This window comes from Pseudomonas sp. MYb60 (assembly GCF_002979555.1).
Taxonomy (GTDB): domain Bacteria; phylum Pseudomonadota; class Gammaproteobacteria; order Pseudomonadales; family Pseudomonadaceae; genus Aquipseudomonas.
This window is the reverse complement of the sequence record NZ_PCOZ01000006.1, coordinates 229,864-286,426: the sequence shown is the minus strand read 5'-3', so window position 1 is coordinate 286,426 and position 56,563 is coordinate 229,864. Positions and strand designations below refer to the sequence as shown.

49 protein-coding genes, 2 tRNA genes and 1 pseudogene (2 of these 52 running past the window's edge) are annotated in these 56,563 nt (G+C 61.0%); 28 read left to right on the top strand and 24 right to left on the bottom strand.

What is annotated here, in order from left to right:
- The 6 genes in view from CQ041_RS12855 to pelG are tightly spaced (at most 26 nt apart) and all read left to right on the top strand, a layout consistent with a single transcriptional unit that may run on beyond the window.
- A protein-coding gene (locus tag CQ041_RS12855; protein ID WP_105522196.1) for a tetratricopeptide repeat protein crosses the window boundary here: on the top strand, positions 1-3,484 show its 3' portion. Its footprint begins 101 nt before the window's first position; the window shows 3,484 of its 3,585 coding nt (coding positions 102-3,585); its start codon lies off the left edge, out of view; it ends in the stop codon at positions 3,482-3,484.
- A 26-nt stretch (positions 3,485-3,510) separates the two neighbouring features.
- Positions 3,511-4,029: a penicillin-binding protein activator LpoB gene (locus CQ041_RS12850; protein ID WP_105522195.1), complete on the top strand. Its 519-nt coding sequence runs from the start codon at positions 3,511-3,513 to the stop codon at positions 4,027-4,029.
- 5 nt (positions 4,030-4,034) lie between these two features.
- Entirely contained in the window at positions 4,035-5,402 is a 1,368-nt protein-coding gene (locus tag CQ041_RS12845) for a PelD GGDEF domain-containing protein (protein WP_240995238.1), read from the top strand.
- On the top strand, positions 5,380-6,375 hold the full coding sequence (locus CQ041_RS12840) for a HEAT repeat domain-containing protein (RefSeq protein WP_105522193.1): 996 nt from the start codon (positions 5,380-5,382) through the stop codon (positions 6,373-6,375). The genes CQ041_RS12845 and CQ041_RS12840 overlap by 23 nt, the downstream gene beginning before the upstream one ends.
- A complete protein-coding gene (pelF, locus tag CQ041_RS12835) occupies positions 6,365-7,879 on the top strand; it encodes a GT4 family glycosyltransferase PelF (protein WP_105522192.1) in 1,515 nt (504 codons plus the stop codon). The genes CQ041_RS12840 and pelF overlap by 11 nt, the downstream gene beginning before the upstream one ends.
- Positions 7,880-9,250: an exopolysaccharide Pel transporter PelG gene (pelG, locus tag CQ041_RS12830; RefSeq protein ID WP_105522191.1), complete on the top strand. Its 1,371-nt coding sequence runs from the start codon at positions 7,880-7,882 to the stop codon at positions 9,248-9,250. It begins immediately after the preceding gene.
- 675 nt (positions 9,251-9,925) lie between these two features.
- Here pelG and CQ041_RS12820 read toward each other — a convergent pair.
- Positions 9,926-10,210, bottom strand: coding sequence for a type II toxin-antitoxin system RelE/ParE family toxin (locus CQ041_RS12820; protein ID WP_105522190.1), 285 nt, complete (start codon positions 10,208-10,210; stop codon positions 9,926-9,928).
- The gene (locus CQ041_RS12815; RefSeq protein ID WP_105522189.1) at positions 10,200-10,442 is read right to left on the bottom strand and encodes a CopG family ribbon-helix-helix protein; all 243 of its coding nucleotides are present in this window, start codon (positions 10,440-10,442) and stop codon (positions 10,200-10,202) included. Before CQ041_RS12815 ends, CQ041_RS12820 begins: the two co-directional genes overlap by 11 nt.
- 585 nt (positions 10,443-11,027) lie before the next feature.
- Between CQ041_RS12815 and CQ041_RS12810 the strand changes: the two genes are divergently transcribed.
- Together CQ041_RS12810 and CQ041_RS26555 are read left to right on the top strand one after the other, a co-directional pair.
- Positions 11,028-11,258, top strand: coding sequence for a hypothetical protein (locus tag CQ041_RS12810; RefSeq protein ID WP_105522188.1), 231 nt, complete (start codon positions 11,028-11,030; stop codon positions 11,256-11,258).
- Between the two features lie 12 nt (positions 11,259-11,270).
- Entirely contained in the window at positions 11,271-11,567 is a 297-nt protein-coding gene (locus tag CQ041_RS26555; protein WP_105522187.1) for a hypothetical protein, read from the top strand.
- 60 nt (positions 11,568-11,627) lie between these two features.
- Here the strand turns inward: CQ041_RS26555 and CQ041_RS12800 are convergent, their stop codons facing one another.
- Entirely contained in the window at positions 11,628-12,317 is a 690-nt protein-coding gene (locus CQ041_RS12800; protein ID WP_105522186.1) for an NYN domain-containing protein, read from the bottom strand.
- A gap of 514 nt (positions 12,318-12,831) precedes the next feature.
- Between CQ041_RS12800 and CQ041_RS26550 the strand changes: the two are divergent.
- Positions 12,832-13,188 (top strand): annotated as a pseudogene (locus CQ041_RS26550) (tyrosine-type recombinase/integrase); the annotation flags it as partial.
- A gap of 145 nt (positions 13,189-13,333) precedes the next feature.
- Here the strand turns inward: CQ041_RS26550 and CQ041_RS12790 are convergent.
- A tRNA-Thr gene (locus CQ041_RS12790) sits at positions 13,334-13,409 on the bottom strand.
- 394 nt (positions 13,410-13,803) lie between these two features.
- Between CQ041_RS12790 and bcsQ the strand changes: the two genes are divergently transcribed.
- Positions 13,804-14,736 (top strand): cellulose biosynthesis protein BcsQ, encoded by a 933-nt coding sequence (gene bcsQ / locus CQ041_RS12785; protein WP_105522185.1) that lies wholly within the window; start codon positions 13,804-13,806, stop codon positions 14,734-14,736.
- Between the two features lie 240 nt (positions 14,737-14,976).
- On the opposite strand, the gene CQ041_RS12780 is transcribed toward bcsQ, so the two are convergent.
- The 5 genes from CQ041_RS12780 to CQ041_RS12760 form a co-directional block, all read right to left on the bottom strand.
- The gene (locus CQ041_RS12780; RefSeq protein WP_105522184.1) at positions 14,977-16,164 is read right to left on the bottom strand and encodes a methyltransferase; all 1,188 of its coding nucleotides are present in this window, start codon (positions 16,162-16,164) and stop codon (positions 14,977-14,979) included.
- Complete coding sequence (locus CQ041_RS12775; protein ID WP_105522183.1) at positions 16,145-16,834, bottom strand: ABC transporter permease; 690 nt, start codon at positions 16,832-16,834, stop codon at positions 16,145-16,147. The genes CQ041_RS12780 and CQ041_RS12775 overlap by 20 nt, the downstream gene beginning before the upstream one ends.
- Complete coding sequence (locus CQ041_RS12770) at positions 16,834-17,526, bottom strand: ABC transporter permease (protein ID WP_105522182.1); 693 nt, start codon at positions 17,524-17,526, stop codon at positions 16,834-16,836. The genes CQ041_RS12775 and CQ041_RS12770 overlap by 1 nt, the downstream gene beginning before the upstream one ends.
- Before the next feature lie 75 nt (positions 17,527-17,601).
- Positions 17,602-18,354: an ABC transporter substrate-binding protein gene (locus CQ041_RS12765; RefSeq protein WP_105522181.1), complete on the bottom strand. Its 753-nt coding sequence runs from the start codon at positions 18,352-18,354 to the stop codon at positions 17,602-17,604.
- A gap of 13 nt (positions 18,355-18,367) precedes the next feature.
- On the bottom strand, positions 18,368-19,141 hold the full coding sequence (locus CQ041_RS12760; RefSeq protein ID WP_105522180.1) for an ABC transporter ATP-binding protein: 774 nt from the start codon (positions 19,139-19,141) through the stop codon (positions 18,368-18,370).
- 555 nt (positions 19,142-19,696) lie between these two features.
- Between CQ041_RS12760 and gabP the strand changes: the two genes are divergently transcribed.
- Complete coding sequence (gabP, locus tag CQ041_RS12755) at positions 19,697-21,088, top strand: GABA permease (protein WP_105522179.1); 1,392 nt, start codon at positions 19,697-19,699, stop codon at positions 21,086-21,088.
- A gap of 75 nt (positions 21,089-21,163) precedes the next feature.
- Here gabP and CQ041_RS12750 read toward each other — a convergent pair whose 3' ends face one another.
- Positions 21,164-21,577, bottom strand: a complete 414-nt coding sequence (locus tag CQ041_RS12750) for a hypothetical protein (RefSeq protein ID WP_105522178.1) — start codon at positions 21,575-21,577, stop codon at positions 21,164-21,166.
- 162 nt (positions 21,578-21,739) lie between these two features.
- On the opposite strand from CQ041_RS12750, the gene CQ041_RS12745 reads away from it, so the two are divergent.
- Both CQ041_RS12745 and CQ041_RS12740 read left to right on the top strand, forming a co-directional pair.
- Positions 21,740-22,705, top strand: coding sequence for an arsenic resistance protein (locus CQ041_RS12745; protein WP_105522177.1), 966 nt, complete (start codon positions 21,740-21,742; stop codon positions 22,703-22,705).
- An 87-nt stretch (positions 22,706-22,792) separates the two neighbouring features.
- Entirely contained in the window at positions 22,793-24,376 is a 1,584-nt protein-coding gene (locus CQ041_RS12740; protein ID WP_105522176.1) for a hypothetical protein, read from the top strand.
- 104 nt (positions 24,377-24,480) lie between these two features.
- Here the strand turns inward: CQ041_RS12740 and CQ041_RS12735 are convergent.
- The 4 genes from CQ041_RS12735 to CQ041_RS12720 form a co-directional block, all read right to left on the bottom strand.
- Positions 24,481-24,556: transfer RNA gene (locus CQ041_RS12735), tRNA-Phe, on the bottom strand.
- Positions 24,557-24,659: 103 nt separating this feature from the next.
- Positions 24,660-24,932, bottom strand: a complete 273-nt coding sequence (locus CQ041_RS12730) for an oxidative damage protection protein (RefSeq protein WP_105522175.1) — start codon at positions 24,930-24,932, stop codon at positions 24,660-24,662.
- Positions 24,929-25,996: an A/G-specific adenine glycosylase gene (gene mutY, locus CQ041_RS12725; protein ID WP_105522174.1), complete on the bottom strand. Its 1,068-nt coding sequence runs from the start codon at positions 25,994-25,996 to the stop codon at positions 24,929-24,931. Before mutY ends, CQ041_RS12730 begins: the two co-directional genes overlap by 4 nt.
- Positions 25,993-28,206, bottom strand: coding sequence for an AsmA family protein (locus CQ041_RS12720; protein ID WP_105522173.1), 2,214 nt, complete (start codon positions 28,204-28,206; stop codon positions 25,993-25,995). The genes mutY and CQ041_RS12720 overlap by 4 nt, the downstream gene beginning before the upstream one ends.
- Positions 28,207-28,531: 325 nt before the next feature.
- On the opposite strand from CQ041_RS12720, the gene CQ041_RS12715 reads away from it, so the two are divergent.
- The 7 genes from CQ041_RS12715 (at position 28,532) to CQ041_RS12685 (ending at position 34,315) form a co-directional block, all read left to right on the top strand.
- The gene (locus CQ041_RS12715) at positions 28,532-30,193 is read left to right on the top strand and encodes an OFA family MFS transporter (protein WP_105522172.1); all 1,662 of its coding nucleotides are present in this window, start codon (positions 28,532-28,534) and stop codon (positions 30,191-30,193) included.
- Positions 30,194-30,445: 252 nt separating this feature from the next.
- Positions 30,446-31,039: an imidazoleglycerol-phosphate dehydratase HisB gene (gene hisB / locus CQ041_RS12710; protein ID WP_003218037.1), complete on the top strand. Its 594-nt coding sequence runs from the start codon at positions 30,446-30,448 to the stop codon at positions 31,037-31,039.
- A complete protein-coding gene (gene hisH / locus CQ041_RS12705) occupies positions 31,039-31,677 on the top strand; it encodes an imidazole glycerol phosphate synthase subunit HisH (protein WP_105522171.1) in 639 nt (212 codons plus the stop codon). The genes hisB and hisH overlap by 1 nt, the downstream gene beginning before the upstream one ends.
- Positions 31,678-31,935, top strand: a complete 258-nt coding sequence (locus CQ041_RS12700) for a DUF2164 domain-containing protein (RefSeq protein ID WP_105522170.1) — start codon at positions 31,678-31,680, stop codon at positions 31,933-31,935.
- Positions 31,936-31,974: 39 nt separating this feature from the next.
- Entirely contained in the window at positions 31,975-32,712 is a 738-nt protein-coding gene (gene hisA / locus CQ041_RS12695) for a 1-(5-phosphoribosyl)-5-[(5-phosphoribosylamino)methylideneamino]imidazole-4-carboxamide isomerase (protein WP_003187784.1), read from the top strand.
- A 9-nt stretch (positions 32,713-32,721) separates the two neighbouring features.
- The gene (gene hisF / locus CQ041_RS12690; protein ID WP_016972251.1) at positions 32,722-33,492 is read left to right on the top strand and encodes an imidazole glycerol phosphate synthase subunit HisF; all 771 of its coding nucleotides are present in this window, start codon (positions 32,722-32,724) and stop codon (positions 33,490-33,492) included.
- 67 nt (positions 33,493-33,559) lie between these two features.
- Positions 33,560-34,315: an ABC transporter substrate-binding protein gene (locus CQ041_RS12685; RefSeq protein ID WP_105522169.1), complete on the top strand. Its 756-nt coding sequence runs from the start codon at positions 33,560-33,562 to the stop codon at positions 34,313-34,315.
- On the opposite strand, the gene CQ041_RS12680 is transcribed toward CQ041_RS12685, so the two are convergent.
- From CQ041_RS12680 to gpmI, 5 genes are all read right to left on the bottom strand, one after another.
- Complete coding sequence (locus tag CQ041_RS12680) at positions 34,268-35,578, bottom strand: Vps62-related protein (RefSeq protein ID WP_105522168.1); 1,311 nt, start codon at positions 35,576-35,578, stop codon at positions 34,268-34,270. The genes CQ041_RS12685 and CQ041_RS12680 overlap by 48 nt on opposite strands.
- Positions 35,579-35,660: 82 nt before the next feature.
- On the bottom strand, positions 35,661-36,434 hold the full coding sequence (locus CQ041_RS12675) for a divergent polysaccharide deacetylase family protein (RefSeq protein ID WP_105522167.1): 774 nt from the start codon (positions 36,432-36,434) through the stop codon (positions 35,661-35,663).
- Position 36,435: 1 nt separating this feature from the next.
- Positions 36,436-37,752, bottom strand: coding sequence for a S41 family peptidase (locus tag CQ041_RS12670; protein WP_105522166.1), 1,317 nt, complete (start codon positions 37,750-37,752; stop codon positions 36,436-36,438).
- A gap of 30 nt (positions 37,753-37,782) precedes the next feature.
- Positions 37,783-39,078 carry a murein hydrolase activator EnvC gene (locus CQ041_RS12665; RefSeq protein WP_105522165.1) on the bottom strand — a complete coding sequence of 432 codons (1,296 nt, stop codon included), beginning with the start codon at positions 39,076-39,078 and terminating at the stop codon, positions 37,783-37,785.
- A gap of 258 nt (positions 39,079-39,336) precedes the next feature.
- Positions 39,337-40,863, bottom strand: a complete 1,527-nt coding sequence (gene gpmI / locus CQ041_RS12660; RefSeq protein ID WP_105522164.1) for a 2,3-bisphosphoglycerate-independent phosphoglycerate mutase — start codon at positions 40,861-40,863, stop codon at positions 39,337-39,339.
- 151 nt (positions 40,864-41,014) lie between these two features.
- Between gpmI and CQ041_RS12655 the strand changes: the two genes are divergently transcribed.
- Genes CQ041_RS12655 through secB form a run of 3 tightly spaced genes read left to right on the top strand, consistent with a single transcriptional unit; the run spans position 41,015 to position 42,205 of the window.
- Positions 41,015-41,428, top strand: coding sequence for a rhodanese-like domain-containing protein (locus CQ041_RS12655; protein ID WP_105522163.1), 414 nt, complete (start codon positions 41,015-41,017; stop codon positions 41,426-41,428).
- A gap of 1 nt (position 41,429) precedes the next feature.
- Entirely contained in the window at positions 41,430-41,684 is a 255-nt protein-coding gene (gene grxC / locus CQ041_RS12650) for a glutaredoxin 3 (protein WP_105522162.1), read from the top strand.
- Positions 41,685-41,725: 41 nt separating this feature from the next.
- Positions 41,726-42,205 (top strand): protein-export chaperone SecB, encoded by a 480-nt coding sequence (gene secB / locus CQ041_RS12645; protein WP_105522161.1) that lies wholly within the window; start codon positions 41,726-41,728, stop codon positions 42,203-42,205.
- A gap of 118 nt (positions 42,206-42,323) precedes the next feature.
- Here the strand turns inward: secB and CQ041_RS12640 are convergent, their stop codons facing one another.
- On the bottom strand, positions 42,324-42,779 hold the full coding sequence (locus CQ041_RS12640; protein WP_105522160.1) for a tRNA (cytidine(34)-2'-O)-methyltransferase: 456 nt from the start codon (positions 42,777-42,779) through the stop codon (positions 42,324-42,326).
- On the opposite strand from CQ041_RS12640, the gene CQ041_RS12635 reads away from it, so the two are divergent.
- Entirely contained in the window at positions 42,778-43,218 is a 441-nt protein-coding gene (locus CQ041_RS12635) for a hypothetical protein (RefSeq protein WP_105522159.1), read from the top strand. The genes CQ041_RS12640 and CQ041_RS12635 overlap by 2 nt on opposite strands.
- 395 nt (positions 43,219-43,613) lie before the next feature.
- Here the strand turns inward: CQ041_RS12635 and ntrC are convergent, their stop codons facing one another.
- The 3 genes from ntrC to glnA all read right to left on the bottom strand — a co-directional run bounded on the left by ntrC (position 43,614) and on the right by glnA (position 47,934).
- Positions 43,614-45,050 (bottom strand): nitrogen regulation protein NR(I), encoded by a 1,437-nt coding sequence (gene ntrC, locus CQ041_RS12625; protein WP_105522157.1) that lies wholly within the window; start codon positions 45,048-45,050, stop codon positions 43,614-43,616.
- A complete protein-coding gene (glnL, locus tag CQ041_RS12620) occupies positions 45,047-46,132 on the bottom strand; it encodes a nitrogen regulation protein NR(II) (protein ID WP_105522156.1) in 1,086 nt (361 codons plus the stop codon). The genes ntrC and glnL overlap by 4 nt, the downstream gene beginning before the upstream one ends.
- 395 nt (positions 46,133-46,527) lie before the next feature.
- Positions 46,528-47,934, bottom strand: coding sequence for a glutamate--ammonia ligase (glnA, locus tag CQ041_RS12615; protein WP_105522155.1), 1,407 nt, complete (start codon positions 47,932-47,934; stop codon positions 46,528-46,530).
- Positions 47,935-48,267: 333 nt separating this feature from the next.
- Here glnA and thiI point away from each other — a divergent pair, with 333 nt between their 5' ends.
- The gene (gene thiI / locus CQ041_RS12605; RefSeq protein WP_105522153.1) at positions 48,268-49,722 is read left to right on the top strand and encodes a tRNA uracil 4-sulfurtransferase ThiI; all 1,455 of its coding nucleotides are present in this window, start codon (positions 48,268-48,270) and stop codon (positions 49,720-49,722) included.
- A 139-nt stretch (positions 49,723-49,861) separates the two neighbouring features.
- Entirely contained in the window at positions 49,862-51,682 is a 1,821-nt protein-coding gene (typA, locus tag CQ041_RS12600) for a translational GTPase TypA (protein WP_010213863.1), read from the top strand.
- A 191-nt stretch (positions 51,683-51,873) separates the two neighbouring features.
- On the opposite strand, the gene CQ041_RS12595 is transcribed toward typA, so the two are convergent.
- The gene (locus CQ041_RS12595; RefSeq protein WP_017734855.1) at positions 51,874-52,308 is read right to left on the bottom strand and encodes a YkgJ family cysteine cluster protein; all 435 of its coding nucleotides are present in this window, start codon (positions 52,306-52,308) and stop codon (positions 51,874-51,876) included.
- 239 nt (positions 52,309-52,547) lie between these two features.
- Between CQ041_RS12595 and CQ041_RS12590 the strand changes: the two genes are divergently transcribed.
- On the top strand, positions 52,548-54,998 hold the full coding sequence (locus CQ041_RS12590; RefSeq protein ID WP_105522152.1) for a glycogen/starch/alpha-glucan phosphorylase: 2,451 nt from the start codon (positions 52,548-52,550) through the stop codon (positions 54,996-54,998).
- A gap of 109 nt (positions 54,999-55,107) precedes the next feature.
- Positions 55,108-56,563, top strand: the 5' end (the start) of a protein-coding gene (locus CQ041_RS12585; protein WP_105522151.1) for a DUF2339 domain-containing protein. The gene runs 1,589 nt beyond the window's last position; only the first 1,456 of its 3,045 coding nucleotides appear in the window; the start codon lies at positions 55,108-55,110; its stop codon lies beyond the right edge, outside the window.

The window sequence follows — 56,563 nt, the reverse complement described above, 5'->3', positions numbered from 1 at the left end:
GCGTGAAGAAGTATTCCAACCCGACGGACGTGAGCCCGATGCCGTGTCGGCCAACTATGCCGAGCTGTTGCTGACGGCGCATCCGGATGACGATCGCCTGCGTTTGCAACTGGTCGACTTGCTGATTCGTCTGGGCGACTACGACAAGGCGCGCCAGCACCTGGAAGCGTGGCCCAAGCCGCAGCCGGAAACCCAGGCTTACTACCGGCTGGAACTCGATGCCCTGGTGGCCGCGAGCGGCAAGGACCTGATCGCCCAGCAGGCGCTGGTCGAGCGCTTGCAGAGTTTCGATCACCGCAAACTGGCCGTGCCGCAGTTGCAGAGCCTGGCGAAGCTGGCGCTGGAGTTGCAGGCCCCGGCGTTTGCCGCCAGCGTTTTTGAAGAAATCGCCGGGCGCGATCCGTCGCAACACACCCAGGCGCTCAAGTCCGCTGCCCAGTGGTACCTGGCGGGCGAGCAACCTGCGCGCGCTGCAGACATCTACCTGCAGCTCAAACGTGATGCCCAGCAACCTGGCGAGCGGCGAGAGTACGCGCAGCTGGCGTTCAACAGCCTGTTGAGCGCCGGCCGCGACGCGCAGGCCGCCCAGGTGCTGTCCGACGAATTGCCTCAGCTCACCAATGCGCAAACCGATGCGGCATGGCTGGAACAAGGTGTCGATGTGGCCGTGGCCACCAAGCAGTTCGAGCTTGCCCAGCGTGTACTCAAACAATGGCACGCGCTGCAGCCGGACAACCCGAAGATTGCGCTGAAAGAATTCCATGTACGCCTGGCGATCAACGACCTGGCGGGCGCATGGGAGACGGGTCAGCAACTGGCTGTGGATTACCCGGACGACACCGAACTGCTGGAGCAAATGGCCCGCCTCGGCGAATGGCGTGGCGATAATGCTGCGGCGCTGGGCTACTGGATTCGCCTGCTCAAGCTGCAGGAAGATCCCAAGACCCGTGAACATGCGTGGCGCCTGGCCAGCCAGCAGTTCGACTTTGACCGTTCGATTCCGTTGTTGGCCGAGATCATGGAGCAGCGCGCGCTCACCGATATCGAGCTGGACGCGCTGATCTACGGTCATGAATCCCGTGGTACGCCTGAAGAGGCCGAAACCTGGCTGCGTACCTATTTGCGCAAATACCCGGCGCACCGCCTGGCGTGGACCCGCTTGCTGCAGAACCTGGAAAACACCGGGAAGTTTGTCGCCAAGGGCAAGGTGTACCAGGACTATTCCAAACGCTTCAAGCTGACCACCACCGAGCAGGTCGACTGGGCCGGCACCTACATGAAGCTGTTCGACGAACAGGCCGCGTGGGAAGTGATGAAGTCGGACGACCCTTCCATCAAGGATCCGGAGTATTGGCACACCCGTGCGGCCCTGGCCTGGGACCTTGAGCGTGATGAAGACCTGCGTGTGTCACTGGAGCATCTGCTGGCTATCAACGGCAAGCTGACCAGTGGCGATGAGAGCCAGTTGATCACGCTTTACCGGACCAGCGATCCGCAGCGCGCACTGGCATTGATGGTCGCCAGCTGGCACCGCGCGCAAGACCCGCAGCGCCTGGTGGAGGCGTTGCAGCTTGCCCAGGAACTGCAAGAGTGGGATCAGGTGGTCGACCTGTTGGACGACGCCAAGCGATACCCCGAGGCCTACCAGCAAGCACAGGTTTTGGCCGTGCGTGGCGCCCTGGCTATCGAGCAGGGCGACACGGCTGAAGCGGAGCGTTTGTACTTGCAGGGTCTGGAACTGTACCCGGCTGACAACCTGTTCCGCGAACGCCTGACCTGGCTCTACGTTGACCAGGCCGATGCGGCGAAGCTCAAGCCACTGCTGACCAAATGGCGTGCCTACGCTCGCGAAGACCGCTTGCTGTGGCTGCCGTTTGCCAGTGCCAGCCAGCTGTTGGGGCGTGATGCAGAGGCCTTGGCCTGGTATCGCATGTACCTCAAGCTCAGCCCCAACGACTGGTTGGTGCAGGCGGCATACGCTGACGCATTGGAAACGTCGGGCTACCAGGATGCTGCCCAGCGCCTGCGCTTGAAACTGCTGCGCAGCCCCGAAGCCGACAACCTGCAACCGTCGTCCCAGCGTTATGCGATCTGGCTGCGCCTGATGTCCAGCAGCTACTCGCCGCGCAAGGCCCAGCAGGAATTGCTCAAGTGGAAGGACGGTTCGCCGTCGATGAAACAGCTGTGGTTCGAACGCCTGCTGGCTCGCCTCGACGCGACCAACCAGCAAGCGCAGAAAGACGACTGGCTGGCCTGGGCTCGCACCCAGGGCCTCAAGGTCGACCGGTACGAGCAGATCCAGGAAGCCCTGCGCAGCCGCAATAAAGACCAGGTCGAGACGCTGCTGGCCAGCAGCGACCTGAACCCGGCGCAGCGTGCCCAGGCACTCAGCCGTTTGGGTCGCACCAATGAAGCGCTGGAAACCAGCCTGTCTGCATTGGGTGACGACCAGCCGGATTCGGTGAATGAACAGCTGCGTCGCCAGGCCGTGGAGATCCACGAAAGTACGCCGCAAGGCGCCCTGCTGTCCTACCAGAAGCAGGACTTCGGTGGCCTGTCGTTTGATTCGCCGCGCCTGCAAATCGCCCATAACCTGGGTGACAAGTGGTACGCCGACTTTGAGGCGGAGCACGGTAAATACAAAGGCGACGACATCATCTCGTCGCGGATCGGTGACGAGAGCAACGCCGCGCTGACCCTGGTGCGCGCGGTGGAAAACGGCAGCTGGAAATTGTTCGCCGATACCAGCCAGCGCAAGGACGACGACCGCAATGGCCTGGGCCTGTCGCGCATGTGGCAGCTGGGCAACAGCCATCAGATCGAGACGGGCCTGGACTGGCACCGCAAGAGCGACGACAGCGGCCTGATGCGCGCTTTCGGCCAGCAGGACCGCGCCTGGGTGGGCGGTCGTCACGGCCTGACCGCACGCGACCAGTTGAGCTGGGAAGTGGCGCAACGTTCGTTCTCGACCCGTGCGGGTGATTCGCTGGGGACTGGCCACGCGGTGAAGCTGGAACTCAACCACACGCTGGAATTCGCCGGGCCTAACTGGACGGTGCGCAGCGGTGTGGACTACCAGAAGAACAGCGTGAACGATCGCAACCTGGATTACCTCGCCAGTGAGAGTGCTTTCAAAGGCCCGGTCAAAGTACTTGTCGATCAGGACGATCCCCAGACGGTGACATCCGGCGATCTGCTGCAAAGCCGCTACGGCCAACTCTACGTCGGCACCTCCTGGCGCCGCGGCATACCGGGCGCCCTGGTGCGCAGCAAGCCGCAGTACACCTGGCTGGTGGACATGACAGCGGGCTGGCAATGGATCGACCAAACCTTCAACTACGGCATCAACACGGGCATCGGCTTCGAAGTGCTGGGTGATGACGAACTGGCCCTGACCTTCGGTTACCAATCTGCGCCACAGGGCGGGGATGGCCAGTCCGGCGGCACACTGGGTATGAGCTACGGCGTGCGTTTCGGGCGCTGATTACAGAATCTACGGGAGAAAAACCTATGCAAGCAATTCGTAACCTGAGCCTGGCTCTGACAGTACTGTTCGTCGCCGGTTGCTCGAGCTTCACCAGCGATACCAGCCCGAACCTGTCGCGCAATGCCAAATGGGGCATCGTGCCGATGGTCAACTATTCGCAAACCCCGCAAGCCGGTGAGCGCAGCGAGCAGATCCTGCTCAGCGTGCTCAACAGCCATGGCGTCAAGGCGCGGGTCTACCCAACCAGCACCCAGGGCGAACAAGCCCTGATGGACGACAACGAGCGCTTGACCGGTGCCCTGGAGTGGGCGCGCGAGCAGCGCCTCGACTACGTCGTCTCCGGCAGCGTGGAAGAGTGGCAATACAAGAACGGCCTGGACGGCGAGCCTGCGGTCGGCGTCAGCCTGCGCGTCCTCGACGCCAAGGACGGCACCGTCCTCTGGAGCAAGAGCGGCGCGCGCGCCGGCTGGTCCCGTGAAAGCCTGGCGGGCAATGCTCAGACGGTAATCGACAAACTTGTTGGCGCCCTTCGGTTCGAGTGAACGCAATGAATTCTCCACACATGGATTACAGCCTGGCGCCTCGCGCCAGCGGGCCGGTGTCTTGGCTGGAAACACTACTGGTAACGGGGTTGGCCATTGGCCTGGGCTTCTGGCTCACTCCCGACGACCCGTTGCAGATGCACAGTGGTTTCCCGTGGCCGATTCTGGCGCCGCTGCTGTTGGGTGTGCGTTACGGTTTTGTGCGCGGCCTGTTCAGCGCCGTGCTGCTGGTGGCGGCGCTGTTCGTGCTGCGCTACACCGGGCATGAAGGTTATACCCAGCTTGAGCCGTCGTTCATCGTCGGTGTGCTGGTGTGCGGGATGCTGGTGGGTGAGGTTCGCGACCTGTGGATGCGCCGCCTGGAGCGTCTGCAGATGGCCAACGAATACCGTCAGTACCGTCTCGACGAGTTCACCCGTGCCCACCAGATCCTGCGCGTCTCCCACGACCTGCTGGAGCAGCGTGTGGCCGGCAGCGACCAGAGCCTGCGCAGCTCCCTGCTGGGCCTGCGGGAAAAACTGCGTGGTCTGTCGGTTGAAGGCGATGCCCTCAGCGAGCTGGCCGAACCCATCGTAGCGATGCTCGGCCAGTACGGCGCCCTGCGTGTGGCCGGCCTGTACCGCGTCGACGAATCCGGCAAAAGCGTCCTGCCCCAGGCCCTGGCGATGATCGGCGTGATGGGCCCGCTGGGCACCGAAGACGGCCTGATCAAGCTGTGCCTGGAGCGTGGCGAACTGGTGAGTGTGCGTCAGGAACTGATCGACTCGGGTAACTCCGCGCGGTTCTCGTCGTTGCAGGCGTGCATTCCGTTGATCGATGCCGAAGGTCAGCTGTTGGCGATCCTGGCCGTTCGGCAGATGCCGTTCTTCGCCTTCCAGGACCGCACCTTGAGCCTGCTGTCGCTGCTCGCCGGCCATATCGCCGACCTGTTGCGCCGCGACCCGCAAGTGCTGAGCCTGCCGGACGCCGATGCGCAGCAGTTCACCCTGCAACTCAAACGCTCGTTGGTGGATGTGGAGCAGCACAAACTGCCGGCCAGCCTGTTCGCGTTCGAAATCACCCGCACCAACGACGAGCTGACGCGCCTGATGGAGCGCAGCCAGCGCGGCCTGGACCTGCACCTGCCGGTGCGTAACAGCCGCGACCACCACGTGTTGCTGGTGCTGTTGCCACTGACCAGCCCGGAAGGCACCCAAGGCTACCTGGCGCGCATGGGTATGTTGCTGCACGAGCACTTCGGTATCGACACTGACTTTGAGAGCCTGGGTGTGCGGGTAATGCCTTTCAACCTGGAGCCTGGCTGTGATCGCAACGGGCTGCGTAACTTCCTTTACAACGAGTGTGGCCTGAATGATCAGCAAGTGGCTGTTTAGCGGAGCCTTGTTGTTAGAGGCGGGCAGCTGGGCCAGTTTGTGGCTCAATGCGCCGGAGTTGCACCAACTGCTGGTGTTCATCTTCAGTCATGGCCTTGCCTGCCTGATGCTATGCGGCGCTGTCTGGCTGTTGCTGCCGGCGCGTTACCGCGCGCCCTTGCCGTGGAGCCCGCTGTTCATTTTCAGCCTGGCGTTCTTCGTCCCCGTGATCGGTACCCTGGGCGTGGTGGCGGCGATTTTCCCGGCCCTGTACCTGCCGCGCAAACGCGACCAGCAAGCCTGGCAGGCCGTGGGTATCCCGGACTTGCCGTTCCGCGCACAGGCGCAGATGCGCTCGCCGATCTTCGCCGATGGCGGTTTGCAGGACGTGTTGCGTCATGCTCCCGACCCGGATCAGCGCCTGGCGGCGTTGCTCGCGACCCGTCGCATGCCGGGCAAGGACGCGGTGCCGATCCTCAAACTGGCCCTGGGCGACCCCAGCGACGACGTGCGCCTGTTGGCGTACTCGATGCTCGACAAGCAAGAAAGCGACATCAACCTGCATATCCAGATGGGCCTTGAGCAATTGGCCCATGCCAGCGCCGGTGCGGCCGGCCCGGTGCACAGCATGCTGGCGCGCTGGTATTGGGAGCTGGCCTACCTGGGCCTGGCTCAGGGCAGCGTGCTGGAGCACGTGCTCAACCAAGCCAGCGAACACGCCGAGAAAGGCCTGGCGGCAGGCGAGGGCGGTGAGTTGATCCTGCTGGCCGGGCGTATTGCCCTGGAGCGCGGCGAGAACGAACGCGCCGAAACGCTGTTGCACGAGGCTGAACGCAATGGCCTGGGGGCGGCACAACTGCTGCCGTTCCATGCCGAACTGGCGTTCGAGGCCGGCCGTTATCACGAAATCCCCGGGTTGCTTGCCAGCCTTCCGGAAAAAACCCGCCGGCGGCCACCGTTCGCCGAGCTGGTGAGGAGCTGGAATGAATCATAAGGAAGCCGCACCGACCGCCGACATCTGCCTGCTGCTGGAAGGCACCTGGCCCTATGTGCGTGGCGGCGTATCGAGCTGGATCCACCAGATGATCCTCGGCCTGCCGGAACTGACCTTTTCGGTGATGTTCATCGGCGGCCAGCGCTCGGCCTACACCTCGCGCCGCTACGAAGTGCCGTCCAACGTCCTGCACATCGAAGAAGTGTTCCTCGAGGATGCCACGCACCCTGTTGACGTGAACACCACGCCGCGCGACGCCGACCCGCAGCAGTTGGCCGATCTGTACCGCTTCCTGCATCACCCGGACCAGCCCGAGCGCGAGCTGGGTGAGCGCCTGCTCAACAACATCGCCGAAGGCCATCTGACCCTCGACGACGTGCTGCGCAGCCGCGCCAGTTGGGAGACCCTCAGCGAAGGCTATCGCCAGCACTGCGCCGACCCGTCCTTCGTCAACTATTTCTGGACCCTGCGCTCGTTGCAGTCGCCACTGCTGATGCTCGCCGAAGCCTCGCGCAAAATGCCGCGGGCGCGGGTGCTGCACTCGATCTCCACCGGTTACGCCGGGTTGCTGGGGTGCATCCTCAAGCATCGCTGGAAGTGCACCTACCTGTTGAGCGAGCACGGCATCTACACCAAGGAGCGCAAGATCGACCTGGCCCAGGCCACGTGGATCGCCGAAAGCTCCGGCCAGGCACTCAACCGCAGCCTCGACGGGGGTTCGGGCTATATCCGTACCCTGTGGGTGCGTTACTTCGAACGCATCGGCCAGTTGGCTTACAACAGCGCCGACAACATCATCGCCCTGTATGACGGCAACCGTCAGCGTCAGATCAAGGACGGCGCCGACCCGGCCCGCACCCAACTGATCGCCAACGGTATCGACCTGTCGCAGTGGGCCAGCGCCATGGAAACCCGCGAGCCGGGCATCGCGCCGGTGGTGGGCCTGATCGGGCGTGTGGTGCCGATCAAGGACGTGAAGACCTTTTTGCGGGCCATGCGCGGTGTGATCAGCGCCATGCCGCACGCCGAAGGCTGGATCGTCGGCCCGGAAGAAGAAGACCCGGAATACGTCAGCGAATGCCGCAGCCTCATGGCCAGCCTGGGCCTGGAGGGCAAGGTGCACTTCCTCGGCTTCCAGCGCATCCAGGACATCCTGCCGAAACTCGGCCTGATGGTGCTCACCTCGATCAGTGAGGCCCAGCCGCTGGTGATCCTCGAAGCCTGGGCCGCCGGTACGCCGGTGATCAGCAGCGACGTGGGTTCCTGCCGTGAGCTGATCGAAGGCGGCAGCGCCGAAGACCGTGACCTTGGCCTCGCCGGCAAGGTGGTGGCGATCGCCGACCCGCAGGCCACCTCGGCCGCGATCCTCGAGCTGTTGCGCAGCCCCGACCGCTGGAAGGCTGCACAGGCCAGCGGCTTGTTGCGGGTCAACCGTTACTACACCGAAGCCTTGATGCTGCAGCGCTACCGCGACCTGTACCAGGCAGCCATGGAGAACAGTTAAATGGCCGGTATTGGCTTCGAACTGCGCAAGATTCTGTCGCGCGACTCATACACCGCCACCCTGCACGCCTACGTGTATGCCGGCCTGATCAGCTCCGGGCCGTGGGTGCTGTCGATCATCAGCGTGATGCTGGTGGGTATCATCAGCCTGGGCCTGTTGCTGCCCAACGCGCTGGTGGGGCAGTTCCTGGTGACGGTGACGTACCTGATGGCCAGCTCGTTGATCCTGACGGGCGGCCTGCAGCTGTTCTTCACGCGCTTCGTGTCCGACCAGTTGTTTGAACACAAGTACGAGCAGATCCTGCCCAACCTGCTGGGCATCCTGCTGATGGTCACGGTCGGCGCCGGAGTACTGGGCGTCATCGTGCTGGCCACCCTGTTCGACCAGCCGCTGATCTACCGGGTGCTGGTGCTGTCGAACTTCGTGGTGCTGTGCAACCTGTGGCTGGTGATCATCTTCCTGTCGGGGATGAAAAAATATAACCGCATCCTCATGGTGATGGTGGTGGGCTACTCGCTGATGGTGGTGAGTGCCTACCTGCTGAGCTTCCTGAAGATGCCCGGCCTGTTGCTGGCGTTGCTGATCGGACACGGCAGCCTGCTGTTCCTGTACCTCTACGACATCCTGCGCGAATACCGTGCCGAGAAGATGATTGCGTTCGACTTCCTCAATCGTCGCAACGTGTTTCTCAGCCTGCTGGTGACCGGGTTCTTCTACAACTTCGGCATCTGGGTGGACAAGATCCTGTTCTGGTTCAACCCCGGCACCTCCAACGCGGTCATCGGCCCGCTGCGCGCCTCCATCCTGTACGACATGCCGATCTTCATCGCCTACCTGGCGATCATCCCCGGCATGGCCGTGTTCCTGGTGCGCATCGAGACCGACTTTGCCGAATGGTACGACCGCCTGTTCCGTGCCATCCGTGACGGCGAGACCCTGCAACACATCGGCTCGCTGAAAACCGAAATGACCCTGTCGATCCGCCAGGGCCTGCTGGAAATCTGCAAGGTCCAGGGCCTCACCGTGGTCCTGCTGTTCCTGTTCGCCCCACGCCTGCTGGAGTGGATCGGCATCTCCAGCTACTACCTGCCGCTGTTCTACATCGACCTCATCGGCGTGAGCATCCAGGTGGTATTCATGGCCCTGCTCAACGTGTTCTTCTACCTCGACAAACGCCGCGTGGTGCTGGAGCTGTGCGTACTCTTCGCCGTCCTCAACGCCGGCCTGACGCTGCTCAGCATGCACCTGGGGCCTAGCTTCTTTGGGTATGGGTTCACGCTGTCGCTGCTGGTGTGCGTGCTGCTGGGGCTGGCGCGACTGTCGTCGGCGCTGGAGGATCTGGAGTACGACACGTTTATGCTGGCGCGGTGATGGGCGGGTAGGGATGTGAAGAAGGCACTTTTCCGGTGGGGGAAGTGCCTTTTTTTGTGGGGGGGTGGGGCTAGACCTACTGACTTGTAATCAGTAGGTCCCGGGTTCGACTCTTGGTGCCGCACCATACAAGGTTCCAGAGAAAGCTTTCAAAATCTCTGGAACCCCCGAAAAACCCGCCTTCTGGCGGGTTTTTTCGTTTTGGGGTTCTGTCGGTTTCCGCTGGCTGATCATGAACTGGTGGAGCCGTTGTCTGGAGGCCAACCAACAGGAGCATGGTTCCCCGCACGAATGTGCAAACCAGACCCGGACGAACGTCACGCGGCTCAAGGCGAAAGCCGCTTGAGGGAGCAGACCGTTAGCTCACCTCTCGTCCTGCCCGCTAATGTACGCTTTGTACGCCTGCCTTTCATGAGTCGGCTTGGACGGAAATGCCAACTGAATCTGCCTGCTTTTCACCATTCCATTCAAGCGCTGGCAAAAAGATAATCCGTGGACGTGGCAGCAGAAGCACCTCGTGTAGTTTTCAAATCACCACCTGAATGGGCATGCGGAATGGACACACTATTATTTCGTGTTGACGGTGCGCTTGCTTACGAAACGGTTAGGAACGTCGTGGCAATGCTGCCATTAGATGAGTCTGGAGGATGTACTTCGTACTCGCTTTGCGCCCCGTCACCACTTGGTACGAGGGCGTTGCCGCGTATGGAATACCCCAAGGATCTGAAGGCGGTCACCGCGCACCCGATAGGGGATGAGGTAGGACCAATTGGGCACCGCCCATTCACGCGTATTTTTGACTCGGCCCTCACGGCCCATCGCGGGAAACCGGACCAGTTTGTCTACGCTGGCGAAAATCGAATCTGAGAAATCATCAGCAGCCTTGGGATTTTCAAGGGCTATAAAGCTTGCTTCGTCTTCCAGGTTTTTGAGGGCTTTTTCAAGCCACTCAACCCGCATTCTTGCTCCAGCGGCGGGCGCGCATTGCCGCAACTTGGTCATCGGTAGCGAATTTACCTTCATCAGCCTCTTCTACCGCCAGTTCAATCTGCGCAGTCAACGCTCTCTCGTGCTCGATGTAGTCGCGAAGCACATCCATCGCCAGATAGCTCACGGTTTGGCCATTCGTCTTAGCCAGATCGGAGAGCGAGTTCGAAAGGTCTTCCGGCAGGTTCAGTAATATCCCGGTCATGGCAGCCTCAATGGTGAGCGGTTAATGAACATCTTACACCGACAAGAGCTCACCTGGATTAGCAGATCGTCGCGACGATATTTCACAATTTTTCGCAATAGGGCCTGAGAACCCGGCAAGATGCAGGCGCACCAAGCGCCCCCAAAACCCGATTTGCAGGCGGTCTTTTTCGTCTGGCACTTCGTGCAATGGCGGCTGTGCGTGGGAGACCTTCGGGTCTGCCGGGTTCCTGTATCTCCGGTTTCTCAGCCTGCGCACAGCTGCCACCTTCACCGCATCGGCTTCAGATTTTTTCCAAAGACGTCGCAGTATGCAGCCGTCTTTTGATCCGGCGCCGCCCGCAGGTAATCGGGCTTTTAGCTGTCATTTCTGAGCGTTCCGTCTTTCACAAAACAAGCACGCCGAGCCCGTCGGCGGGAGGGGGAAAAGTGCTTTTTCTGGGGTAGTTTTTCTACCGATCAAAAAGTCGAGAGCGTTATCACCCTTGCATTTCGCCGGCTGGATCAACCTCAAGGTTATTGCAACAATATGCTGGATGTATAAACAGTAATTGGTAGCCTTCCCCTTGAGGAATCTCGTCGATGAATGACCTCCCAGCGTCAAGATCTCTCACAACAATGGTTGGCTCTACTGAATGATGAACGTGCGTTGCTTTTGCACGCAGGTCAGCACCATAAAAAATTGGTTGATGAAGCCAACGCGTTGCACCGGGCTCAGATAATTAATCAGGCTGAACTCGGTGATTTACTTGAGCAGGCAGACGGCGCCCTGGCTTATGCCGTGGAGGCTCTGCTGGATGAAGGCTATGGCGAGTAGGCAGGATCTTCCATGCATATGCTGATTACGCCTATGCGCTGCAAAGGCGTAGCTTTAACCGCGCAGGAACGGCGACGCTACAATGCAATCAGGGGTGACGTTCTGGTTTCTGCCAGCGCGTGTAACGAACTCGGCCGCAGCTCGAATGTTGCGTGTATGCGGGTCGGTATGCCTTTGGAGCCGGAATCATTGCCCCGGCTGTTGGATGCGACGTTATCCGGGATGGCCTCGACGGGCTTTGTATTGAGCGGTATTGAGTACATTGAAGGCTGCGCGTATGCGCAATCTTGGTGGTGCCGGCTAGGCTAGCTGCGGGAAGGACAGGATATCTAAAGAGTTGCCGGATTATGGGTGGTGTTTCCTTGGGAGTTACCAGTAATCAGGTTTAACCGCTGGTTTCTTGCGTGTGGGTACCCGAGAGGGGAGTTGGTGATTTGCAAGTTCAACCTCGGTCACCACATGGCGCATCCAATCGGCATACTGCTTGAGGGAGCCAGGTACCGTGCGTTGGACGCCTTCGCGGTGCGGCAGGATAACCCCTATGCGAAGCTCAGGAAAATCCTCCCGAAGCGCTCTCAAAGCGGGTGTCATGTCCGTATCGCCAGAAACCAGGACGATTTGCAGAGTGCGCTCCTCAGGCGGTAAGCGTTCTTCGCGACATGCAAGGCGATACATGCTGATGGCAATGTGGACGTCTGTTTCCTTTTCCTCTAGCTTCCAGACTTCGACTTGGTCTGCTCTGGACGCAGGTGTTTCCTTATTGATGAAGCGCGGTGCCTTGCCTGACTCAAGCTGATGGCGTCCATAAAACACCTGTACGTCACGCGCAATCAATGCGCGTAGATATGAGTCTTGGGCTTCTTTGGATGCTATCCCGCGGCTGGCGAGTGATGGCTTCACGCCGGAGGTGAAGAAGCTGATGGTGTTGATCGTGTTGTCGGGATGCTCAACGCGAACGATATGTGCCAGCAGCGCGGGGAGGTCGAGCCATTTGTATGGCGTGCCCGCAAGGAGGCCATAAAAGAGGTTGTATCCATCTACAAAGCAGGCTGTACGCAAGAATGAATCCTTAGAAACGAAAAAACCGGCACAAGGGCCGGTTTTTTCACCCCAACGGCCAGAGAACTGAATCACTGCGTACGGGGCTGAGTAGTGGATTAATGATGGACATCGTTGCCGTCGATGTCAACTGCTTAGCTATTGCTAAGCTTGATCGCAGCCGACCATCGAATAGCCGCAAACAAAAAAGAACCGGAGACGCGGTAGCATGTCGCTACGCGCATTTTTACTCAATGTACGCCTCCAAGACGAACGGCGGGAAATCGTGAGATCGTGTTACGAACCGCGATTGGACTGCTTCGATAAGGTTGATTCATGGGCATTACAGATTGGGCTTCGATCACTTCGTGCGTAATCTCGGCCGTTGTATTCGGTCTTTCCTATTGGGCATGGGCACAGACACGAAACTCGATGAGCCTTTACTTAGGCAACGATGGAGCGGGTCTGTATCTGGACCTAAAAAACAACAGTCCCCATGCTGTGACCGTTACCGTTTGGTGATTGCTACAAAAAGTTTGGCGAGGCTGTGGAGGCTGTGAAGTTGGATCTGCCGGTGGGGCAGCTAACGCATGTGCTGCGGCATACGTTCGCCAGTCATTACATGATGAATGGCGGGGACATCATCACGCTTCAGCGGGTCTTGGGGCATGCATCGCTGGCGATGACGATGAAGTATGCGCATTTCAGTCCTGGGCATTTGGCAGAGGTGGTTACGTTGAATCCGTTGACTGTGGTGCAGTCTGGCAGGATGGCGAAGCGGGGAGAGTCGGATCGCGCTTCGGAGACCGTCAATGCTGATCACTTTCGTGAACCGGCAGATTTGGCTGGTGCGGGTTGTAAGACTGGTGTCGAGCTGAGTGAGGCGTCGTAGAGGACGAAGCGGGGGTTGAGGCAAGCAGCCCTGGTTTTCAAGTGTGGACACTTTTTGGGCATTCTTGCCGAAAACGCAGTGCGAGTTTTTGAAGTTTCCCAAACCCCAGAAACCACAAAGCCCCGCATTGCGGGGCTTCGAGATATGGTGCCGGCACCAGGAGTCGAACCCGGGACCTACTGATTACAAGTCAGTTGCTCTACCAACTGAGCTATACCGGCGTGTTAGGGCGACGATTATAGCGATTGGCGAGCGTCTGTAAACCCCTGAATTCTGACTATTTTTACAACCCAGCCAGATTTCTCGCATCCCTCCCGCTTTTACCCAAAAATAGTCCTCCCTTGCCCCCTCCGGCAGCCTGTCAAACCCACAACCTGCGCCGCGCTTTCCCACAACGAATCGATTAACAATCCCTATAGCCCACCGGTGCAGGGTCATTAATTTGACGATTTGCCGCTTGTCTAAAAAACAACCAACTTAACCATCAAAATAATGACACTTTGCCTAGGCTGTAACAAAATGCCACCACACAGACGGCGACGAAAAGACTTCGGCAATTTCTCTCCTGCCGACACTTCACGTCTTTAAAAGCCGCGTCGTTCGGGAGCTTGGGCAATGAGCCTTACTGATGATCTTTTAATGCTGTTCGGCAAGAGCGTCAGCCGCGACCCTCAGGGGTTGGCGGCGAGGCTGCACTTTTTCGGCAGTGTTCCGGTGGATGACGGCACGCCGTTTCCCGTGTATGCGGCCAGTGCCAATGAGCACAACCCGCCGCTGGACGCCGCAGTCTTGCGGCCGAAAGTCGTGGCGCTGGTTTCGTTCAACGGCGGTGTTGGCCGCAGCACGCTGGTGACGGCGTTGAGCAGTGGTTTGCAGCGTCAGGGTGAGTCGGTGCTGGCTTTGGATCTGGACCCTCAAAATGCATTGCGCCAACACTTCGGGGTGGATTCCCAGGCTTCGGGCATCGGCACCGCGAGCTTGCTGAACGCGCCATGGCAGCAGGTCCGGCAGGCCGGTTTCGCCGGGTCCCAGGTGCTGACGTTTGGCACCACGACGCTGCAACAGCAGGAAAACCTGCAGCGCTGGCTCAAGCGTGAGCCGCGCTGGCTTGCCCAGCATCTCTCGGCGTTGGACCTGAGCGCGCGCCAAACGGTGATCATCGATACTCCCGCCGGCAATAACATCTACTTCCATCAAGCCCTGAGCGTGGCTGACGTGGTGCTGGTGGTTGCCCAGGCCGATGGGGCGTCTTTGGGCACCCTGGACCAGATGGAGGCAGCACTCGCACCGTATCGCCACGGTGAGCGCGCGCCGCGTGTGCATTTTGTGATCAACAAGCTGGACGAGGGCAATGCCTTCAGCCTGGACATGGTCGAGGCGTTCAAGCAGCGTCTGGGGCATGCCCCGTTGGAAGTGCATCGCGACATGGCCATCAGCGAGGCCTTGGCATTTGGCACTGACCCTCTGGACAGCCATGGGATGAGCCTGGCGGCAGACGATATCGACGACCTTTGCCGATTGCTCAAGGCGCCGAAAAAAGCCGTCTAAACCGCGTTTATACGTTTAACGCCTGATGCTTATGCACAATTGATTGGTCAAGGCTGTCACCGGTCGGTCATTTTGTGGCGCGGTTCTCATCACCGCGCAACTGCCTGTTTTACGTGCGTTTTATCCAGTGTGTAAAAAATGAACAGTACTGCTTTGCAGCCGTCTCACAGACAGCAGCACGCTTGGTAAAAATTTCATCAACAGAGTTATCCACAGGTTTTGCCGCGACGACCCTGCCCTTTAATCGCGCTCGGCAAGCACCATCAGGTTGCGTGGCGTCAGTGCCGGTTCGCAGAAGCTGCCAACGTCCACGCGATAGCCGCTTTCAGTCAGAAACAGTGCCCGATCCAGTACCAGCCACAGCTCCAGCGGGCGCCGAAACAGACCACGGACCAATTCCAGGTTTCTCACCTCGGCCAGTCGCTGCCATCCGTAGGCTTCCAGCGCCGCCCAATCCTGATCACCTGTGGATAACCCCTTGAGGTTGGCCAGTTCCCGGCAGTAGTCGGCAAAGGGTTTGTCCAGCCAACTGGCCGGCAGGGACGGAGTGGGCAGGTACTCGTCGCAGCCGCGAAGCTGGCGTTGCAGGTGATCGAAGCCCAGGCGGCGCGCCATGGACCGGTCCCGCTGCCAGCGCACCCGTTTGCCGGCGGTGACGGTTTCACTCAATGGCAGGCCGAGGTCATCCACAGACAACCGCAGGCTGGACGCCCGACCCGCGCTGGACACGGCGTGATAAGCCTCGGCGTTGATGCGGTTGTAGCAGCAGGGCGCCACGGCCAGTTGTTTGCATCCGGCGGCGCTGGCCAGTTGCAGCAGTCTGACGTGCAGGTCGCCGCACGCGTGCAGTGCGACAGGCGTGTGGTCGGGGCTGATCGCCACTTCGCCCATCACATCCTGCAGGCGATGGGTGACGGGCAGGCCATGGTGTTCGCTCAACGCCTGGCCGGAGGCGATCAGTGCCGGGTCATGTTCCAGGCAGGTGAGGTGTTGCCCGTCTTGCAGCAGGCGCCGACCGAGGTGGCCTTTGCCGGCGCACCAGTCCAGCCAATGCCTGGGCGTTTGCGCAAATTGCAGGGCCGCACCGAACGCTTCGATCTGCTGCCACTTGCGACCGGGCACATCGACGTTCAAACGATGGCGCGCAGGTGGCAGGGGATGGCTCGGTAACTTATCCACAACGCTGAGCTGACGTGCCTGCGCGGCGAGCTGTGGATAAGGCGCGGGTGCCGGCAGGTCGTGGGGGTCGTTGTGACTGGCTTCGGCGTCGGCCAGCGAGCGCTGGCGCAGCCATTGGGCGAGTTCGGGATATGGGTGTTCCCAGGCTAACTGGCGCTGGGTGAAGGGCCGTGGTCGCCACAGCCCCTGGCGTTCGATCAGAAACCGATCCAGCGCCTGGAAGCGGGCTTCAACGTCCCTGGCAGGCATCGACGCGCAGCCAGCGTTCCAGCAGTTTGAAAGCGCTCACCAACAGGTAGGAAATCAGCAGGTAGAACACCCCGGCGGTGAAGAACATTTCCACGGTCAGGTAGTTGCGCGCAATGATCGTGCGCGCCATGCCGGTCAGCTCCAACAGGGTCACGGTGCTCGCCAGGGAGCTGGCCTTGAGCATCAGGATGACTTCGTTGCTGTAGGCCGGCAGGCCGATACGGGCAGCGCGCGGCAGGATGATATAGAACAGCGTCTTGGGCCTGGACATGCCCAGTGCCCGCGCCGCTTCGATCTCACCGGGCGGGATGGCCTGGATGGCACCGCGCAGGATCTCGGCGATGTAGGCCGCGGTGTGCAGCGTCATGGTGGCGGTGGCGCAGAAGAACGGGTCACGCAGGTACTTCCACAGGAAGCTGGAGCGCACCGCGTCGAATTGGGCCAGGCCGTAGTAGACCAGGAACAACTGCACCAGCAGCGGCGTCCCGCGAAAGAAGAAGATGTAGGCGTAGGGCAGCGAGCGCACATACCAGCGCTTGGACGCGCGGGCGATGCCCAGCGGGATCGCCAGGAGCAGGCCGAGGACGACCGCGATGCCGACCAGTTCCAGGGTGAGAATGGCGCCCTGAAAAAACTTCGGCAGCCATTTGATGATGACTTCCCATTCCATTACGTCGTCCTCACGAAGCCGCGGGCGGCGCGTTTTTCAAGGTAGTGCATGCCCACCATCGACAGCGACGTCAGGCACAGGTAAATGAACGCGGCAACGAGGTAGAAGGTGAAGGGCTGGCGTGTGACCGTCACGGCGATCTGCGCGTGGCGCATGATTTCTTCCAGGCCGATGACCGTGACCAGCGCGGTGTCTTTCATCAGGATCAGGAACAGGTTGCCCAGGCCCGGCAGGGCGATGCGCCACATCTGCGGCATGATCAGCCGAGTGAAGATACGAAACTTAGACAGGCCCAGCGCCACGCCCGCTTCGCGATGGCCCTTGGGGATCGAGATGATCGCGCCACGCAGCACTTCCGTGGCGTAGGCGCCGAAACACAGGCCCAGCGCAATCACGCCCGCAGCGAAGGCGCTGAGGGAAAGGTCGGGGATGTCGAACAGTTCGCCCAGTTCGCGCATGCCATTGATGGTGCCGAAATAAATCAGCAGCACCCACAGCAGTTCCGGCACGCCGCGAACGATGGTGGAGTAAGTCCCGCCCACCCATTGCAGCGGCTTGTACGGGGACGTCTTGGCCAGGGCACCGGCCAGGCCGAGGACCAGCCCCAGGCACAGGGCCGAGAGCGCCAGTTTGACGGTCATCAGCGCGCCGGCGGCGAGCGCCGGCACGAATCCGTAGAGATCGAAATTCATGGTGTTTTCATATCGCGGCAGGCAATGCTAAAAGCCGGCGCGCCCCGAGAGGGCGCGCCGGGCATGCCGTTCAGATCATTCGATGCTGAACGGGAAGTACTTGTCGTTGATCTTCTTGTAGGTGCCGTCTGCCTTGATCTCTGCCAGGGCTTTGTTCAGGCGATCGCGCAGTGGGTCGCCCTTGCGTACGGCGATACCGATCTTGTCGCTTTCCACCACCGGGTCGCCTTTGAACTCGTAGGCCGAACCGTCTTTGCTCTTGAGCCACTCGTACTGCACGTACTTGTCGGCCAGGATGCCGTCGAGGCGGCCGGACGTCAGGTCGAGGTAGGCGTTTTCCTGGGTGTCGTACAGCTTGGCCTCGGTGTCAGGCAGCTTGTCTTCCAGGTAGGTGCCGGCCAGGGTCGCGCGTTGTGCGCCGATGATCTTGCCCTTGAGGTAGCCAGCGTCGGTCTTGAAGTCCGCGGTGGCTTTCGGCGCGATGAACTGCAGCTTGTTGGAGTAGTACGGGTCGGTGAAGTCGACGGCCTGCTTGCGCTCATCGGTGATGGACAGCGACGACACCAGGAAGTCGAACTTCTTGGCGTTCAGGGCCGGGATGATGCCGTCCCAGTCGGACACATACACTTCGCACTTCTCGACTTTCATCTTGGCGCACAGGGCGTCGCCGATGTCTTTGTCGAAGCCGACGACGTTGCCGCTGGCATCTTTATTGTTGAACGGCGGGTAGGCCGCCTCGATCCCCATCTTCAATGTTTCTGCCATGGCCGTGGCGCTGAACGCCATCGAGACGGCCGCGGCCAGAAGGAACTTCTTATAGTTCTGCATGCATGTTGCTCCGTTAGCGGTTGCTGGACATGAATTGTTTGCAGCGCGCCGAAAGCGGGTTTTCAAACACCTGCTGTGGCGATCCTTGCTCTTCGACCAGGCCCTGGTGCAGGAACACCACTTCGCTGGACACTTGGCGGGCAAAGCCCATCTCATGGGTGACCAGCAGCATGGTGCGGCCTTCTTCGGCCAGTGCGCGGATCACATTAAGTACTTCCTGGACCATTTCCGGGTCAAGGGCCGATGTCGGCTCATCGAACAGAATGACCTTGGGCTGCATGGCCAGGGTGCGCGCGATGGCGGCCCGTTGTTGCTGGCCGCCGGACAACTGCGCAGGGTAGGCGTGGCGCTTGTCGGCGATACCGACCTTGGCCAGCAGGGCTTCGGCCACTTCGATGGCTTCGGCCTTGCTCTGGCCGAGCACGCGGCGAGGGGCCTCGATGATGTTGTCGAGGATGCTCATGTGCGGCCACAGGTTAAAGTTTTGAAACACAAAACCGATTTCGCTGCGCAGGCGGTTGATCTGCTTGCCGTCGGCGGCCATCAGCTCGCCATTCTTGGCGGCCTTGAGCTTGAGCTCTTCGCCGGCCACCAGGATCTGGCCCTGGTGCGGGTTTTCCAGCAGGTTGATGCAGCGCAGGAACGTGGACTTGCCGGAACCGGAGGAACCCAGGATCGAGATCACATCGCCGTCGCGTGCGGTCAGCGAGATACCCTTGAGTACCTCCAGCTCACCATAGCGTTTATGCAAGTTGCGGATTTCTAGCGCGGGCGGGGCCTCGGCCATGGGGGGTCCTCATTGTGTTCGTTGCGATCTGCGCTGTTGGGCCGCCTTCCTGGCGAGGCGCCAAGCTAGCATAGCGTCTGTTTACCAGCCAACAGCGGCGCGGACGGTATTCCGGTGGCGTGCGGCGGGGTGTCGCATCGGTACAGCAGCGTGTCGCGCCATCAACAACCGAACAACCGTTTGAACCCGGAAAACCGCAGGCTTCGCGTGAAAAAGGGCGCGATGTTGCCAGCTTTGGCCGGGGGTTGGAAGGGTTAACCGGGCAAACGGTGCCTATCAGCCCTTTTATGGGGCGTCACTTACTTTTTGTGTGTGTTTATGGTGCGCAAATGTGCGCTGGAAGTGAGTCGCTCGGTAACGCTATAGCGGAATGCCATTAATCTCAATGACTTGCAGCGTCTGTCCGAGAGTGCTGCAGGCCGCGTCAACGGCGGCTCTGTAATATTTTGGCGCAAATCTTGCGTAAAAAATAAAGAACGACCTGTTTGTTTCTTTTCACGAGAAAGTGCTCAGGCAGGGCGGACCGTTTTCGCAATTCCTCGCAAAGGTGTGTCAATGAGTAGTACGCAAAGCTCCAATGACCTCGAACAGGGGCTCAAACCGCGTCACGTCACCATGCTCTCGATTGCCGGCGTTATCGGCGCCGGTTTGTTTGTCGGCTCCGGCCACGCGATTGCTGCCGCCGGGCCTGCCGTACTGCTGGCGTATGCCGCTGCGGGCACGCTGGTGGTATTGGTGATGCGCATGCTGGCCGAGATGGCTGTGGCGTCGCCGGACACAGGTTCGTTCTCGACGTACGCCGATCGGGCGATTGGCCACTGGGCCGGTTTCACCATTGGCTGGCTGTACTGGTGGTTCTGGGTCCTGGTGATTCCGCTTGAAGCCAACGCCGCCGCGACCATCCTGCATGCGTGGTTCCCGGATATCGCCATTTGGGCGTTCACGCTGGTCATCACCTTGTTGCTGACGGCGACCAACCTGTTCAGTGTGAAGAACTACGGCGAGTTCGAGTTCTGGTTTGCGTTGATCAAGGTCGTGGCCATCGTGGGCTTCGTGATCCTCGGTCTGGCAGCGATCTTTGGCTTCCTGCCGACCAGCCAGGTCAGCGGCGTTTCCCATCTGTTCGACACCCAGGGCTTCATGCCCAACGGCATGGGCGCAGTATTGGCTGCGATCCTGACCACCATGTTCTCGTTCATGGGTACCGAGATCGTCACGATCGCGGCGGCCGAATCGAAGAACCCGGGCCAGCAGATCACCAAGGCCACCAACTCGGTGATCTGGCGGATCGGCCTGTTCTACCTGCTGTCGATCTTCATCGTCGTCTCCCTGGTGCCATGGAATGATCCGACACTGGCTGCGGTAGGTTCCTACCAGACCGTGCTGGAGCGCATGGGCATCCCGAACGCCAAGTTGATCGTGGACCTTGTGGTGTTGGTTGCCGTGACCAGTTGCCTGAACTCGGCGCTGTACACTGCTTCGCGCATGCTGTTCTCCCTGGGCCGTCGCGGTGATGCACCGGCCGTGGCCAAGCGCACCAACAAGAGCGGCACGCCTTACTGGGCGGTGATGTTGTCCACAGGCGCTGCGTTCCTGGCGGTGTTCGCCAACTATGTGGCACCGGCGGCAGTGTTCGAATTCCTGCTGGCCAGCTCTGGTGCCATCGCGTTGCTGGTGTATCTGGTGATTGCGGTGTCGCAACTGCGCATGCGCCAGAAGCGCACGGCGGCGGGCGAGAAGATCGTCTTCAAGATGTGGCTGTTCCCGGGCCTGACCTATGCGGTGATGGTGTTCATCGTCGGTACGTTGACCATCATGCTGTTCCAGGAGGCGCATCGCGTCGAGATCATCGCGACCGGCGTGTTGAGCTTGCTGGTGGTGGCGGCGGGGCTGATGGTGTCGAGTCGTCGCAAGGCGCAAAAAGCAGGCGCTGGCGTCCTCAATTGACGCAATGCGCCCGTTGAAGCGCAGCTGAACCCTGTGGGAGCCGGGCTTGCCCGGCTCCCACAGGGTTGGTTGGCGTCAGTCTTCCTGGTTGGTCAGCGCCTGGGACGCCGCCACGTAATCCGCCTGGAACTGCGGCGATTCGATCCACGCCAGGGCGGCAGCTTCGTCGTCGTTGTCGGTCAGCCACTGGTGGTACTCGATCAGCACCGCGAAGATAAAGTCTGTCGCCTCTTCCTCGCCTTCCTGCTCCAGCACCAGCGCCAGCAGCGGGTGCGCCAGGAACACCGCGCACAATGCCTGCTGGCTGGTCTCGCCGGCGGCGCGCATCTCGATGAACAGGTCGATCAAGTCCACCGATTCAAGATCTATGCGGCTGTCATCGCCGGAAAAAGCGTCCGGCTTGGTCGCCACGGCGCGCTGGGTTCGGTTTTGCTTGGCCTTGGTCTTGGCCCGCTGGGCGCGTTTTTGCTGCTTGTTTGGCGAGGCCATGGGCTCGACGTCCTTGGGTTCTGGATCTGGGTGGGCTATTGAAGCTCAGGTTGGGGCAAATCCCAAGCGGTTCCAGTGATGGCTCGACATAGGGGGCGAGGGCTCGACCTGACGCCTGCAGATGCTTAGGCTTGCGCTTTTGCCCGCGACTGGAATGTTCAGATGACCCGCGACACTCTCGAACACAACCAGATCCCCCTGTATTTCGTCGCCGTCTTGCTGGCCGCGGCGTTCGGTCTGTTCGCACCCTCGTTGGGCCATGGCCTTCATGCGTTGATCACGCCCGCCATTGCCGTGCTGATGTACGCCATGTTCTTGCAAATCCCGTTTCTGGCGCTGCGCCAGGGCTTGGGCAGCAAGCGCTTCATGGCAGCGTTGCTGCTGGCCAATTTCGTTCTGGTGCCGGTGCTGGTGTGGGGGCTGACGCGCGGCCTGGTGGAGCGCCCGGCGCTGTTGGTGGGGGCGTTGCTGGTGTTGCTCACGCCGTGTATCGATTACGTGGTGGTGTTTACCCATATCGGCAAGGGCGATTCGCGGTCGATGCTGGCAGCGACGCCGGTGCTGTTGCTGCTGCAATTGGTGCTACTGCCGGTGTACCTGGGCTTGATGCTGGGGCCGCAGTCGGAAGTGGTGGTGGAGGCGGGGCCGTTTGTCGAGGCGTTCCTGTGGTTGATCGTGCTGCCGATGCTGCTGGCGGTGTTGACCGCATACATGGCGCGGCGATCAAAGGTCGTCAGTGCTTGGAGCGCGGCCTGGTCCTGGTTGCCGGTACCGGCCATGGCGCTGGTGCTGTTCGTGGTGATCGCTTCGCACATCACGTCCGTGGTGCGTGATTTCAGCCTGTTGCTGCCGGTGATTCCGGTCTACCTGGGGTTCCTGATGCTGGCGCCTTTGGCGGGAGTGCTGGCCGCGCGGCTGTTCGCGTTGCCGGCGGGAACCGCACGTGCAGTGACGTTCAGCGCATCGACGCGCAACTCCCTGGTGGTGCTGCCCCTGGCACTGGCGTTGCCCGAGGATGTGCGCGGGCTGGCGGCGACGGCAGTGATCCTGCAAACCCTGATCGAGCTGGTGGGGGAGTTGATCTACGTCTGGCTGATCCCCCGATGGGTGTGGCCCGCAGGTCGTTAGAAATGTGAATGTTCGGGTCTGTTCAGGCGCTATTCAGCAGGGTGACCGGCACCCTACGTCATCGCCCCACACCTGACAGGTCTACCGATGGATCACCGTAGCCGTTTTCGCCTGGAATCCCTGGGTATTTTCCTGTTCGCCCTGTTGCTGTTCACGCTCGGGATCTGGGACCAGCAGCCCCAGGGGTTTGACGGACGCTGGGCGCTGTTCCTGCAGGAAATGTTTCGCCATGGTGCGAGTCTTTTCCCCACCACTTACGGCCAGCCCTACGCGGACTACCCCGGTACCGCGACGGTCTTCAGCGTTGTATTGGCGCGGCTGTTCGGTGAGCCCAACCATTTGGCGAATGTATTGCCTACCGCCCTGGCATCCGCCGGTGTCGTCGCGCTCATGTACCGCTTGCTGGCGCCTTCGAGTCGCCAGTGGGCGCTGCTCACGGTGTTGCTGACCTTGCTCACCACCCAATTGCTCGAAAAGTCCCGTTCGGTCTGCCTGGATCAGATGGTGGCGCTGCTCTGCGTCGGGAGTTTCTACCTGCTGCAAAACGGCCGGCGGTTTGCCGTGTTTGCACTGTATGCATTGGCATTTGCGATACGCGGCCCGCTGGGGCTGATCGAGGTGTGCGGCGTGGCGTGTGTACATTCGGCGTTGGGCGCGCCTGGGCAGCGGGTCAAGCGCGTGTTGATTCACGGTGTGGTCGGCCTGTTGCTGCTGGCGCTCTGCTGGTGGCTGTTGATGAAGCTGGCGCGGATCAGCGGTGGCGATGCGTTCGCCAGCGAAGTGTTCAAGATGCAAGTGGGTGGGCGGCTGGATGAGATCGGTGAGCCGTTCTACTTCTATTTCCAGTTGGGTCTGTACCGCTATTTCCCCGTGGTGCCGTTGGCGTTGGCGACGATGGTTGCGTTGCGTCATCGCTGGTCCGAGCGGTTCGCGGGCGATATGCAGTTGGTCGTGCGCCTCGGCGCTTGCGGCTTGATGATCTTGCTCGGTTTGTCGGTGCCGCACTTCAAGCGCGCCTATTACATCCTGCCCATGGTGCCGATGTTTGCCGCTGTCGCCGCCTACGGGCTGCTCCAGGCGCAACGTTGGCTTGCAGGCGTGCGACGCTGCTACGAAGGGCTTGTCGCGGCGCTGCCGGCGTTGTGCGTGGTTGTAGTCTTTGTCTGTCGACAGGCATGGCAAAAGCACGGTTACTGGCCGGACGTTTCGCTGCCGTTGCTGATTGGCGTGCTGGTGATGTTGCAAGCGGCCGCGTGGATTGCGTGGCGGCGCATGGCGCGGTTGGTGTGGCTCAGCCTGATCGCCGTGCTGGCGCAGTGGGTGTTGCTGGTGGTGATGATCGAGCCGGCCAAGGATCTGCAGTTTGATACACGCACGTTCGTCGGTCAGGTTGAGGCACTGCGTGCTCAGACGCCCGGGCCGTTGGTGTTTGTAAACCTGGGGCGGGACACTTGGGCGGTGCGCTACATGATGAACCTTAGCCGCGACGAGCAACCGCTGTTTGTCAGCGGTGACCAGATCGGGCAATTGAATGCGTTGCCGCGACCGTCGTGGGTGATCGTGTCACGCAAGGAGGCGGCACTGTTGCAGGGAACGCCGCTGGAAAGCGCGGCCCCGAGTTTCGAAGGACGCTTGAATGACAATCCGTTGAGGGTGTTTTTGTTGCGGTGAGCTGCTGTGGCTCAGGAGATAAAAATGCAGGCAACAAAAAACCCGCACTAGGCGGGTTTTCTGATTGTTTTCACGTGATGTTGACACCACCTGAAAGCTGAAGGTGGTGCCCAGAGACGGAATCGAACCGCCGACACGGGGATTTTCAATCCCCTGCTCTACCGACTGAGCTATCTGGGCAACGGGGCGCATTAAACGGGTTTTTCAGGGGGTCGTCAAGCAAGTTTTCAAAAAATATTTAATTATTACCGTCGCTTACGTGCCGACCCCGGTTTTTGATCAATTATTGAGCAGGTGGCACGTAGCCGTCGGCCTTGGCGTAATCCTCGCCGGAAAAGAACTTGTCCATCTCGCCCGCCAGGTATTTGCGGTCTTCGGCGTTCATCATGTTCAGGCGTTTTTCGTTGATCAGCAGGGTCTGGTGTTTCAGCCAGTCGGCCCAGGCCTTGGCAGAGACGTGCTCGAAAATGTCCTGTCCCTTGGCGCCGGGATACGGAGGGCGTTCCAGGCCTGGCAATGCTTCTTTGTATTTGCGGCACATGATGGTGCGGGTCATGACGAAACTCCTGCATTCAATACGTCGGCCGCGCGCTTCAGCAATTTCTTTACCGGGGCGGCAAGGCCCAGGCGCGGCGGGGTGGCGAGGTTATACCAGAGCCAGTCGGCCTCGGCCACGTGATGGGCGGATTCCTCGACCTGGACCAGCCAGGGTTCGATGGCCAGCTGAAAGTGGCTGAACGTGTGGATCAGCCCTGGCAGTGCCTGTTGGTTTCCCAGTTCAAGCGCGTGTTGGTTGGCCAGGTGCTCCAGGTCCTGGAGGTCGTCCAGTTCCGGCAAGCTCCACAGGCCGCCCCACAGCCCTGTCGATGGGCGACGGTAAAGCAGGATCGCGCCCTCGGCGTTCGCCAGCATCGGCATCAGCGTGCGTTTCTGCGGGAGGGTCTTGCGCGGCTTGGGGATCGGGTAGCGGGTCTCCAGGCCCAGCATGTGGGCTTCGCAGCCTTTTTCCAGCGGGCACAGCAGACAACTGGGCTTGCTGCGGGTGCAGAGCGTGGCGCCCATGTCCATCATCGCCTGGGTGTAGGCATTGACGCGATCATGCGGCGTGAAGCGCTCTGCGGTGGCCCACAGCTGCTTGGCGACCTTCGGCTCGCCCGGGTAACCCTCTTGCGCGGTAAAGCGCGCCAGCACGCGCTTGACGTTGCCGTCGAGGATCGGTGCGCGCAGGCCCATGCTCAGGCTGGCGATGGCGCCCGCAGTGGACAGGCCGATGCCCGGCAGCTCGGTGAGTTTTTCCACGTCCCTGGGAAACTCGCCGCCGTATTCGGCCACGATGATCTTCGCGGTCTTCTGCAGGTTGCGCGCCCGGGTGTAGTAACCCAGGCCCGTCCACAGGTGCAGCACTTCATCTTCCGGCGCAGCTGCCAGGGCTTCGACCGTGGGCAACGAGGCCATGAATCGGTCGAAGTAGTTGAGCACGGTGCTCACCTGGGTTTGTTGCAACATGATCTCCGACACCCACACCCGGTAAGGCGTTATGCCCTGTTGCCAGGGCAGGTCATGGCGACCGTGGCGGTCGTACCAATGGAGCACCGCCGCTGAAAATTGCTCGTTTCTCATCGATTGAACAGGCCTTTCAGTGCGTCTTTGAGCTTCGGGTTGACCTTGTCGAGTTTCTCTTCAAGCTTCTCGTTGAGGCGATTACCCGCCGCCTTGATCGCGACCTGGCCGAGGCCGTCCTTGTCCAGGCGGCACGCCTTGGCGCCCAGTTCCAGCGGGCCGCGGCAGCGCAGCGGGACTTCGATGTTCTGGAAGTTGGAGCCCACCTGGCACGCCGGGTCTGGTACGGCGCGCTGGTCGCCTTCGACGATGATGCCCACGCGGTAATCCATGCCCAGCACGCGCAGGTCGACGTCGCCGTTGCCGTTCACCAGCAGGCCGGGGATACGCACTTTGAGGTCCGGGTTGCTGGCCACGCCGTTGCGGAAGGTCAGGTTGCCCTTCAACTCCTGGAACGGGGTGTCCTTGCCCTGGGGCGTGGTGCTCAGTGTCTTGCGGTTGAGCAGGGCGATGCCGGTGCACAGCTGCTGCTCGATGTTGGCGTTGAGCAGCACGCCGTTGTTGATCACAAAGCTGGCGGTACCGTTGAGGCTGTCGATCAGGGCTTTCTGGCTGTTGCCACGGCCGGTGAGGTTGCTGTCGAGGGTGACCTGGCCCTTGACCGGCGGTGTTTGCCCCTGGGCTTGCAGGATGCGTTCGACCGGCACTTGCTTGATCTTGCTTTGCAGCGCCAGTACGGGAATGTCCTGGCGGACATCAAGGTTGCCATTGGCCTGGAAGGTGCCGTTGTAGAGGCCGCCGCTCAGGGTTTCGAGCTTGAGCTGGCCGTCGATGCCGGTGGCTTTCAGGGAGGCGTTCTGGATGGGCAGTTTGCTTAGGGTCAGTTGGCCGAACGAAAGGTCGGCATCCACGTCCAGGGTGCGCAAGCGAGCCAATGGCAGCAGCTTGTCGGTGCTCCACGCACCTTTGGTCGGAGCGTCCGGCAGCGGAGTGGTGCCGCCTGCGGCCATGGCGCCGGCTTCGCTGCTCTGCACTTCGGCCTGGCGTGCGGCGCTGGCGCCCTTGGCGGATTCGGACTTGGCCGGCAGGTAGTTGTCGGCGTTGAAGGTGTCGCCCTTGAGCTGGACGCGCAGGGACTGCTTGGCGAAATCGTCCACGGCAATGCGGCCGGAGAAGGTGCTTTCGTCGACCTTCAGGTTCAGGTTGTCCAGCGCCACACTGGTGGGCGTGCCCTTGAGGCGGCTGACCAGCTCGACCTTGCTCAGGCTGCCCTCGGCCATGGGCGGCAGTGGGTGGCCGACGCTGTCGAGGAACTTGGCCAGGTCGAACTGGGCGATGGACAGGGCGCCGCTGAACTGCGGGGTCTTGTCCAGGTCATTGACCTTCAGTTCGCCCAAGGCGCGCAACTGGTTGGCCGAAAGCTTCAGGTTGGTCCATTCGGCGATGTTGGCCGCCTGGTCCACCAGCAACTGGCCCTGGGTGGAGAAGGTCACGGTCTTGCCTTGCAGCGGCTCGCCCGTGGCTTCGCCGGTGATCTTCATGTCTTCGAACTGATAGCGCTTGAGTGCGCGCTGGATACGCAGGTTGCCGTTGAGCTCGGTCTTGACGCGCATCACCGGCTGGTTGCTGCCGAAGAAGGCGGTGAGTTTCACCGGAATGCTGGCGCCCTCATGCACGGCGCCGGCGCTCAGCTGGATGCTTTCGGCGCTGAACTGCTTGCCGGTCTGCTCGTCGTTGTATTCGATGCGGGCGTTGTTGACCGTCAGGCTGTCGATGTCCAGGCGGATCGGCTGCGCCGGCTTTTCCGGTTTGACCTCAGGCGTCGGCTCGGCAGCGACAGGCGTCTCGGCAGCGCCGGCCACTGGCGCGTTCTTGCCAATGTCTTCCCAGTTGCCGTGGCCCTGCTTGTCGCGGTTAAGGCGCAGGTTCAGGCCTTCGACGCGCACGTCGCTCATCTGCACTTCGCGGCGCAGCAGCGGCAGCACGCGTACGGACAAGCCAAGCATCTGCAGGTCGGCGAACGGTTGCGTCGGCGCGGTCAGGGTCGCCACGCTGGCTTCATGCAGTTCCAGGCCGAGCCAGGGAAACAGGCTCCAGCCGATATCGCCATTGAGCGTCAGCTCGATGTGGGCCTTGTCGCGGGCAATCTGGCGAATTTCTTCTTTGTAGTCGTTGGGATCGAAGAGGTGGGTCAGGGCGAAGCCCAGAGCCACAATGATCAGCAACAGCCCGAGAAGTACCAGACCCAGGATTTTGCCGAACGCTTTCATGGGCGAGTCCTTGTATGTCGATTTCAAAAATTAGCCGAAGAGTATAACGCCCGAAGCCCGGCGTCAGTTCGCGGATCGTTACATTGTATCCACGGGCGCGAAAACGGCTTTTTGGCGCCAAACAAACAGATTTGCGCAAAAAGGTGATGTCAGTTTGATTTTTCTGTCATCCACAGGTGCTAATCTGCGCGGGTTCGTCTGCCTTCTGCGACACAACGTCGCGCACAAATGGAGCTTCACTCAACAACAACGGCCAACGCTTTGCGTGCAAGGCCGAGGGAGAGAGCGCCTGACGGACACATACTAACAACTGGGGGAAACACCAATGAGCACTAGCACTGCGGCAGGTTCATCTGCTGCAAAGCCTGCGTTCCTGTCCAAGGAACGCATCATCGCCAAGCCCGGCTTCAACCGCTGGCTGGTTCCGCCGGCCGCCTTGGCCATCCACCTGTGCATCGGCATGGCCTACGGTTTCTCGGTGTTCTGGCTGCCGCTGTCGAAGGCGCTGGGTATCACCAAGCCGCTCGCCTGCGCGCCGGACATGAGCTTCATCGCGCAAGTCTTCTCGTCCCAATGCGACTGGCCCATTTCCATGCTGGGCTGGATCTACACCCTGTTCTTCATCTTCCTGGGCTGCTCGGCGGCTATCTGGGGTGGCTGGCTGGAACATGCCGGGCCACGCAAGGCCGGTGTTGTGTCGGCGCTGTGCTGGTGCGGTGGCCTGCTGATCTCGGCGCTGGGTATCTATACCCACCAGATCTGGCTGATGTGGATCGGCTCCGGCGTGATCGGCGGTATCGGCCTGGGCCTGGGCTACATCTCGCCCGTATCGACCCTGATCAAGTGGTTCCCGGACAAGCGTGGCATGGCCACCGGCATGGCGATCATGGGCTTCGGCGGCGGCGCAATGGTGGGTGCCCCACTGGCGGCGGCATTGATGGGCCACTTCGCCACGCCTGACAGCGTGGGCGTATGGCAGAGCTTCCTGGTGATGGCGGCGATCTACTTCGTGTTCATGATCGGTGGCGCATTGTCCTACCGCGTGCCGCCGACCGGCTGGAAGCCTGAGGGCTGGACCGCTCCGGCTAAAAAAGCCAGCAACGCGATGATCACCCACCGTCACGTGCACGTGAACGTGGCGTGGAAAACCCCGCAATTCCGTCTGGTGTGGCTGGTGCTGTGCCTGAACGTCTCCGCCGGTATCGGCATCCTCGGCATGGCTTCGCCCCTGTTGCAGGAAGTGTTTGGCGGCAAACTGCTGGGTGTGGACGTGCCGTTCGGCCAACTGGATGCGGGCCAACTGGCTTCCATCGCAGCCATCGCAGCGGGCTTCACCGGCCTGTTGAGCCTGTTCAACATCGGCGGGCGCTTCTTCTGGGCGTCGTTCTCCGATTACCTGGGCCGTAAAAACACCTACTTCGTGTTCTTCGCCCTGGGCTTTGCCCTGTACGCGCTGATCCCGAACCTGGGTCACCTGGGTAACGTAGCGCTGTTCGTGGCAGCGTTCTGCATCATCCTGTCGATGTACGGCGGTGGTTTTGCGACCGTTCCGGCCTACCTGGCCGACCTGTTCGGTACGCAAATGGTCGGTGCGATCCACGGTCGCCTGCTGACCGCCTGGGCTGCGGCTGGCGTGCTGGGCCCGGTGCTGGTGAACTACCTGCGTGAATACCAGCTGAGCATCGGCGTTGAACGCGCCGCGGCCTATGACATCACCCTGTACATCCTGGCTGGCCTGCTGGTGCTGGGCTTTATCTGCAACCTGCTGGTGCGTCCAGTGGCCGACAAGTACTTCATGACCGACGCCGAACTGGCCGCCGAGCAGGCGCTGGGTCATGACAAAGGCGCGGACGCCACCACTTCCCTGGAGTGGAAAGCGGCGCCTGGCAGCGTGCCGATGGCGGTTGCTGCCTGGCTGGTGGTGGGCATCCCGTTGGCGTGGGGTGTGTGGGTGACCCTGCAGAAAACCGCAGTACTGTTCCACTAACACCGTAAAACCGTTGTGGGCACGGTTCCTGTGGGAGCCGGGCTTGCCCGCGATAGCATCAGCTCGGAGAAACCGAAAACCGAGGTGTCCGCATCGCAGGCAAGCCAGCGCCTGCAAAAAGGCTGGTTCTCACCTGTCAGCACATGTCTATCCCCGACACTCCATCAGTCTTATCCCCTCCGATGTTTCTGTTTAGCGCCCGCGCCCCTATAATGGCTGCCTTTTTCGCCCAATGATTTTGCGGAGCTGGTGATGGCCGAACGTAAGGCGTCCGTCGAGCGCGACACTCTGGAAACCCAGATCAAAGCCTCGATCAACCTGGATGGCACCGGAAAGGCCCGATTTGATATCGGTGTACCTTTTCTTGAGCACATGCTGGACCAGATCGCCCGTCACGGGCTGATCGACCTGGATATCGTCAGCAAGGGCGACCTGCATATCGACGACCACCACACGGTGGAAGACGTAGGCATCACCCTCGGCCAGGCATTTGCCAAGGCCATTGGCGACAAAAAAGGCATCCGTCGCTACGGCCACGCCTATGTCCCGCTGGACGAAGCGCTGTCGCGCGTGGTCATCGACTTCTCCGGCCGCCCAGGCCTGCAGATGCACGTGCCCTACACCCGCGCCACCGTGGGCGGCTTCGACGTCGACCTGTTCCAGGAATTCTTCCAGGGTTTCGTCAACCACGCACTCGTCAGCCTGCACATCGACAACCTGCGCGGCACCAACACTCACCACCAGATCGAAACCGTGTTCAAGGCTTTCGGCCGCGCGCTGCGCATGGCGGTGGAGCTGGATGACCGCATGGCCGGGCAAATGCCCTCGACCAAGGGCGTCCTGTAATGCAGACGGTCGCGGTTATCGATTACGGCATGGGTAACCTGCACTCGGTGGCCAAGGCTCTCGAGCACGTAGGGGCCGGCAAGGTGCTGATCACCAGCGATGCCAACGTGATTCGCGAAGCCGACCGGGTGGTATTTCCCGGCGTCGGCGCGATTCGCGATTGCATGGCCGAGATCCGCCGGCTGGGCTTTGACAGCCTGGTGCGCGAAGTCAGCCAGGACCGTCCGTTCCTCGGCATCTGCGTGGGCATGCAAGCCTTGCTCGACCGCAGCGAAGAGAACGACGGCGTCGACTGCATCGGCCTGTTCCCCGGCCAGGTGAAGTTTTTTGGCAAGGGCCTGCATGAAGACGGCGCCCACCTGAAAGTCCCGCACATGGGTTGGAACGAGGTCAGCCAGACCGTCGACCACCCGCTGTGGCACGACATCCCGGACTTGGCGCGTTTCTACTTCGTGCACAGCTACTACATCGCCGCCGGTAAACCGGGCCAGGTGGTGGGTGGCGGGCATTACGGCGTCGATTTCGCCGCCGCGCTGGCCGAAGGTTCGCGCTTTGCCGTGCAGTTCCACCCGGAGAAAAGCCATACCCATGGCCTGCAGCTGTTGCAGAACTTCGCCGCCTGGGACGGGCGCTGGTAAATGGCCAGGAAGCCAAAGCAGCCGATCTTGAACCTCACGCCCGAGCAGGAAAGTGAGGCTACCCTCAAGATCAAACGCTTCATGGAAGACCGCTTCGAGCTCAAATTGGGCTCGTTCGAGGTCGCCGAGATCCTGGAACTGTTCACCCTTGAAGTGGCTCCGCATTACTACAACAGGGCGATTTTCGACACGCAGACGCTCCTTAAAGAAAGGTTCGAAAGCCTCGAAAGCGACTTGTGGTCGCTTGAGAAACCCTGATTTCCCAAGCATTGCTGAATATCGAATAAGGTTTGCCAGATGCTGATTATCCCCGCTATCGATCTCAAGGACGGCGCCTGCGTCCGTCTGCGCCAAGGCCGCATGGAAGATTCCACCGTGTTCTCCGATGACCCGGTCAGCATGGCTGCCAAATGGGTGGAAGGGGGCTGCCGTCGCCTGCATCTGGTGGACTTGAACGGCGCCTTCGAAGGCCAGCCGGTCAACGGCGAAGTGGTCACCGCCATCGCCAAGCGCTACCCGAACCTGCCGATCCAGATCGGCGGCGGTATCCGCTCCCTGGAAACCATCGAGCACTACGTCAAGGCCGGCGTGAGCTACGTGATCATCGGCACCAAGGCCGTGAAAGACCCGGCGTTCGTCGCCGAAGCCTGCCGTGCGTTCCCGGGCAAGGTCATCGTCGGCCTGGATGCCAAGGACGGTTTCGTCGCCACCGACGGCTGGGCTGAAATCAGCACCGTGCAGGTGATCGACCTGGCCAAGCAGTTCGAAGCCGACGGCGTCTCCGCCATCGTTTATACCGACATCGCCAAAGACGGCATGATGCAGGGCTGCAACGTACCCTTCACCGCTGCGCTGGCCGCTGCGACCAAGATCCCGGTGATCGCTTCCGGTGGCATCCACAACCTGGGTGACATCAAGTCGCTGCTGGACGCTAAGGCGCCCGGCATCATCGGCGCCATCACCGGCCGTGCGATCTACGAAGGTACCCTGGACGTCGCCGAAGCCCAGGCTTACTGCGATGCCTACAACGGCTGAGGACTGACCATGGCGCTGGCCAAACGCATCATCCCTTGCCTGGACGTCGACAACGGTCGTGTGGTCAAGGGCGTCAAGTTCGAGAACATCCGTGACGCCGGCGACCCGGTGGAAATCGCCCGTCGCTACGATGAACAGGGTGCCGACGAGATTACCTTTCTCGACATCACCGCCAGCGTCGACGGCCGCGACACCACGCTGCACACCGTCGAGCGCATGGCCAGCCAGGTGTTCATCCCGCTGACCGTGGGCGGTGGCGTGCGCACCGTGCAAGACATCCGCAACCTGCTCAATGCCGGCGCGGACAAGGTCTCGATCAACACTGCAGCCGTGTTCAACCCGGAGTTCGTCGGCGAAGCCGCGCAGCACTTCGGCTCGCAATGCATCGTGGTGGCCATCGACGCCAAGAAAGTCTCCGGCCCGGGCGAAACCCCGCGCTGGGAGATCTTCACCCACGGCGGTCGCAAGCCGACCGGCCTGGACGCGGTGGAGTGGGCGATGAAGATGGAAGGCCTGGGCGCCGGTGAAATCCTGCTGACCAGCATGGATCAGGATGGCATGAAAAACGGCTTCGACCTGGGCGTGACCCGTGCCATCAGCGATGCGCTGGGCATTCCAGTGATCGCCTCCGGCGGCGTCGGCAACCTGCAACACCTGGCTGACGGCGTGACCGAAGGCCATGCCAGCGCAGTGTTGGCGGCGAGTATTTTCCACTTTGGCGAATACACCGTTCCCGAAGCCAAGGCGTATATGGCGGCGCGCGGTATCGTGGTTCGTTAAACGCTGCTGGACACCATGGCAGGCGCGCGGCACTCTCTGCGCTTGCCATGGATTCCGGTAACCTTTCATGTTCAAACAGCTGCTGCTTGCCCTCGCCAGTACCTCCGTCCTGTTGGCGGGCTCGGCCCATGCCGAGGAACCGTCTGACACCGCCCTGGTGTTGCTGACGGAAAATTTCCCACCGTACAACATGGCAAAAAACGGCAAGAACTTCGCCAAGGAAGAAAACATCGAAGGCATCGCCGTGGATATCGTGCGCGAGACCTTCAAGCGTGCCGGCATTTCCTACAACCTCACCCTGCGATTTCCATGGGAGCGCATCTACAAACTCGCCCTGGAAAAACCCGGCTACGGCGTATTCGTGATGGCCCGCTTGCCGGACCGTGAAGCACTGTTCAAATGGGTAGGTCCGATCGGCCCGGACGATTGGGTGCTGCTGGCCAAGGCCGACAGCAAGATCCAGTTGGCCGACCTGGAGCACGCCCGGCGCTACAAGATCGGCGCCTACAAAGGTGACGCCATTGCCGAGACCCTGGAGAAGCAAGGCCTCAATCCGATCGTTGCCCTGCGTGACCAGGACAACGCGCAAAAGCTGCTGGAGGGCCAGATTGACCTGTGGGCCACTGGCGATCCTGCCGGACGTTACCTCGCGCGCCAGGTGGGCGTGACCGGGCTCAAGACTGTGCTGCGGTTCAACAGCGCGCAGCTTTACCTGGCACTCAACAAAGAGGTGCCGGATGAAGTGGTTGGCAAGCTTCAAAAGGCCTTGGATGAGTTACGCGAGCAGGGTGTCGTCAGTGACATCATGGGGCGTTACCTCTGAGGGGGCTTGGGTCTCAGGCGTATCGAGCGTGGCAGTCGAGTGTTCCTCGGTCGGTGGGACGAGTGCGTGCGGTGCAAGCAGTTCGCTGTAGTAGACCTGTTCGCCGTCGGTGTAGTAGACGGTGTCGGCCAATGGGCTGCCGTCAGCCCTGAGCAGGTGGAACTCACTTTGCCTGACGTACGCCAGGATCGCTTTACTGCCGGGTACGTAGGCGACGACATCGAGTGCTGTCGGATTGCTCCAGCCTTGTGCCGACTCTGCGCTGTGGGTGAAGTCTCTATCGAGTTGTACCCCAAAGCCCACAGGCGATGCGTATTGCGGGCTTGACCATTCACGGATCAATTCAACGCCTGTCACCTGCGCCAACCTGCCTGCGCCTGAACCCTTCTCGCCCTTGGTCAGCGTCCAGGTAAAGGCTTTGCCGTTGGCTGACGGGTTATGCCCTGCACCTACCAATTGATAATGGTCGCGTCTTTCCAGCCGATAGTACGGCGACATGTGCAGTTGCTCGGTCGGGATCAGCTTCTCGTCTTTGACCACAAACCACGGCAGGTCGCAGGCATAGGTCGTGTGCTCGGCGCTCACGGATTCCGTCTGGAGCAACTCGATCTGTTCAGGCGGGGCGGGCAGTGGCGACCGCCGCATACCGAGTTCTGCGCGCAGCACATAGGCGGGCACCTGCGGGTCTGGCCCTGTGTGACTATCGACACCCTTGAACGTACCCGGCGTAAAGCAGACTTCGCCGGCTACGGTTTCACACAGTGCGGTCGCCCATACGCTGAAATTGGCTAGCGCGCCGCTGCCTTTGTCATTCCAGATCATCTTGCCCGCGCGGGAGGTGTGAACCAGGTCCGCTCTGATACAACGCACCGTGTTGCGCGGCGGCTTGTCATTGCCTACGCCGCACACATCGCCCATCGCCACGTAACCTTCCGGTGCCACAGGGCGCCACAACGAAAAGTCCGTGCGTGCCCTGGGCCCGGTATGTTTCCAGATCAGTTCGAAGTCGTTGGGTGCTCGAAGCGCTGTGCCGTTGACGGGGTCGGTGTCACTGACGACGGCAACCATTTTTTGCTGGTTGATATTGGCGTAGCTGCCACTGGCGACATCGCCCAACGCGGTGAAATTGGCCAGCGCGCTGGAGGCGGTACTCGGCCGCCAGAAGGTGACAGGGGCGTCCGCGCGGGTGCCTTTGTCGTTCCACAGCGGAACGAACTCGGTGGTGAAGTCGATTAGCAGGTCTTTGTATTGAATGGCTGGCATGGCGTGGCTCTCCCGTAGATTGGAGTGCCCACTATCGAGGCGTTTGCCAGGCTGGGAGCGGTAGCTAAGTAGTGTTCAAGCGTTAGCGGTAAGTGCCGTCTTTGCCGTGGCCTGCCATTGCGCGATTACTGCGCACGCTGATCATCAGCTTGATATCGATCCACTCTACGCCCTGAGCCTTGAGCTTGGGCAATTCACGCTCCAGCACGGCCAGGGTCTGCGGGTAGGGGTGACCGATCATCACGGCTGAGCCTTGCTTGTGGGCCAGTTTGATGGCGGTCTGCAGCTGCGTGGTGATCGCCGCCTCGGTGCGCTCGTCATCGAGGAACACGTCCCGTGAAACGCTGGCCAGGCCGATTTTCTGCGCCTCGGCAGCGGCCACGGTCTGCGCACTGGTGCGGCTATCGACAAAGAACGTGTTGCGCCGTTGCAGCTCGGCCATCAGCCAGGCCATGGCGGCGGGCTGCGCGGTCATGCGGCTGCCCATGTGGTTGTTGATGCCGGCCGTGTAGGGCACGGCCTTGAAGGCGGCATCCAGGCGCTTGCCGAGTTCTTCGATAGGCAACTCGGGGTGCCAGGCGAACGGCCCGGTAGCCGGGTCCATGGGCATGTGCAGGATCACGATCTTGCCGGCCTTGTGCGCCTCGCGGGCGAATTCGGCAGCGTGGGGCGTGTCGGGCATTATTGCGGTGGTCACAGGACCGGGCAGGGCCAGCACGCGACGATCCCGGGGCAGGTTTTGCCCAAGGTCGTCGATGATGAGGGTCAGGTAGGCTTTGTGGGGCTCACTGGCCGGAGTCGCGTGGGCGACGCCGGCCAGGCTGCACAGCACAGCGATGATCAGGGCAAAACGCATATCAACGGCTACGGGTGATGCTCAAGCCCTTGAGCAGGCTCAGCGCCTGGGCCAGCTGATAATCGTCGTCCTGTGGCATCGGCTTGGCTTTGGCGCCGCTGCCGGTCGGCTGGTCGGCACCGCCGTTGCCATTGCCCAGGTGACCTTGCAGGTCCGCCTCTTTGTAGTACTCACTGTCGATCTCATTGGTGATCTTGGCTTTGCGTACCTCGATATCCGGCACGATGCCCTGGGCCTGGATCGAGCGGCCGTTCGGCGTGTAGTACAGCGCAGTGGTGATCTTCAGCGCGCGCTCGTTGTTCAGCGGCAGCACGGTTTGCACCGAGCCTTTGCCAAAGCTGTTGGTGCCCATCACCACGCCGCGCTTCTGGTCTTGCAGGGCGCCGGCGACGATCTCCGAGGCCGAGGCGCTGCCGCCATTGATCAGCACGGCCAGCGGCACGTTTTCGCTGAGGTCGTTGCCGGTGGCCGAGAAACGCAGCTCGGAGTTGGCGATACGGCCCTTGGTGTACACGATCAGGCCTTTGGTGATGAAGTGGTCGACCACTTCCACCGCCGACTGCAACACGCCGCCCGGGTTGTTGCGCAGGTCGAGCACGATGCCGTTGAGCTTCTTGCCGTTGTCCTTGCGCAGCTTGGCCAGGGCCTTGGCCACTTCGTCGCCGGTCTTGACCTGGAACTGGGTAATGCGGATGTAACCGTAGCCCGACTCCAGCAGCTGGCTCTTCACGCTCTTGACCACGATGGTCGCGCGGGTCAGCGTCACGTCGAACGGGTTGCCGCCGTCGCGCACCAGGGTCAGGGTGATTTTCTGGCCGATCTTGCCGCGCATCTTGTCGACGGCTTCGGTCATGGTCTGGCCACGGGTCGGCTGGCCGTTGATCTTGACGATAAAGTCGCCGGCCTGGATGCCGGCCTTGGATGCCGGGGTGTCATCGATCGGCGAAACCACCTTGACGTTGCCGTCTTCGGAGCCGACTTCAATGCCCAGGCCACCGAATTCGCCGCTGGTGCTTTCCTGCAGCTCAGCGAAATCTTCCGGGCCCAGGTAGGCGGAGTGCGGGTCGAGGTTGCTGAGCATGCCCTTGATGGCATTCTCCAGCAGGGTCTTGTCGTCCACTGGTTCGACATAAGCAGCCTTGATCCGGTCCATGACCTCGGCAAAGGTGCGCAGCTCGTCCAGCGGCAACGGCGCCTTGGTGGTCGCGGCCGAGGCCGCCGGTGCAGCCGAGGCGGCCTGGTCGGCAAACGCCAGGGGCGCGCCGATCACCAGGGCGATGGTCAGGGCCAGCGAAGTGAGGCGGGACAAATGCAGCATGTCGAACGAACTCCTAATGTAGATGCGGCCCTATCCTTGGGAACGGCACCATTGTGCAGGATCGCTCGGGCGACCCTGCTGACGAATAGCGAAGTACAGCGCCGGTGTGTCCTGGCCACCACTGTTACCGACAGTGGAGATGGATTCACCGGCTTTTACAACATCACCTGCCGACTTGAGTAATGTCTGATTGTGGCCGTAAAGGCTCAAATAGCCATTACCGTGGTCAAGAATCACCAGCAAGCCGGCGCCTCGCAGCCAATCGGCAAACACCACGCGCCCACCGTGAACGGCATGCACCTGGCTGCCGGCGGAGGCGCTGATCATCACGCCGTCCCACTTGGCGCGGGTGTCATCGCCTCGGGTTTCACCGAAGCGTGCCAGTAATCGACCATCAACAGGCCATGGAAGTTTGCCGCGGGCTGACGCAAAAGGGCCGCCGAAGTTTTCGCCGGCGCTGGAAACCAGTGGGCCAGGTGCTGCACGCGCCGGTTTACGCGGTGCCGGAGCGTCCGAAGTGGCTGCCAGCTCGGCCTCGCGCTGGCGCTTTTTTTCGGCTTCCTGCTGGGCGATCAGCGCTTTCTGCCGCGCTTCTTCGGCCTCACGTGCCTGGCGCGCCAGGGTTTCTTCGATGGTCTTGAGGACTTTGGCCAGGTCGGCCTGGTCCTGTTCGCGGGCCTGGAGCTTGGCGTCACGGGCCTTCACGTCGTCATTGAGCTTGGCCAGGGCCAGCTGGCGCTGCTTGCGCACCTTGTCCAGTTCGTCACGCTGGGCGGTGAGCGCATTTTGCTGGTCTTGCAGCTGGGACTGCTGGTTGGCGATTTCCTGCTCGACATTGACCAACTGGCGCAGGGTCTCGTTGAAGCTTTTCAGTTGCTCCAGGCGGGCCTTGCTCAGGTAGTCGTAGTAGGTGAGGGTGCGCGCGAATTTCTCGGGGTTCTGCTGGTTGAGCAGCAGCTTGAGGTATTCCTGGCGGCCGTTCTGGTAGGCGGCGCGGGCCTGGATCGCGATCAGGCGTTGCTGTTCAACGCGTGCGCTCTGGAGTTTTTTTTTCTCAGCGTCGAGTCGCTCCAGTTCCGACTCGCTCTTCTTTAATTCTTTTTGCAGCTCCTGGACCTGCTTCTCCAGCTTGCCCATCTCGGTTTCGGTGCCGCGCAGGTCTTTCTGCACCCCGGATTTTTCTTCCTGGAGCTTGCCGAGCAGTTTTTTCAGCTCGGTAATGTCCTGACGCGTGGCGTCCAACTGTTGTTGGGTTTGTGCACGCTCATCGGCAAATGCCGGTTGGAGCAGGCAGACAAGAGCGAGGGTAATCAAGGCGCGAAGCATAGAGGCGGGCGACACCAGGGAAATGGACGGTCTAGTATGCCCGGCAAGCGCGGCAAAAAAAACGCCCAATTCGGTGTGGTGGGCAAGATAGGTGCCGAGTGGCGGGGGTATGGCAGAACGATATCTATCAAGCACCGAAGATCCAATGTGGGAGGGGGCTTGCCCCCGATGACGGTGGGTCAGTCAAATAAATGTCGGCTGATACTCCGCTATCGGGGGCAAGCCCCCTCCCACATTGGTTTCTCTGTGATGCTGGGATCAGACCAGAATCGAAGTCCCCGTCATCTCCACCGGCTTCTCCAGCCCCATCAGCTTCAGCATGGTCGGCGCCACGTCCGCCAGCACGCCGCCTTCACGCACCTTTAGATCACGCTTGCCGACATAGATGAACGGCACCGGCTCGGTGGTGTGTGCAGTGTGCGCTTGGCCGGTGGATTCATCGGACATCTGCTCGCAGTTGCCGTGGTCAGCGGTAATCAGCGCTTCGCCGCCGACTTTTTCCAGGGCCTCGACAATGCGGCCGACGCACAGGTCCAGGCATTCAACGGCCTTGGTCGCCGCTTCCAGGTTGCCGCTGTGGCCGACCATGTCGCCGTTGGCGTAGTTGACCACAATCACGTCGTAACGCAGGTTGTCGATGGCGTCGACGATCTTGTCGGTGACTTCCGGCGCGCTCATTTCCGGCTGCAGGTCGTAGGTGGCGACCTTCGGCGATGGGATCAGGATGCGCTCTTCGCCCGGGAACGGCTCTTCACGGCCGCCAGAGAAGAAGAAGGTCACGTGGGCGTATTTCTCGGTTTCGGCAATGCGCAACTGGGTCTTGCCGTTCTTGGCCAGGTAGTCACCCAGGACGTTGTCCAGGCTGCCCGGCGCAAACGCGGCGGGGGCGGGGATGCTCTTGGCGTATTGGGTCAGGCCCACGTACTGCACCTTCGGCTGGCGCGCGCGTTCGAATTCGCTGAAGCCGTCTTCGACAAACACGCGGCTCAGCTCGCGGGCGCGGTCGGCGCGGAAGTTCATGAACACCACGGCGTCGCCGTCTTCAACCTTCACCGGCTCGCCGATGCTGGTGGCCTTGACGAACTCGTCGCTCTCGCCTCGGGCGTAGGCCGCTTCCAGGCCTTCCTGGGCGGTGGCGGCGTTGAATTCGGCCTGGCCGTCGACAATCAGGTTGTAGGCCTGAGACACGCGGTCCCAGCGGTTGTCGCGGTCCATGGCGAAGTAACGGCCGATCAGGCTGGCGATACGGCCCTTGCCCAGGGCGGCGAAGGTGGCGTCCAGCAGTTCAATGGACGACTGCGCGCTTTTTGGCGGGGTGTCGCGGCCATCGAGGAAGGCGTGCAGGTAGATTTTGTCGGCGCCGCGCTTGAACGCCAGTTCGGCCATGGCGACCAGGTGGTCCTGGTGGCTGTGGACGCCGCCGTCGGACAGCAGGCCCATGAAGTGCACCGCCTTGCCGGCGGCCACGGCTTTATCGACGGCCGCGCAGATGGTCGGGTTCTCGAAGAACTCGCCGTCGCGGATCGCTTTGGTCACGCGGGTGAAGTCCTGATAGACCACTCGTCCGGCGCCCAGATTCATGTGGCCGACTTCCGAGTTGCCCATCTGGCCGTCCGGCAGGCCGACGTCCATGCCCGAACCCGAGATCAAACCGTTCGGGACTGTGGCTACCAGGCGGTCGAGGACCGGCTTCTTCGCTGCGTACACCGCGTTGTCGTGGGTGCTTTCGCTGTGTCCGAAGCCATCGAGAATTATCAGGACCAAAGGTTTAGGCGTGGTAGTCATAGATCCTCTCGCGGCGGTAATAAAGGAAGGCAATTGAAAAGGGAGTGGCAGTTTAAAGCGAAGTTCCGACCACGTCACCGCTTTACGGGGGTTGGCCCCCCCTGACGGCTGTGTATACTTACCGCCATTTTAACGCCCTGGAACCTCCTTGATGGTTGATCACCTGATTGCATTTGCCACTGCCCACTACCTGCTCGTGGGTGCCTTCGTCATCTTGCTGGCGCTGCTGATCGCTCACGAATTGAGCCGTGGTGGCCGCAGCCTGAGCACGGCGGAGCTGACCGCCCTGGTCAACAAGGATGAGGCCGTTGTCGTGGACATCCGCCCGGCCAAGGAATTTGCCACCGGCCACATCGTCGGCGCCCTGAACATTCCTCAGGACAAGCTGATTTCGCGCCTGGCCGAGTTGGAAAAGTACAAGGCCAAGACCATCATCCTGGTGGACTCCCAAGGCCAGCACGCCGGCACCCACGCCCGCGAAATGCTCAAGACCGGCTTCACCGCTGCCAAGCTGTCGGGTGGCATCAGCAGCTGGCGTGGCGATAACCTGCCGCTGGTGAAGTGATATGAGCCAGGTTGTCGTGTATTCCAGCGATTGGTGCCCTTACTGCATGCGGGCCAAGGCCTTGCTGGAGAAGAAGGGCGTTGCCTTTGAAGAGATCAAGGTCGACGGCAAACCGCAGGTGCGTGCCGAAATGGCCCAGAAGGCGGGGCGCACGTCCGTGCCGCAGATCTGGATCGGCACCCGGCATATCGGTGGTTGCGACGACCTGTTTGCCCTGGAGCGCGCCGGTAAACTCGATGCGCTGCTCCTCGTCTGACTCCTAAACCCTAAAAGACCTCAAGATCACAAGGATCTGCGATGACTGACCAACAGAACACCGAAGCAGCAGAAGCCCAAGGCCCACAGTTCTCGCTGCAGCGCATCTACGTACGTGACCTGTCCTTCGAGGCGCCGAAAAGCCCGGCGATCTTCCGCCAGGAATGGACCCCGAGCGTTGCGCTGGACCTGAACACCCGCCAGAAAGCCCTGGAAGGTGACTTCCACGAAGTCGTGCTGACCCTGTCGGTCACCGTCAAGAATGGCGAAGAAGTGGCTTTCATCGCTGAAGTGCAACAAGCCGGTATCTTCCTGATCCAGGGCCTGGACGAGCAGTCCATGAGCCACACCCTGGGCGCGTTCTGCCCGAACATCCTGTTCCCGTATGCCCGTGAGACCCTGGACAGCCTGGTTACCCGTGGCTCGTTCCCGGCGCTGATGCTGGCTCCGGTGAACTTCGATGCTCTGTACGCGCAAGAGCTGCAGCGCATGCAACAGGAAGGTTCGTCGACGGTTCAATAAGTCGACGTGGTAAAAATGTGGGAGGGGGCTTGCCCCCGATAGCGGCGTATCAGTCACATAGATGTCGACTGGCACTCCGTCATCGGGGGCAAGCCCCCTCCCACATTTGTTATGGGTGCTACTTGAAACCGAGTTGGCGCCAGCCTTCGTAGACGGCGACGGCCACGGTGTTCGACAGGTTCAGGCTGCGGCAGCCTTCGCGCATCGGCAAACGCAGGCGATGGCCATCGGGCAGGGCGTCGAGCACGTCAGCCGGCAGGCCACGGCTTTCCGGGCCGAACAGGAAGGCGTCACCTTCGGTAAAGCTGACATCATGGAACGGCTGCGAACCCTTGGTGGTGAACGCGAACAGCCGCGGGTGCCCCAGGCTTTCCAGGCAGCTGGCCAGGTCGGCGTGGCGCTTGAGCGTGGCGTATTCGTGGTAGTCCAGCCCGGCGCGGCGCAGGCGCTTGTCGTCCATGTCGAAGCCCAAGGGTTCGATCAAATGCAGGTGGCAGCCACTGTTGGCGCACAGCCTGATAACGTTGCCGGTATTCGGCGGAATTTCTGGTTGAAAAAGGATGACGTGAAACATGCACGGCTCCGAAGGTAAAGATGCGCTGCATTCTACCCCTGAAGACGACCCAAGACCGAAGCTAATGCCGAAGGTCATGGGTTCATTGGCGATCGTCGGCGTAATGGTCGGCCTGATGATCGGCCGCCTGACCACCCCGGAGCCGGTCGAACTGCAACAGGTCGAGACCGCAGCGGACAGCGTGGTGGTGTGGTTCAACAGCGAACCCAAGCTGCACGGCGAGCACATCGACGGCACCGTGGCGCTGTTGTTCGACGCCCAGGGCAAGGCCGCGAGCGGCAAGCTCAAGGTCAACGACAAGGATGTGAATTGGCGCGTGCGCAAGACCGATGGCGGCCTGTTGCTGAACCTGGTGGCCGCTCGGCCGTTGCGCGGGGAATGGAATGGCGAGAAGGCCGAAGGCCGCTGGCGGGTGGAGATCCATCTCCAGGAGCAATAAAAGCGGGAGTTCCCGGCCTGCCTGTACCAGGGCTCCCAAAACGGGGTGAAGCCGCGAGGGCTTCGGTGTTAAAGAGGGAATCCCCGGCCTGCCTGTACCGAGGTTCCCGAAACGGTTGTGGGGCGCGACGCGGTTCGCATCAAGCACCCCGGGTGTAAAGAGGGGATTCTCGGCCTGCCTGTACCAAGGTCCCCGAAACTGGGTAGTACAGGGGTTATTGCAGGGCGCGTGCCAGAGTCGTCGAAGTGGGCCGAAAAATTTATCCAGAAAGCGCAAAGCCCCGGAGTACGGGGCTTTGGTGTTTGAGGCTTTTAGATTTTTATCAGTGAGGCCGAAGTCTCATAGGTTGGATCCATGCCCAATGCCGGTTCATGGTGCATTGAAGCGGTGCACCCTTAAGCCTCGTCGCCCTCGTCATCATCACCACCATCGACCTTCATCCCCAGCTCCTTGATCTTGCGTGTCAGGGTATTACGCCCCCAACCCAGCAACACAGCGGCATCGCGACGGCGACCGGCGGTGTGCTTCAGGGCGGTCTCGATCATGATGCGCTCGAACGCCGGCACGGCGCTGTCCAGCAGGCTCGATTGGCCGCGCGCCAGGGCCTGGTCGGCCCACTGACGCAGGGCCTGCTCCCAGTTGGTCACCGGTGCCGAATCCTGCGGCAGGCTCAACAGTTCCGGGGGCAGGTCGCTGATGTGCACTTCGCGCCCGGACGCCATCACGGTGATCCAGCGGCAGGTGTTCTCCAGCTGGCGCACGTTGCCCGGCCACGGCAGGTTCTTCAGGTATTCCTCGGTCTCGCTTTTCAGCAGCTTCGGCTCGACGGCCAGCTCCTGGGCGGCACGGCTGAGGAAATGACGGGCCAGCGTCGGGATGTCTTCGCGACGGTCCGACATGCGTGGGATATGAATGCGGATTACGTTGAGGCGGTGGAACAAGTCCTCACGGAACTTGCCCGCGTGTACCAGGGTTTCCAGGTTCTGGTGGGTCGCCGCGATGATGCGCACATCAACCTTGACCGGCGTGTGCCCGCCCACGCGATAGAACTCACCGTCCGCCAGTACCCGCAACAGGCGAGTCTGGGTGTCGGCCGGCATGTCGCCGATTTCGTCCAGAAACAAGGTGCCGCCATCGGCTTGCTCGAAACGCCCGCGTCGCAGGTTGGCCGCGCCCGTGAAGGCGCCTTTTTCGTGGCCGAACAGCTCGGACTCCATCAGGTCCTTGGGAATCGCCGCCATGTTCAGCGCAATGAACGGCGAGGCCGCCCGTGGGCTGTGACGGTGCAGGGCGTGGGCCACCAGCTCTTTGCCGGTACCCGATTCGCCGTTGATCAGCACGGTGATGTTGGAATGGCTCAAGCGCCCGATGGCGCGAAACACTTCCTGCATCGCCGGCGCTTCGCCGATGATTTCCGGGGTGCGGGTCAGGGCAGGGGGGGCTTCCTGGCTTTGCTGTTCCTGGGCGTGCTGGTTGGCGCGCTTGACCAGCGCCACGGCCTCATCCACGTCGAACGGCTTGGGCAGGTATTCAAAGGCGCCGCCCTGGTAGGACGCGACAGCGCTGTCCAGGTCGGAGTGCGCGGTCATGATGATCACCGGCAGGCGCGGGTGCTGCTCGCGAATCCGCGCGAGCAGGTCCAGGCCACTGGCGCCGGGCATGCGAATGTCGGAGATGATCACGTCCGGCTGCTGGCGTGCGAGGCGGCTCATGACGCCATCGGCGCTGTCGAAGCTCTGGGTGGTCATGCCTTCCTGTTGCAAGGCTTTCTCGAGGACCCAGCGGATAGAACGGTCGTCATCGACGATCCAGACAGTTTCACTACGGCTCATGTCGATGGGGCTCCTTGTTCCAGAGGCAGAAAGATCGAGAACGTGGTGTGGCCAGGATGGCTCTCACATTCGATCAGTCCCTGGTGCTGGCTGATGATGTTCTGGGTAATGGCCAGGCCCAGCCCGGTACCGTCCGGGCGGCCGCTGACCATGGGAAAGAAAATGGTTTCCTGGAGTTCCGCGGGAATGCCCGGGCCGTTGTCGATGATCTCGACCTTGGTCACCAGGCGATGGCGCACGTGGCCAATGGTGAACTGGCGCAGGGCGCGGGTGCGCAGGCTGATGCGGCCCAGGCGCAGCTCGTTCTGGCTGCTGATGGCCTGCATGGCGTTGCGCACGATATTGAGCACCGCCTGGATCATCTGCTCGCGGTCGATCAGGACGTCGGGGATGCTCGGGTCGTAGTCGCGCACCAGGTTGATGCAGCCCTGGCTTTCGGCCTCGACCAGTTGGCAGACGCGCTCCAGCACTTCGTGCACGTTGGTCATCGCCAGCGAAGGCAATTTATTCGAACCGAGCATGCGGTCCACCAGGTTACGCAGGCGGTCGGCTTCCTCGATGATGACGTTGGTGTAGTCCTTGAGGCTCTCTTCGGGGAGCTCGCGGGCCAGCAACTGGGCGGCGCCGCGAATCCCGCCGAGGGGGTTCTTGATTTCGTGCGCCAGGCCGCGCACCAGCATCTTGCTGGTCTCCTGCTTGGACAGCTGGGCCTCTTCCTTGGTGATGCGCAGCAAGCGGTCACGCGGGTGCACTTCGAGCAGCAGCAGGGTGGCGCCGTTGCTCAGGATCGGGGTCACGGCGTAGTCCACGGTGAGTGTCTGGCCGGTGAGGGCGGTGAGCATCGCTTCGCGCTTGGTGAACGGGTGTGCCTGCTCCACGGCCTGGCGCAGCGAACTCAAGGCTTCGGCCGACTCGGTGAACAATTCGCTGATGAACTGCCCATGGCTGCGCTGGCCGCTGATGGCCAGGAGCATCTCCGCCGCCGGGTTCATGTACTCAAGGCGCAGGTCGGCATTGAGCAGGATGGTCGCGGTGGTCAGGTTGTCGAGTAGCAAACGGTGCAGTGCATCGCTGATGGTCATCGGGACCTCTTTTGGAGCAAGGCGCGGGCTTGAGGCACACGCTGATACAAGGAAAATGCAAAAACCAAACCAAGGCTCCGAAAAGAAGCGCGCGAGCCCTGAAATAGGCGTTTGAAGCGCGAAACTGTGGCGTTCTGCCAGCTTGCTCGGGAAGTTTCGAACCAAAATGGGCTGGCCGGCGGGAAGGGTGCAGCCTATCGCACCAATATAGTGCGGTTTTGTGAAGCGTGTTCAGGAAGACTGTAATTGGGTGCCGGGAGGCACTCTGTTCAACGGTGGGAGCAGCCGAGCCGGCTTCCGACTGCTGCTCGGCGCAGGGCTGTAAATTCCGGGCAAAAAAAAGACCTCCCGGAGGAGGTCTTTTTTGTCACGCCACGTTAAGCAGCGCTACCGGATCAGCAGCTGTAGTACAGCTCGTATTCCAGTGGGTGTACGAAGGTGCGGACCTTGATTTCTTCTTCGCTTTTCAGGGCGATGTAGGCATCGATGAAGTCGTCGCTGAACACGCCGCCTTTGGTCAGGAACGCACGGCCCTTGTCCAGCTCTTCCAGGGCTTCTTTCAGGCTGCCGCACACTTGTGGGATCTCTTTGGCCTCTTCAGGCGGCAGGTCGTACAAGTTTTTGTCGGCGGCGTCGCCTGGGTGGATCTTGTTCTGGATACCGTCCAAGCCGGCCATCAGCAGGGCTGCGAACGCCAGGTACGGGTTGGCAGCCGGGTCCGGGAAGCGTGCTTCGATACGACGGCCACGTGGGCTGTTGACGTAAGGAATACGGATCGAGGCGGAACGGTTGCGAGCCGAGTAGGCCAGCATTACCGGAGCTTCGAAGCCTGGCACCAGACGCTTGTAGGAGTTGGTCGCCGGGTTGGTGAAGCCGTTCAGGGCCTTACCGTGCTTGATGATACCGCCGATGAAGTACAGGGCAGTTTCCGACAGGCCGGCATAGCCTTCACCTGCGAAGGTGTTCTTGCCGTCTTTGGCGATCGACATGTGCACGTGCATGCCCGAACCGTTGTCGCCGTACAGAGGCTTAGGCATGAAGGTCGCAGTGCGGCCGTATGCATCAGCAACGTTGTGTACAACGTACTTCAGGGTTTGGACTTCGTCAGCTTTCTTCACCAGGGTGTTGAACTTGACGCCGATTTCGTTCTGGCCGGCAGTTGCCACTTCGTGGTGGTGAACTTCAACGACCTGGCCCATTTCTTCCAGTGCGTTGCACATGGCGGTACGGATTTCGTGGTCGTGGTCGAACGGTGGAACCGGGAAGTAGCCGCCTTTGATGCCTGGACGGTGGCCTTTGTTGCCGCCTTCCACGTCCTGGTCGGACATCCACGAGCCTTGCTCGGAGAAAATCTTGAACATCGAACCGGAGATGTCGGACTTGAACTTCACTTCGTCGAAGATGAAGAACTCTGGCTCAGGACCGCAGAAAACGGTGTCGCCGATACCGGTGGTCTTCAGGTATTCCTCGGCACGGTGGGCGATGGCGCGTGGGTCGCGATCGTAGCCCTGCATGGTCGAAGGTTCGATGATGTCGCAGACCAGGATCAGGGTCGGCTCTTCGGTGAACGGGTCCAGAACGGCACTGTCGTCGTCCGGCAGCAGGATCATGTCGGAGGCTTCGATGCCTTTCCAGCCAGCGATGGAGGAACCGTCGAACATCTTGCCGACTTCGAAGAAGTCGTCTTCCAGCGCGTCGCGAGCCGGCATGGTCACGTGGTGCTGCGTGCCTTTGGTGTCCGTGAAGCGCAGATCAATCCATTTAACGTCATGATCTTTGATGAGTTGAACCGACTTCGACATAGTGTCCTCCGGGTGGCTTCGGGCTGGGGTAGTGGAGTAGCCCTTAGAATGTGGGTGATGCCGGCGCGGATACTCCGCCATGGCAACCTGCCTCACAAGAGAGCAAATTGCATGCCAGTGCGCCAACATGGGTTTTTTGGTCCAAAAACGCCCCTATAAAGGTGCATTGCGACAAATGCGCAAAAAAGGCGCACCGCAATGTGGCGCCGAAGCGGTCAGGCGCACCTCTTTAGTGCGTGGCGACTCCTTTGCATATTAACTGGTTAAACCTTGAGCGATTTCCGCTATAATCCGCGCCCCCCTTTTTCGGCAGGCCCGGCGCGCGCTGTTTCCATGAAATTAATCGTCAAAGTCTTCCCCGAGATCACCATTAAAAGCCGACCGGTACGGACGCGTTTCATCCGTCAGTTGGCCAAGAACATCCGTGCCGTTCTCCGAGACCTGGACCCGGCTGTGGTGGTGAACGGCGTGTGGGACAATCTCGAGCTGGAAACCCGCCTTACCGACGCCAAAGCCTTGAAGGACATGACCGAGCGCCTGAGCTGCATGCCGGGCATCGCGCACTTCCTGCAGGTCGATGAGTACCCGCTGGGCGACTTCGACGACATCACCGAAAAGTGCAAGCAGCACTACGGCAGCGAGCTGGAAGGCAAGATTTTTTCGGTGCGTTGCAAGCGCGCCGGCAAGCACACTTTCAGCTCCATGGATGTCGAGAAATACGTCGGCAGCAAGCTGCGTCGCGAGTGCGGCGCCGCCGGAATTTCCTTGAAAGCGCCGCAAATTGAAGTGCGCATGGAAATTCGCGACCAACGGTTGTTTGTGATCCACAGCCAGCACAACAGCATCGGCGGCTACCCGCTGGGCGCCCTGGAGCAGACCCTGGTCTTGATGTCCGGCGGTTTCGATTCCACGGTGGCGGCCTACCAGATCATGCGGCGCGGCCTGATGAGCCACTTCTGCTTCTTCAACCTGGGCGGGCGTGCACACGAATTGGGCGTGATGGAAGTCGCGCACTTTATCTGGAAGAAGTACGGCAGCTCCCAACGCGTGCTATTTGTAAGCGTGCCGTTCGAGGAAGTGCTGGGAGAAATTCTCGGTAAAGTCGATAACGGTCATATGGGCGTCGTATTGAAGCGTATGATGTTGCGCGCTGCGTCGCAGATTGCCGACCGCTTGCAGATCGACGCGCTGGTGACCGGCGAGGCGATCTCCCAGGTGTCCAGCCAGACGCTGCCGAACCTGTCGATCATCGACTGCGTTACCGAGAAGCTGGTATTGCGCCCGCTGATCGCCAGCCACAAGCAGGACATCATCGACCTGGCAGAAGAAATCGGCACCGCCGACTTCGCCAAGCACATGCCCGAGTACTGCGGGGTCATCTCGGTGAACCCCAAGACCCACGCCAAGCGTCACCGCGTGGAGCATGAAGAGAAAGAATTCGACATGGCGATTCTGGAGCGTGCGCTCGAGAACGCCAAACTGGTGCCAATCGACCGCGTGATCGACGAATTGGGCCAGGACGTGAAGATCGAAGAAGTCGGCGAAGCCCTGGCTGGCCAGATCGTCATCGACATCCGTCACCCGGATGCCGCTGAAGACGAGCCGCTGGAAATCGCTGGCATCGACGTGCAAACGCTGCCGTTCTACGCACTGAACGCGCGTTTCAAGGAACTGGATAACAGCCGTCAGTACCTGCTGTATTGCGACAAAGGCGTGATGAGTCGCCTGCATGCCCACCATTTGCTCAGTGAGGGGCATGCCAATGTGCGCGTTTATCGACCGAGCTAAGAGCCCGGGGCTGTTTGCCTGTGGCCTGCGTCACCGGCCCCCCGACTCTGCCGTCAAGCTGTAACGGCAAGGCCTGACTCTACTGTTAATCGCTGCCACGACCTGTCAGCACACCGAATCCTCTGATCGAGATACACAAGTGATCGAAAATCTACGTAACATCGCCATCATTGCTCACGTTGACCATGGTAAAACCACCCTGGTAGACAAACTCCTGCGTCAATCCGGCACCCTGGAGCGCAACGAGCTCAACGACGAGCGCGTGATGGACTCCAACGACCAGGAAAAAGAGCGCGGTATTACCATCCTGGCAAAAAACACCGCTATCAACTGGAACGGCTACCACATCAACATCGTGGATACCCCGGGCCACGCCGACTTCGGCGGCGAAGTAGAACGCGTAATGTCGATGGTTGACTCCGTTCTGCTGCTGGTTGACGCTCAAGACGGCCCTATGCCGCAAACCCGTTTCGTGACCAAGAAGGCTTTCGAAGCCGGCCTGCGTCCGATCGTGTGCATCAACAAGGTTGACCGTCCAGGCGCGCGTCCGGACTGGGTTCTGGACCAGATCTTCGACCTGTTCGACAACCTGGGTGCCACCGAAGAACAGCTGGACTTCAAAGTCGTCTACGCCTCGGCCCTGAACGGTATTGCCGGTCTGGACCACACCGACATGGCTGAAGACATGACCCCGCTGTACCAGTCGATCGTCGACAACGTACCAGCCCCGGCTGTTGACCGTGACGGCGCGTTCCAGATGCAGATCTCCGCACTGGACTACAACAGCTTCCTGGGTGTTATCGGCGTTGGCCGTATCGCTCGTGGTCGCGTCAAGCCGAACACCCCGGTTGTCGCTATCGGCGCCGACGGCAAGAAGCGCAATGGTCGTATCCTGAAGCTGATGGGTCACCACGGCCTGCACCGCATCGACGTTGAAGAAGCTGCAGCTGGCGACATCGTGTGCATCAGCGGTATGGACTCGCTGTTCATCTCCGACACCCTGTGCCACCCGGACACCGTCGAGGCGATGAAGCCTCTGACCGTTGACGAGCCAACCGTTTCCATGACCTTCCAGGTAAACGACTCGCCTTTCTGCGGTAAAGAAGGCAAGTTCGTGACCTCCCGTAACATCAAGGAGCGTCTGGACAAAGAGCTGCTGTACAACGTTGCACTGCGCGTTGAAGAAGGCGACTCGGCTGACAAGTTCAAGGTTTCCGGCCGTGGTGAGCTGCACCTCTCGGTACTGATCGAAACCATGCGTCGCGAAGGCTTCGAAATGGGCGTTGGTCGTCCAGAAGTGATCATCCGTCAGGTTGACGGCGTGAAGCAGGAACCGTTCGAAAACGTCACCATCGACACCCCGGAAGAATCCCAGGGCAAGGTGATGGAAGAGATGGGTCTGCGTAAAGGCGACCTGACCAACATGGTGCCGGATGGCAAAGGCCGTGTGCGTCTGGAATACAACATCCCTGCTCGTGGCCTGATTGGTTTCCGTAACCAGTTCCTGACCCTGACCAACGGTGCTGGCATCCTGACCTCGATCTTCGATCGCTACGACACCATGAAGTCCGGCGACATGTCCGGCCGTCAGAACGGTGTTCTGGTATCGGTAGAAACCGGCAAGGCGCTGACCTACTCCCTGGAAACCCTCCAGGCGCGTGGCAAGCTGTTCGTTGAACACGGTCAAGAGATCTACAACGGTCAGATCGTTGGTCTGAACAGCCGTGACAACGACATGGGCGTCAACCCAACCAAAGGCAAGAAGCTCGACAACATGCGTGCTTCCGGCAAAGACGAAACCATCGCTCTGGTTCCACCTGTTCGCTTCACCCTGGAACAGGCCCTGGAATTCATCCAGGACGACGAGCTGTGCGAAGTCACGCCTAAGTCGATCCGCCTGCGTAAGAAGATCCTGGACGAAGGCGAGCGTACCCGCGCTGCCAAGAAAGCCAAGAACTGAGTTAACTCAGGCTGAATGAAAAACGCCCCCGGTCGAAAGGCCGGGGGCGTTTTTTTATGCCTGCAGATTGTGCAGTGATTGTGCAGGCTTCATCGGGGGCAAGCCCCCTCCCACCTTTGATCTGTGAACACATTCAAATGTGGGAGGGGGCTTGCCCCCGATAGGCCCTCAAGGGCCGCACAAAAAACGGATCAGAACTTATCGAGGGTCTTGAACTTGGTCTCGCGCACCACTTCTTTGGGCTTATACGCGCAATACCCCGGACGCGGCCCGATCTTCGGGTGGTTGCGGCAGGTATCCGGGCGCTTGTCATAAATAGTGCAGAAGCGCGTCTTACGATCCAGGAACAGGCAGTCGTTGTTGCTCATGCGCTGCAAGGTAAAAATCTCGGACTTGGAATTGAAGCGCTCGACGATGCCTTCCTTCTGCAACCGCTTGGCGATGTTCTTCGCCGGGTCGCCCAGCTCGAACTCATCGACCAGGCCGATGCGGATCAGGTCCTTGACCTTCACTTCCACCGGCAGCGTGCAGCAGCTGGACACGCAGCCACCGCACATATGCGCGGAATATTTCTGCCACGTTTCAAGACGGTCGAGTTCCGCGGCGGCGATCAGTTGAGGCTTCATCAGGGTTCCAAAAGGTGGGGCGGTATCCGGGCGCGCGATCATACCGGGATTGGTGATTTTTTGAACAATATTTTGCGGGTTTCGGCCAGAAGGTGCGCCCCCGTGAAAAGCAGGCACGAGCCCTGCATCTAAATCCGCACAGGTAAATGCGTTAAAAAAGTGCCGAACCAGAGCGGTCACCGTCTGTCAGACCGTCTAGGCTCTAGCAACTCCTTCTATCTCGCCCGAGGTCGCAATTGATGTCTCAGGAACCACTTGCACGAGAAGCAGAGGTAGCCGCATTCCGCGATGCCGTTTTGACCAAACTCACCTACGCGGTGGGCAAGGACCCGGATCACGCCTTCGACCATGATTGGTTCGAAGCCATTGCCCTGGCCGCGCGCGACCAGATGGTCGATCACTGGATGGACCACACGCGGCGCATTTACCGCAAAGGCCAGAAGCGGGTGTATTACCTCTCGCTGGAGTTTTTGATCGGCCGTCTGCTCTACGACAGCCTGAGCAACCTCGGCGTGCTGGAGATCGCCCGCGAAGCCTTGGCCGAGCTGGACGTCGACCTGGAACGTATCCGCCTGCTGGAGCCCGACGCGGCGCTCGGCAACGGTGGTTTGGGCCGCCTGGCCGCGTGCTTCATGGAAAGCATGTCGACCCTCGGCGTGGCCGGCCACGGTTATGGCATCCGCTATGAACACGGCCTGTTCCGCCAGGCCATTGTCGATGGCTGGCAACAGGAGCAGACCGAGCACTGGCTGGACTTCGGCAACCCTTGGGAATTCGAGCGCCCGGAAGTGGTTTACCCGATTGGCTTTGGTGGCAGCGTCGAAACCAAGCCCGACGCCTCTGGCAAGCTGATCCAGGTGTGGACCCCCAGCGAAACCGTGCGCGCAATTGCCTATGACACCCCGGTGGTCGGCTGGCGCGGCGCCAGCGTGAACACCCTGCGCCTGTGGCGAGCCCGCGCAGTGGAAGACCTGCACCTGGAGCGCTTCAACGCCGGCGATCACCTTGGCGCGGTCGCCGAAGTGGCCCGTGCCGAAAGCATCTCCCGGGTGCTTTACCCGGCCGACAGCACCGAAGCGGGGCAGGAACTGCGCCTGCGCCAGGAATACTTCTTCGTCGCCGCCTCCCTGCAAGACTTGCTGCGCCGCCACAAAAACATGCACGGCACGGTACTCAGCCTCGGCGAACACGCGGCGATCCAACTCAATGACACCCACCCGTCCATCGCCGTGGCCGAGTTGATGCGCCAACTGGTGGACTTGCACGATATTCCGTGGGAAGCGGCGTGGGACGTCACCGTCGAAACCCTTTCCTACACCAACCACACCCTGTTGCCCGAGGCCCTCGAAACCTGGCCCGTTGGCCTGATGGAACGCATGCTGCCCCGGCACATGCAGATCATCTACCTGATCAACGCCCAGCACATCGACTCGTTGCGCGCCAAGGGCATCCACGATTTCGACGTCCTGCGCGCCGTGTCGCTGATCGAAGAAGACAACGGCCGCCGCGTGCGCATGGGCAACCTGGCGTTTCTCGGTTCTCACAGCGTCAACGGTGTGTCCGGCTTGCACACGCAACTGATGCGCAGCACGGTGTTCTCCGAACTGCACAAGCTCTACCCCGAGCGGATCAACAACAAAACCAACGGCATCACCTTCCGCCGCTGGCTGTACCAGGCCAACCCCAAGCTCACCGACATGTTGGTGGAAGCCCTCGGCCCGGACATTCTCGACCAGCCCGAGCAGCGCCTGATCGAGCTTGAACCGTTCGCCGAAAAACAAAGCTTTCGCAAGGCCTTTGCCGAGCAGCGCTTGCACAGCAAGCGCGCACTGGCAGACATCATCCACGAGCGCCTGGGCATTTCGGTGAACCCAGCGGCGATGTTCGATGTGCAGGTCAAGCGCATCCACGAGTACAAGCGCCAGTTGCTCAACCTGTTGCACACCGTGGCGCTGTACCAGGCGATCCGTGCCGAGCCGGGCACCGACTGGGTGCCGCGGGTGAAGATCTTTTCGGGCAAGGCCGCGGCCAGTTACCACCAGGCCAAGCTGATCATCAAGCTCACCAACGACATCGCCCGCACCGTCAACAACGACCCGACCGTGCGTGGTCTGCTCAAAGTGGTGTTCCTGCCCAACTACAATGTCAGCCTGGCCGAAAGCATCATCCCGGCGGCGGACTTGTCGGAGCAGATTTCCACGGCCGGCTTTGAAGCCTCGGGCACCAGCAACATGAAATTCGGCCTCAACGGCGCGCTGACCATCGGCACCATGGACGGCGCCAACGTGGAGATGCACGAGCGTATCGGTGCCGAGCACATGTTCATCTTCGGCCTCAGCGCCCAGCAAGTGGAGGCGCGCAAACAGGCTGGCGAATTCAACGCCGGCTCCGACATTGCCGCGTCCCACCGTCTCAACGATGTGTTGCAGGCGATCCGGGGTGGGGTGTTCTCGCCGGATGATCCGGGCCGCTACGTCGGCTTGGTGGACGGGCTGATCGACTACGACCGTTTCCTCGTGTGTGCCGACTTCGACTCTTACTGGGATGCCCAGGCGGCGGTCGAGAAACATTGGCACGATTCCAAGGCGTGGTGGCGTTCGGCGGTGCTGAACACGTCGCGGATGGGCTGGTTCAGTTCCGACCGGACTATTCGTGAGTACGCCACCGAGATCTGGAAAGCGTTGGACTAGGCACCGCACTACCCGATGTGTGAGGGGGGATGTCGAATCGTCATATCGCCCTCCCGCATTAGGTCTGCGTCGATATACTGGGCCCCGGTTTGCCTAGGGAATATCGACCATGCAATGGATCTTCATGCTGATTGGCCTGGTGCTCGGCTGGACGCTCAACGGGTCGTTCAGTGATGCGGGCATTGGCGCGCTACTGGGCTTGGGCGTGGGTCAAGCCCTTCGCCTGTCACAACTGGCGGCCCAAGCCCACACGCAGGCGGCTCAGCTGGAAACCGCACAAAAGGCGCTGATCGCCCTCGGTGATCGCTTGCGGCAGCTGGAAGTGCCGGAGCCCACAAGCAGTGTTATTGAAGAACCCTCCATTCCAGAACCCACACCCGTCGCCAAGGCCTCCGACCTTGTCTGGGAGTTGCCTGTCGATTTGGCACCCGCACCCATGGCCGCTGAAGCCAGCCAACCGCTACCGGCAGACATACGGGCGCCGGCCCCCCAACCGCGTGTTGAACAACCTGCTACCCCCCGCGAACCGGACCTGTTTGAGCGTGCATTCAACGCTGCGCGCCACTGGCTGCTGGGTGGCAATACCGTGCTGCGGGTCGGCGTGGTGCTGTTGTTCCTTGGCCTGGCGTTCCTGCTGCGTTATGCCACCGAAGGCATGGTGGTGCCCATTGAACTGCGCTACGCCGGGGTTGCGGCGGCGGCCGTTGGCCTGCTGGGCTTGGGTTGGTGGCTGAGGCTGCGTAATGGCAGCTACGGCTTGATGCTGCAAGGCGCAGGCATTGCTGTGTTTTACCTAACGGTGTTTGCGGCGATGCGTTTGCACCCGCTGATCGACCCCGGGGTCGCGATGGGGTTGCTGGTTGCGGTCACGGTGTTTTCGGCGATCCTGGCGATCACCCAGGATGCACTGGCGCTGGCCTGTGCGGCGGCGTTGGGCGGTTTTGCAGCGCCGATTCTGGTGTCGACCGGCGCGGGTAGCCATGTAGCATTGTTCAGCTACTTTGCGCTGCTCAACGCCGGCATCCTCACGATTGCCTGGTTCAAGGCCTGGCGCCCGCTGAACGTGATCGGGTTTGTCGGCACCTTTGGTATTGGCTTCGCCTGGGGCTCGCGTTCCTATACGCCAGAACTGCTGTGGAGCACCGAGCCCTTCCTGATTCTGTTCTTCGTGATGTACCTGGCCATCGGCCTTTTGTTCGCCCGCCGCAAACTGCTGGAGTCGGGTGGGGGCGACAGCCTGGGTGCGCAGTTGCGTAAGGGCGACTATGTCGACGGCACCTTATTGTTCGGGCCGCCGCTGGTGGGTTTTGGCTTGCAGTTTGCGCTCGTACAGCACCTGGAATTCGCCGCTGCGCTCAGTGCGCTGGGCCTGGGCATCATTTATATGGTGCTGGCCCGCGTGCTCAGCAGTGGGCGCGCGTTGCTGTTGGCGGAAACCTGCCTGGCCCTGGGCGTGATCTTCGCCAGCCTGGCGATCCCCTTGGGTCTGGACGCGCGCTGGACGGCGGCTGCGTGGGCTGTCGAAGGTGCCGGCATCTTCTGGCTCGGCATCCGTCAACAGCGTC

What these genes read in the sequence shown, in the direction of transcription:
- gabP (WP_105522179.1), top strand. Translation starts at nt 19,697, where the DNA reads ATGAGTAGTACGCAAAGCTCCAATGACCTCGAACAGGGGCTCAAACCG.
- CQ041_RS12635 (WP_105522159.1), top strand. Translation starts at nt 42,778, where the DNA reads ATGCACGGCTCCGAAGGTAAAGATGCGCTGCATTCTACCCCTGAAGAC.
- CQ041_RS12675 (WP_105522167.1), bottom strand. Translation starts at nt 36,434, where the DNA reads ATGCGTTTTGCCCTGATCATCGCTGTGCTGTGCAGCCTGGCCGGCGTC.
- hisH (WP_105522171.1), top strand. Translation starts at nt 31,039, where the DNA reads ATGCAGACGGTCGCGGTTATCGATTACGGCATGGGTAACCTGCACTCG.
- CQ041_RS12595 (WP_017734855.1), bottom strand. Translation starts at nt 52,308, where the DNA reads ATGAAGCCTCAACTGATCGCCGCCGCGGAACTCGACCGTCTTGAAACG.
- bcsQ (WP_105522185.1), top strand. Translation starts at nt 13,804, where the DNA reads ATGAGCCTTACTGATGATCTTTTAATGCTGTTCGGCAAGAGCGTCAGC.
- CQ041_RS12745 (WP_105522177.1), top strand. Translation starts at nt 21,740, where the DNA reads ATGACCCGCGACACTCTCGAACACAACCAGATCCCCCTGTATTTCGTC.
- CQ041_RS12840 (WP_105522193.1), top strand. Translation starts at nt 5,380, where the DNA reads ATGATCAGCAAGTGGCTGTTTAGCGGAGCCTTGTTGTTAGAGGCGGGC.
- CQ041_RS12715 (WP_105522172.1), top strand. Translation starts at nt 28,532, where the DNA reads ATGAGCACTAGCACTGCGGCAGGTTCATCTGCTGCAAAGCCTGCGTTC.
- CQ041_RS12760 (WP_105522180.1), bottom strand. Translation starts at nt 19,141, where the DNA reads ATGGCCGAGGCCCCGCCCGCGCTAGAAATCCGCAACTTGCATAAACGC.
- CQ041_RS12700 (WP_105522170.1), top strand. Translation starts at nt 31,678, where the DNA reads ATGGCCAGGAAGCCAAAGCAGCCGATCTTGAACCTCACGCCCGAGCAG.
- CQ041_RS12815 (WP_105522189.1), bottom strand. Translation starts at nt 10,442, where the DNA reads ATGACCGGGATATTACTGAACCTGCCGGAAGACCTTTCGAACTCGCTC.
- CQ041_RS12740 (WP_105522176.1), top strand. Translation starts at nt 22,793, where the DNA reads ATGGATCACCGTAGCCGTTTTCGCCTGGAATCCCTGGGTATTTTCCTG.
- CQ041_RS12820 (WP_105522190.1), bottom strand. Translation starts at nt 10,210, where the DNA reads ATGCGGGTTGAGTGGCTTGAAAAAGCCCTCAAAAACCTGGAAGACGAA.
- CQ041_RS12750 (WP_105522178.1), bottom strand. Translation starts at nt 21,577, where the DNA reads ATGGCCTCGCCAAACAAGCAGCAAAAACGCGCCCAGCGGGCCAAGACC.
- CQ041_RS12775 (WP_105522183.1), bottom strand. Translation starts at nt 16,834, where the DNA reads ATGGAATGGGAAGTCATCATCAAATGGCTGCCGAAGTTTTTTCAGGGC.
- CQ041_RS12665 (WP_105522165.1), bottom strand. Translation starts at nt 39,078, where the DNA reads ATGCTTCGCGCCTTGATTACCCTCGCTCTTGTCTGCCTGCTCCAACCG.
- hisA (WP_003187784.1), top strand. Translation starts at nt 31,975, where the DNA reads ATGCTGATTATCCCCGCTATCGATCTCAAGGACGGCGCCTGCGTCCGT.
- hisF (WP_016972251.1), top strand. Translation starts at nt 32,722, where the DNA reads ATGGCGCTGGCCAAACGCATCATCCCTTGCCTGGACGTCGACAACGGT.
- pelF (WP_105522192.1), top strand. Translation starts at nt 6,365, where the DNA reads ATGAATCATAAGGAAGCCGCACCGACCGCCGACATCTGCCTGCTGCTG.
- pelG (WP_105522191.1), top strand. Translation starts at nt 7,880, where the DNA reads ATGGCCGGTATTGGCTTCGAACTGCGCAAGATTCTGTCGCGCGACTCA.
- CQ041_RS12780 (WP_105522184.1), bottom strand. Translation starts at nt 16,164, where the DNA reads ATGCCTGCCAGGGACGTTGAAGCCCGCTTCCAGGCGCTGGATCGGTTT.
- CQ041_RS12810 (WP_105522188.1), top strand. Translation starts at nt 11,028, where the DNA reads ATGACCTCCCAGCGTCAAGATCTCTCACAACAATGGTTGGCTCTACTG.
- CQ041_RS12845 (WP_240995238.1), top strand. Translation starts at nt 4,035, where the DNA reads ATGAATTCTCCACACATGGATTACAGCCTGGCGCCTCGCGCCAGCGGG.
- CQ041_RS12680 (WP_105522168.1), bottom strand. Translation starts at nt 35,578, where the DNA reads ATGCCAGCCATTCAATACAAAGACCTGCTAATCGACTTCACCACCGAG.
- glnL (WP_105522156.1), bottom strand. Translation starts at nt 46,132, where the DNA reads ATGACCATCAGCGATGCACTGCACCGTTTGCTACTCGACAACCTGACC.
- secB (WP_105522161.1), top strand. Translation starts at nt 41,726, where the DNA reads ATGACTGACCAACAGAACACCGAAGCAGCAGAAGCCCAAGGCCCACAG.
- CQ041_RS26555 (WP_105522187.1), top strand. Translation starts at nt 11,271, where the DNA reads ATGCATATGCTGATTACGCCTATGCGCTGCAAAGGCGTAGCTTTAACC.
- CQ041_RS12850 (WP_105522195.1), top strand. Translation starts at nt 3,511, where the DNA reads ATGCAAGCAATTCGTAACCTGAGCCTGGCTCTGACAGTACTGTTCGTC.
- hisB (WP_003218037.1), top strand. Translation starts at nt 30,446, where the DNA reads ATGGCCGAACGTAAGGCGTCCGTCGAGCGCGACACTCTGGAAACCCAG.
- CQ041_RS12770 (WP_105522182.1), bottom strand. Translation starts at nt 17,526, where the DNA reads ATGAATTTCGATCTCTACGGATTCGTGCCGGCGCTCGCCGCCGGCGCG.
- CQ041_RS12765 (WP_105522181.1), bottom strand. Translation starts at nt 18,354, where the DNA reads ATGCAGAACTATAAGAAGTTCCTTCTGGCCGCGGCCGTCTCGATGGCG.
- grxC (WP_105522162.1), top strand. Translation starts at nt 41,430, where the DNA reads ATGAGCCAGGTTGTCGTGTATTCCAGCGATTGGTGCCCTTACTGCATG.
- CQ041_RS12655 (WP_105522163.1), top strand. Translation starts at nt 41,015, where the DNA reads ATGGTTGATCACCTGATTGCATTTGCCACTGCCCACTACCTGCTCGTG.
- thiI (WP_105522153.1), top strand. Translation starts at nt 48,268, where the DNA reads ATGAAATTAATCGTCAAAGTCTTCCCCGAGATCACCATTAAAAGCCGA.
- gpmI (WP_105522164.1), bottom strand. Translation starts at nt 40,863, where the DNA reads ATGACTACCACGCCTAAACCTTTGGTCCTGATAATTCTCGATGGCTTC.
- CQ041_RS12670 (WP_105522166.1), bottom strand. Translation starts at nt 37,752, where the DNA reads ATGCTGCATTTGTCCCGCCTCACTTCGCTGGCCCTGACCATCGCCCTG.
- CQ041_RS12720 (WP_105522173.1), bottom strand. Translation starts at nt 28,206, where the DNA reads ATGAAAGCGTTCGGCAAAATCCTGGGTCTGGTACTTCTCGGGCTGTTG.
- mutY (WP_105522174.1), bottom strand. Translation starts at nt 25,996, where the DNA reads ATGAGAAACGAGCAATTTTCAGCGGCGGTGCTCCATTGGTACGACCGC.
- CQ041_RS12640 (WP_105522160.1), bottom strand. Translation starts at nt 42,779, where the DNA reads ATGTTTCACGTCATCCTTTTTCAACCAGAAATTCCGCCGAATACCGGC.
- CQ041_RS12685 (WP_105522169.1), top strand. Translation starts at nt 33,560, where the DNA reads ATGTTCAAACAGCTGCTGCTTGCCCTCGCCAGTACCTCCGTCCTGTTG.
- CQ041_RS12590 (WP_105522152.1), top strand. Translation starts at nt 52,548, where the DNA reads ATGTCTCAGGAACCACTTGCACGAGAAGCAGAGGTAGCCGCATTCCGC.
- glnA (WP_105522155.1), bottom strand. Translation starts at nt 47,934, where the DNA reads ATGTCGAAGTCGGTTCAACTCATCAAAGATCATGACGTTAAATGGATT.
- ntrC (WP_105522157.1), bottom strand. Translation starts at nt 45,050, where the DNA reads ATGAGCCGTAGTGAAACTGTCTGGATCGTCGATGACGACCGTTCTATC.
- CQ041_RS12730 (WP_105522175.1), bottom strand. Translation starts at nt 24,932, where the DNA reads ATGACCCGCACCATCATGTGCCGCAAATACAAAGAAGCATTGCCAGGC.